Genomic DNA, 53,100 nt, shown 5'->3' with positions numbered 1-53,100 from the left:
CGGTACGTCGAGTACCGGCTCGCCGACGGACGCCTGGAACGCAGCAGCCGGCCCGCCCTGGACGGCGCAGGCACGGATGCCCCGCAACAGCTGCTGTCCGGCATCCGCGCGGCCTCCATCCGTTATCGCTATCGCGGCCGGTGGCTCAGCGGTTGGCCGGGCGGCGGCGGCGACCTGCCGGAGGCGATCGAGCTGGACCTGGACATCGAGGCGCTGGGACGGATCCGTCAGACCTTCCTGCTGCCGGGGGGAGAGGCATGAAGCGGCCGCTGCCCGGTCGCGTGCGCCAACGCGGCGTCGCCCTGCTGACCGTGCTGTTGCTGGTCGCGGTGATGACCGTGCTGATCGTCGGCATCCTCGACGACATCCGCTTCGGCCTGCGCCGCGCCGGCAACGCCCAGGCCGTGGCCCAGGCGCAGTGGTACGCACTGGGCACCGAGGCGATCGCCCGCCGACGGATCGACGCGCTGACCCGGCGCTCGCCCGGCATCACCACCCTCGACGGCGACTGGAACGGTCGCGCGTTCCCGTTCCCGATCGATGCCGGCGAGGGCGGCATGGCCAACGCGCGCGTGTTCGACGCCGCCACCTGTTTCAACCTCAACAGCGTGGTCGAGGGCGCGCCCGAACAATGGCAGCGCCGTGAACTGGGCGTGCGCCAGTATCTCGCCCTGCTGGAGGCGATCGACTTCGACGCCTATCGGGCGCAGGCGCTTGCCGACACCCTGGTCGACTGGATCGACACCGACGCGGAACGCTCGCCGATGGGCGCCGAGGACGGCAGCTACGCGACATTGCAGCCCGCGTACCGGACCGCCGGTGCGCTGCTGGCCGAGGTCAGCGAGCTGCGGGCGCTGAACGGCTACGACGCGGCGGTGTACGCGCGCCTGCGTCCGCATGTATGCGCGCTGCCGACCGCCGACCTGTCGCCGCTCAACGTCAACACGCTGCGGACGCGGGACGCACCGTTGCTGACGATGCTGACCCTGGGCGCGCTCGACCCGGCCCAGGCCAGACGCGTGATCGCGGCCCGGCCCGACGGCGGCTGGCGCGACCACGCCGCGTTCTGGAGCCAGCCGGCGCTGGCCGCCGCCGATGTGCCCAATCCGGTGCTCGAGCAGACCGGGCTGCGTACCCGCTACTTCGGCCTGCATGCCGAAGTCGAGTACGGCGATGCCCAGGTCGTGCTCAGCGACCTGTTCGAACACAGGCGCGATGGCGCAATCGCGCTGGTCGCCCGCCGCTGGACTGCCGAAGAATGAAACACCCGCCCTCCGTTCCCGCTTCCCTCCTGCTGTTGCCATCGGCGCAGGACGACACCCTGCAATGCCTGTGGATCGATGCCGACGGCTCGATCCGCACGCGCGGCCCGCTGGCCGCGGACGCCGCGCCGGCATCCGGTCGATCGTCCGGGGTCCGCTGCATCCTGGCGATACCCGGCCACCAGGTCGGCAGCCAGTGGCTGGAACTGAAGGCCCGCAACGAAGCCCAGGCACTGGCCGCGGCGAGGCTGCTGCTCGAAGAGCGTCTCGCCGGCGGTGGCGACGATCTGCACGTGGTGCTCGCTGCGCCGCCCGACGCGGGTACGCGCCGGCAAGTGCTGTACCTCGCCCCGGCGGTGCTGCGGCATCACCTCGACCGCGCCCGGACGCTCGGTTTCGAGCCGGACATGGCGATCCCCGACTACATGCTGCTGCCGGCACCGCAGGCGCCGGACCGGGACGAGGCCCGCACGGCGGCCGCGACCGTGTTCGAGCGCGACGGCCAATGGCTGGTACGCGCCCCGGAACTGGCATTCGGCTGCGAAGCCGGGCTGGCCGAAACGGTGCTTGCCGGTGCTCCACCGACGACGCCGGTCGCCGACACCGGCCAGGTCGAGGCGGTTCTGGCCCGGGGCGCGGTGGCAGCGTCGGTCGACCTGCTCCAGGGCCGCTTCGCGCGCGCCGAGGCGCAACCTTCGGACCTGCCCCGCTGGCGTCGGGTCGCACTGCTGGCGGGGCTGCTCGCGTTGTCCCCCCTGCTGCTCGTCGCGGTCGGGGCGGCCCGCTACGGCATCGCCGCATCGGCATTGCGGAGCGAGACCGCGGCCACCGTCCAGGACCTCGGCGCCACCGCCGGCGGCGACCCGATCACCTCGCTCCAGGACGCCTTGATCTCGACCGCGGCCGGCGACCGCTTCGCCCGCCTCAACGCCGCGCTGCATGGCGCGATCTCGACGATCCCGACGCTGCAACTGGAGCGTCTGGATTACCGTCGCGACAAGGCCCTGGAGGCCGTCGTCGCCCACCCGGCCCGCGGCGACCTCGATGAACTGCGCAGGCGCCTGTCGGATGCCGGCTTGCGGCTGGAGGTGGGCGACACCCGCGATGGCGGCGGCGGTCTGTCCACCACGATCCGGATCGACGAGCGACCGCCCCGCAGCGACACGCCGATGGAGGCCAGACCATGAACGGACAACCGCGGCGGATCGCGGAGTGGTGGCGCGCGCGCGACGACCGCGAACGGACGATGGTCGCGACAATGCTGGTGATGCTCGCCGCCTTCGCCTACTGGTACGCGCTGTTGACCCCGTTGCGGTACCTGCGCGACGCGGCGCGGGCCGGCTACGACCGCGCCGCCGCCGATGCCACGGCGGTGCGCGGACTGGCCTCGGAACTGCGTCTTGTCCGGGAGCGGGACGACCGCGGCCGTCCCGGCACCCGGGCTCTGCTCGACAGCGCCGCCGATGCCGGGATCGCGGTCAGCCGTCGCCGCCGCGACGAGCACGGCGCACTGGTGCTGGGCATCGACAGGGTCCAGTCGGAGCCGTTGTTCGCCTGGCTGGCCGGTCTGCGGCACGACCACGGGATCGGACCGGACACGCTGCACGTGGAAAGACGCGACGGCGCGTTGCGGGTCGAGGTCGGCTTCGACACCTTGGAAGCCGCCGCGTCGACAGGCGCAGACGCGGGGGACGGCGCATGAGACGGCGCCTGCGACTGCTGGCGGTGTTCGTGGCCGCCTGCATCGCGATGCTGGTGCTGCTGTTGCCGCTGCGCATCGCCCTGGACGCGTTCGCCGGCGACGGCCCCCTGCAGGCGCGGGAGGTGTCCGGCAGCCTGTGGTCCGGCCAGCTGCGCGGCGCCCGCTGGGGCGCGATCGCACTGGATACGCTGGACCTTCGGCTGCGGGTGCTGCCGCTGCTGTACGGACAACAGCACTGGGCGCTGGCCAGCCCGCACTTGCGTGCGACCGTGGTACGCGGCCGGGTGCGGGGACTGCGCGACGCTCATGGCGAACTCGGGCTGAGCGCGCACGCATGGCCCGGCGCCGACCTGCGCCTGAACCTGGACGGCGCCACCGCGCTGTTCCGCGACGGTCGCTGCGAGAACGCCGGCGGCCGGATCGGTCTCGACCTCCAACTGGACGCCGACGCCGGCGGCGGCGATCCGGGCCCGGCGCTCCGGCTCGACGGACGCGCGGTGTGCGCCGGGCCCGTCGCCCGCATCGAACTCGCACCCGCCGGCAGCCTCCCGCCCGGCATCGAGGCGGCCACGATCGCGATCGACATCGATGCGAACGGCGGATACGACGCCCGCGCCACGATACGCAGCGACCTGCCGGGCATCGCCCTCGGACTGCAGGCGCAGGGTTTCGAACCGGGCGCGGCCGGGCTGGAACGCAGCGACCGGGGACGCTTGCCGTACTGACCGGCACCCGCGCCCGGATCTGAAACAACACCGCCACAAAGCCGGCAACCGCCTCGACAGCAGTCGCACCCAGGCTCCGCGGTGACCGGATGGATTTCAGTGAAATTACAGAAAACTTGATTCAAGCTATTGAAATTAAAGAAATAACCGACAAGCACTCACGAACATGTCACATGACGCCCCGAGGACAGCAAGAAGACATGGCTGTCATACGAGCGTCATCATCACTACATACGCTGCGCCCACTCTTCCCATGCCCCAAGGGCCAGCCCAATGAAACTCATCCCCGCCCCTCTCGCTCTCGCCATCCTCGCCTGCGTCGCGCCGGCCGCCCACGCGGAAGTCGCCATCGACGTGATCGGCGGCTCCGAAGTGAGCTTCGAGGGGCTGCTGCAGACCGACGGTTACTGGTACGACAATGACGTCGCCAATCTCGATGCCGACGGCAGCGATGGCGACGACACCGACTTCGGCCTGCGCCGCGCCGAGCTGGTGCTCAAGGGCAAGGGCCCGGGCAACATCGACTGGGTGCTGGGCTACGACGCTTCCGGCGACGGCAAGTTCCTCGACGCCAACGTCAAGTACAAGATCGGCGGCGACAAGAAGCACTACGTGCAGGTCGGCCAGTTCAAGCAGCCCAACAGCATGGAAGAGCTGTCCTCGACCAAGAACAACGACTTCATCTCCAAGGCGATGATCACCAACACCTTCGCGGTGGGTCGTCGCCTGGGTGCCAGCTACAACATCGGCAGCGACGACTGGCAGGTCAGCGCCAGCTACTTCGGCCGCGAGCTGACCCGCAACCGCGCGCACGGCAGCGGCTTCGGCCTGCGCGGCGGCTGGGCACCGATCAACGAGAAGGGCAACGTCTTCTACATCGGCGCCTCCTACGCCAACTACGACGTCGACGGCGACACCATCCGCTGGCGCGCCCGTCCCGACGCCGACCTGTCCAACCGCCTGATCGACACCGGCAGCAGCGGCATCCTCAACGCCGACCGCACCTCGACGATCGGCCTGGAGTCGTTCTGGGTGCATGGCCCGTTCAAGCTGCAGGCCGAGTACATGATGAACTCGGTCGACCGCTACGACACCGGCTTCGCCAGCCAGCCCGGCAGCGACTTCGACAGCAGCGGCGGCTACATCAGCGGCGTGTGGAACGTCACCGGCGAGACCTGGACCAACAAGGGCGGCGTCCCCGGCACCTCCGGCGCCGAGAACCCGGCCAGCGGCATGTGGCAGCTGGGCCTGCGCTACGACACCCTGGATCTGGACGACGGCATCGTCCAGGGCGGCCAGATGGATACCTGGACCGTCGGCGTGAACTACTACTGGCGCTCGAACTTCAAGTTCATGGTCGACTACGTGAAGGTCGACAGCGAGCGTCGCGGCGTCGACGACAGCCCGAACATCATCGAAGCCCGCGCACAGTTCTTCTGGTAAGCCCCTCCTCTCTCTCCCATTGGGCTACTCCGAGGCGCGGTTCCCCGACCGCGCCTCTTTTTTCCCTGGCTGCCGCGTCGACCGCCGCCGCAGGGGTACCCGCAGCCTCCCGCACCTCCTGACCACCCTTACAGGAATCCCACCGTGATCCACGCCTCCCGCACCGCGCTGGCCGCGCTCGCGCTCGCCGCCGGCCTCAGCTTCAATGCCTCCGCCTCGGACGTGACCGGCGCCGGCGCTTCGTTCGTCTATCCCGTCATGAGCAAGTGGTCGGCCGACTATGCCGAAGCCACCGGCAAGCGCGTCAACTACCAGTCGATCGGCTCCGGCGGCGGCATCGCCCAGATCAAGGCCGGCACCGTCGACTTCGGCTCCTCCGACAAGCCGCTGCCGCCGCAGGAGCTGGCCGAGCATGGCCTGGCCCAGTTCCCGTCGGTGATCGGCGGCGTGGTGCCGATCATCAACATCCCCGGCGTCGCCTCCGGCGCGATGAAGCTCGACGGCGATCTGCTGGCCGACATCTTCCTCGGCAACGTGACCCACTGGAACGATCCGCGCATCGCCGCGCTCAACGGCGGCATCACGCTGCCGGACACCAAGATCACCGTGATCCACCGCTCCGACGGCTCCGGCACCACCTTCAACTTCGTCAACTATCTGTCCAAGGTCAGCCCGGCATGGAAGGACTCGGTCGGCGAAGGCACCTCGGTCAAGTGGCCGCTGGGCATCGGCGGCAAGGGCAACGAGGGCGTCGCCGCCTACGTCAAGCAGATCCGCGGCGCGATCGGCTACGTCGAGATGTCCTATGCGCTGCAGAACCGCCTGGCCTACTCGCGCCTGAAGAACGCCGCCGGCAACTACATCCTGCCCAGCGACGACAGCTTCCAGGCCGCCGCCGCCAGCGCCGACTGGACCCGGGCCGAGCACTTCTACCTGGTCATGACCAATGCCCCCGGCGAGCAGGCCTGGCCGATCACCGCCACCAACTTCATCCTGATGCGCAAGCAGCCGCAGGACGTCGACGGCGCACGCCAGGCCCGCGAGTTCTTCCGCTGGGTCTACGCCAACGGCGACGCCCAGGCCAAGGCACTGGACTACGTGGCCCTGCCGGACTCGCTGACCGAGCAGATCGAGGCCTACTGGACCCGCGAAATCGGCTACTGAGGCCGATCCAACCCCTGAACGGATGTAACAAAGCCCGGTTCGAATGTACCCGAACCGGGCTCTTTCCGGCCCCTGCGCGCCCTGTCGGAAACATGAATTTGTCCATGTTTTTCATGGACTTGGGTCATAGACCCGACAGGTGTAACAGGGGTGTAACAAAAACATCATTTCATAGTCCCGCCCGCCGGCCCCGCGCCGGCCTCTCTCTCATGGAGTCATACATGAAATCCTCGCCGGCCCGTATCGCCGTCCTCGCCCTCGCCACCACCCTGGCCCTGGCCGCCTGCAAGCCGTCGTCGGAAGCCCCGGCCACGGGCGAAGGCAGCAACGCCCCGGCCGCCGCGGAGGCGGCTTCGGACAAGGTCGCCGCCGAGATCACCGGCGCCGGCGCCACCTTCATCTTCCCGCTGATCTCCAAGTGGTCGGCCGACTACAACGCCCAGACCGGCGCCAAGGTGAACTACCAGTCGATCGGCTCCGGCGGCGGCATCGCCCAGATCAAGGCCGGCACCGTCGACTTCGGCTCCTCCGACGCCCCGCTGAGCCCCGAGGAGCTGGCCGAGGCCGGCCTGGGCCAGTTCCCGTCGGCGATCGGCGGCGTGGTCCCGGTGCTGAACGTCGAGGGCATCGAGGCCGGCAAGCTGCGCCTGACCGGCGAGCTGCTCGCCGACATCTACCTGGGCAAGGTCGAGAAGTGGAACGACGCGGCGATCGCCGCGGCCAACCCGGACGTCGCCCTGCCCGACCTGAAGATCAACCTGGTCCACCGCTCCGACGGCTCCGGCACCACCTTCAACTTCACCAACTACCTGAGCAAGGTCAGCAGCGCCTGGAAGGACCAGGTCGGTGAAGGCAAGTCGGTGAAGTGGATCACCGGCGTCGGCGGCAAGGGCAACGAGGGCGTCGCCTCCTACGTCCAGCAGATCAAGGGTTCGATCGGCTACGTCGAGCTGGCCTACGCGATCCAGAACAACATGGCCTACGCGACCCTGCAGAACGCCGCCGGCAACTGGGTGGCCCCGAGCGCCGAGAGCTTCCAGGCCGCCGCCGCGACCGCCGACTGGGCGAACACCAAGGACTTCCACCTGGTGATCACCAACGCGCCGGGCGCCGATGCCTGGCCGATCACCGCGACCAACTTCATCCTGATGTACAAGCAGCCCAAGGACGCCAAGCGCAGCGCCGATGCGATGGCCTTCTTCAAGTGGGCGTTCGAGAACGGCCAGGCCCAGGCTTCGGAGCTGCACTACGTGCCGCTGCCGCCGGAGCTGGTGCAGCAGGTCGAGTCCTACTGGGCTGCCGAGTTCAAGTAATGCAGCCGGGCGCCCGGGGCATTGTCCGGGCGCCCTCGTCGTTTCCTCGTCCCGCTGAGGCGGGGATCCAGCACCGGTGCCGGATCCCTGGTCTCTCTCCCAGGTCCCGGACATCGGCCCTGGATCCCTGCCAACGCGTGGATGAGCAGGCGGCAAGGCCGCCCACTTCCGGCTGCGGCCGGATGACGGCCCTTTTTCCAGACCCCGGACGCACTTCGCTCCGCATCGACGGCCCCGCATGAACGCGACCACCCTTCCCGCCAGCGCCCCCAAGTCCCGCGACGTCAAGGACGCCCGCAACGACCGCTGGTTCCGTTATGTCCTGGTGGCCACCGTCGCCCTGGTGCTGGTCGCACTGGCCGGCGCCGCCCTGTCGATGCTGTGGGGCGGCCGCCACGTGTTGGCCGCCAGCGGACTGGACTTCTTCACCACCACCGAATGGAACCCGGTGGAGGACAAGTACGGCGCACTGGTGCCCATCTACGGCACCATCGTCACCGCGATCGTCGCGATGCTGATCGCGGTTCCGGTCAGCTTCGGCATCGCCTTCTTCCTGACCGAGGTCGCGCCGCGCTGGGCGCGCGGACCGATCGGCACCGCGATCGAGCTGCTGGCCGGCATCCCCTCGATCATCTACGGCATGTGGGGCCTGTTCGTGCTGGTCCCGGTGATGACCGAGCACGTGACCCCGTGGCTCAACGACAACCTCGGCACCCTGCCGGTGATCGGCGCGGTGTTCCAGGGGCCACCGCTGGGCATCGGCATGCTGACCGCGGGCATCGTGCTGTCGATCATGGTGATCCCGTTCATCTCCTCGGTGATGCGCGAAGTGTTCCTGACCGTGCCGACCCGGCTGAAGGAGTCCGCCTACGCGCTGGGCTCGACCAAGTGGGAGGTGACCTGGGACATCGTGCTGCCGTACACCCGCTCGGCAGTGATCGGCGGCGTGTTCCTCGGCCTCGGCCGCGCGCTCGGCGAGACCATGGCGGTCGCCTTCGTGGTCGGCAACAGCGTGCGCTTCTCGCCGTCGCTGCTGGAGCCGGGCACCACCATTGCCGCGCTGATCGCCAACGACTTCGGCGAGGCCACCGAGACCTACCGCTCGGCCCTGCTGCTGCTCGGCTTCGTCCTGTTCGTGGTCACCTTCGTGGTGTTGGCGATCGCCCGCATCATGCTCCACAAGCTGTCCAAGAAGGAGGGCAACTGATGGCCACCGCCGTGAGGGATGCCGCCCAGCTGAAGGCCGCCGACGCGCTGTACCGCCGGCGCCGCGTGATCAACGCCCTGGCGCTCGTGTTGGCCTGCGCCGCCGCGGTGTTCGGACTGTTCTTCCTCGGCTGGATCCTGTGGACCCTGGCCGCCAAGGCGATCGGCGGCATCGATTGGGCGCTGTTCACCCAGGACACCCCGCCGCCGCTGCAGGAGGGCGGCCTGCGCAACGCCTTCTTCGGCAGCGCGGTGATGTGCCTGCTGGCGATCCTGATCGGCACCCCGCTGGGCATCGCCGCCGGCACCTGGCTGGCCGAGTACGGCAACGCGCGCAAGCTCGGCACCGTGGTCCGCTTCGTCAACGACATCCTGCTGTCGGCCCCGTCGATCGTGCTCGGCCTGTTCGTCTACACCCTGGTGGTGGCGCAGAGCGGCGGCAACTTCTCGGCCCTCGCCGGCGCCATCGCCCTGGCCTTCATCGTGCTGCCGGTGGTGGTCCGCACCACCGACGAAATGCTGCGGCTGGTACCGGCGCAGATGCGCGAGGCCGCGCTGTCGCTGGGCATCCCGCAGTGGAAGGTGATCGTGCAGGTGCTGTACCGCAGCGCCTCGGCCGGTATCGTCACCGGTATCCTGCTGGCGCTGGCGCGTATTTCCGGCGAGACCGCGCCGCTGCTGTTCACCGCCTTCGGCAACCAGTACTGGAGCACCGACGTGCTGCAACCGATGGCCAGCGTGCCGGTGGTGATGTACCAGTTCGCCGGCAGTCCCTACGAGTCCTGGCAGAGCATCGCCTGGGCCGGCGCGCTGGTCCTGGCCATGTTCGTACTATGTGTCAGCCTGATCGCCCGCGCCCTGCTGCTGCGCAACAGGATCTCCCATGACTGACCTCAGCCAAGCCCCCACCCAGAACGTCCCTCCCGTTGCCCGGACCCCGGTCATGAACGACGCCCGCATCACCATCGCCACGCCCCAGCGCGACTCCGCCACGGCCGAAGCCGCGCCGGTCAAGCTGTCGGTGCGTGGGCTCGACTTCCACTACGACCGCTTCCATGCGCTCAAGGGAATCAACCTGGACATTCCCGAGAAGCGGGTGACGGCGTTGATCGGCCCTTCCGGCTGCGGCAAGTCGACCCTGCTGCGGGTGTTCAACCGCATCTATGCGCTGTACCCCAAACTCAGCGCCAGCGGCCAGGTGCTGCTGGACGGCGAGAACATCCTCGACCCGCGCTATCCGATGAACCGGCTGCGCAGCAAGGTCGGCATGGTGTTCCAGAAGCCGGTGCCGTTCCCGATGACGATCTTCGAGAACGTCGCCTACGGCATCCGCCACCACGAGAAGCTGTCGAAGTCGGAAATGAACGACCGGGTCGAGCAGGCGCTGCGCCAGGGCGCGCTGTGGGACGAGGTCAAGGACAAGCTGGGCCAGAGCGCGCTCGGCCTGTCCGGCGGCCAGCAGCAGCGCCTGTGCATCGCGCGCGCGGTCGCCCTGCGTCCGGACGTGCTGCTGCTCGACGAGCCGACCTCGGCGCTGGACCCGATCTCGACCAGCCGCATCGAACAGCTGGTCGAGGAGCTGAAGCTCGATTACACCATCGCGATCGTCACCCACAACATGCAACAGGCGGCGCGCGTGTCCGACTTCACCGCCTTCATGTACCTGGGCGACCTGATCGAACACGGCTCCACCGACCAGATATTCTCGGCACCGACCAAGCAGCAGACCGAGGACTACATCACCGGCAGGTTCGGCTGAGGCACGCTGCCCACGCGGCCTGTCGAACGCCCGGCGACGGATGGCCGGGCCGGACGACCCGAAGTCGAAACGGTAATGCCACGGACGACCACCGCCTCCTGGCCAGAACGATCCGATTCTCCAGGACACCACTCAGATGAGCACCGACATGCACGATCACATCGTCAAGAGCTACGACGAAGAGCAGAAGCGTCTGCTCGACGAAACCCTGCGCATGGGCGAGATGGCCGCCTCCCAGCTCGAGGCCGCGCTCGACGTGGTCGAGCGTCGCGACGACAAGGCCGCCGAGCGGATCATCGCCAACGACGAGGCGATCGACGCGCTCGAGCAGGAGATCAGTCATGACGTGATGAAGCTCGCGCTGCGCGGCCCGCTGGCCCGCGACCTGCGCGAGATCCTCGCCGCGATCCGGATCGCCTCCGACATCGAGCGGGTCGGCGACTACGCCGCCAACGTCGCCAAGCGTTCCACCGCGCTGAACATGATGCCGGCGCTGCCGCACGTGGCCGGCCTGCACGCGCTCGGCACCCTGGCGGTCAAGCAGGTCCGCGACGTGCTCGCCGCCTACCGCGACAACGACATCGAGGCGGCCAAGCGGATCCGCGCGCGCGATGCCGAGATCGATGTCGCCTACACCGGCCTGTTCCGCGAACTGCTGACCTACATGATGGAGGACGCGCGCAGCATCACCGCCTGCACCCACCTCCTGTTCATGGCCAAGAACATCGAACGGATCGGCGACCACGCCACCAACATCGCCGAGAACATCTGGTTCCTGGTCAAGGGCGACGACGAGCTGCCGCCGCGCGAGAAGCGCGACGACTCCAACACCACCACTGCGCCCTGAGCGCTGGCGCGACCGGCTCGCGCCGGTGCGGGTTTCCGACGGGCGGCTTCGGCCGCCCGTTTTCGTTGCGCGGCCGGTCACGCTTCGTCGCGCCTGGATGAATCGTCGATAAACGTCACCGGGTCCGCGCCCGGCCCGTGGCATGGTCCTAACACCGGCCGTGTAACCCTCCGACACCTGACTGCGTAACAGCACAGTGTCCGGCGGCCCAGCGGCCGCGTGACTCGACCGGCGCGGATGACCCGCGCCATTCACTGGAGAGAGGAACCAAGACATGAGCAACAGCAAAAAACCGGTCGCACTCGCGGTGGGCGCCGTCCTGATCGGCGGCATGGCGATGTCCACGTCGGCGTTCGCGATGAACGATCTCGCCGGCGGCTACCTGCTCGGCGCCACCGTCGCCGAAGGCAACTGCGGTGCCGACAAGGCCGCCGAGGGCAAGTGCGGCGAAGGCAAGTGCGGTGTCGAGAAGATGGACACCGACCAGGACGGCATGGTCTCGCAGGCCGAGTTCGGCGCCGCCCACGACGGCGACACCAGCCGCTTCGCCAGCTACGACAGCAACAGCGACGGCCAGATCAGCGCCGACGAGCTGAAGGCCGGCCACGAAGGCTCCTGCGGCGCCGACAAGGGTGCCGAAGGCAGCTGCGGCGGCGACAAGGGCGCCGAGGGCAAGTGCGGCGAAGGCAAGTGCGGCGGCATGGCCTGATGCCAGCCCACCGCATGGCCCCGCACCTCCATGTGCTGACCCTGCAGTGAGAACCGTCGCATGACCGGCCACCCACCCCTTCGCTCCGACGCCGTCGGCCTCGGCCTGCGGCGGGCCCTGCTGGACCCGCTGCGGACCGCGTCCGCGGATGCCTTCGACTTCCTCGAATGCGCTCCTGAAAACTGGATCGGGGTGGGTGGCCTTCTTGGCGAGGCGCTGGAAACGCTCAGCGCCCGCCACCCGCTGACCTGCCATGGGCTGTCGCTGTCGCTGGGCGGCTGCGCGCCGCTGGACGAGACCTTCCTCGGCCGCGTCCGCCGCTTCCTCGACCGCCACCGGGTACCGCTGTACAGCGAGCACCTGAGCTACTGCAGCGACGACGGACAGCTCTACGACCTGCTGCCGATCCCGTTCACCGACGAAGCGGTGCATCACGTCGCCGCGCGCATCCGCCAGACCCAGGACATCCTCGGTCGCCGGATCGCGGTCGAGAACGTGTCCTACTACGCCGCCCCGCACCAGGGCATGGACGAGGCCGCCTTCATCAACGCGGTGCTGGCCGAGGCCGACTGCGACCTGCTGCTGGACGTCAACAACATCTACGTCAACGCGATCAACCACCGCTACGACGCCAGCGCCTTCCTCGCCGCGATGCCCGGCGAGCGGATCGCCTGCATCCATGTCGCCGGCCACTTCGACGAAGCCGACGACCTCAAGGTCGACACCCACGGCGCGGCGGTCAAGGACGCGGTCTGGTCGCTGCTGGGCGAGGCCTGCCGCCGTTTCGGCCCGCGCCCGACCCTGCTGGAACGCGACTTCAACTTCCCTCCGTTCGCCGAACTGCTCGGCGAGCTGGACACGGTGCGGGGCATTCTCGCGACCAACCGCGATGTCCGGCCCAGGCACGCCCATGCCTGACGCGCACACCTCCCCCGGTCCCGCGCCGCCGCGCCTGCGCGCGCAGCAGTTCGAGCTGACCCGCTACCTGCGCGACCCGGACGGCCAGCCGGCGCCGGACATCGAGCCGCGCCGGCTCGCGGTCTACCGCGAACTGCTGTTCAACAACATCGAGAGCCTGCTGGCCGGCAACTTCCCGGTGATCCGCAGGATCTTCGGCGACGAATGGCCGGCGTTGGTGCGTCGGTTCTATCGCGACCACCGCTGCCAGACCCCGCTGTTCCCGGAGGTCGCGCGCGAGTTCCTGCGCTTTGTCGAGGCGCAGCCCGGACTGGGGCCGGACTGGCTGGCCGAACTGGCCCACTACGAGTGGGTCGAGCTGGCGCTGCAGATCTCCGAGGCCCGCATCGAGGATGTCGACGCCGATCCGGGCGGCGACCTGCTCGAGGCCTGCCCGGTGCTGTCGCCGCTGGCCTGGCCACTGGCCTACCAGTGGCCGGTGCACCGGCTCGGTCCCGACCATCTGCCGCGACAGGCGCCCCAGACGCCGACCCTGCTGATGCTGCGGCGCGAACCCGACGGCCGGGTCCGCTTCTCCGAACTGAGCCCGCTGACCTACCGCTTGGTCGAGCGGGTGGGCGAGGCCGCCGACGCCTCGCCCCGCCCCAGCGGCCGCCTCCTGCTGCAGGCGCTCGCCGACGAGGCCGGTGTCGCGGCCGACCCGCCATTCATCGCCCAGGGCCTGGCCCTGCTGCAACAGATGCGCGCCAGCTCGGTGCTGCTGGGCACGATGCCGGCCGGCTGAGCGCCGCCGACGCGCGGATCACAGGATCCGACAGGCCCGCCCCCGCGTGGAGGCCCGGCTCAGGGCCGCAGCTCCGTGCCGCCATGGGCGACGATCAGGTCGGCGATTTCCAGATTGCCGTTGGCCCGGGCCCGGACCAGGGCGGAATAGCCTTCGAAGTCGCGCGCGTCGACCTCCACATCGTGGGCCAGCAGATACTTCGCGACCCCGACGTTGTTGACCATGCCGGCCAGATGCAGGGGCGTGAAACCGCCCAGCCTCGCATTGACCAGATCCGGTCGCGCCTCCAGCAGCTGGATCGCCTGCTCAGCCTTTCCGTTCCAGATCAGGGCTTCGAGATCGGGCTCGGCGGCCGCCGAAGCGCCGGCCAGGAACAAAGCCATCAGGACCGCCGCAAGAATCCTCACCAATCGCTCCGTATCGCATGCATCCGGGGCCGACACCCTGCCAGAGCGCGCGCGGGACGGCCAGCCTTCGCCGGACCGCCGGCCTTCGCGATCCAGAGTGTCGGCGCCACCCTCGCACCTCCCGCCCGCGGTCGGTTCCGGCATACGGGTCTGCTACGCTTTCGCCATGCATATCCCCCGCGAAATCGCCGCCGCGGTGCGCCCCACCGGCGCCAAGGCGGCCGCCCTCTCGCCCTTGTCCACGCGCTTCCGCGGCTACCTGCCGGTGATCGTCGATGTCGAGACCGGCGGCTTCGACTGGAACCGCCACGCCCTGCTGGAAATCGCGGTCGCACCGGTCGACGTCGACGACGACGGCCAGCTGTGCGTGGGCGAGGTGACCGGCAGCCACGTGGTTCCGGCCGCCGGCACCGAGATCGACCCCAAGTCGCTGGAAGTGACCGGGATCGACATCGACCATCCGTTCCGCGACGCCCTGCCCGAGCGACCGGCGCTGGAGCGGGTGTTCGCGCCGGTACGCGCCGCGGTCAAGAAGCACGGCTGCCAGCGCGCGATCCTGGTCGGCCACAACGCCCACTTCGACCTGAACTTCCTCAACGCCGCGGTCGCGCGCTGCAACCACAAGCGCAATCCGTTCCACCCTTTCAGCGTGTTCGATACCGTGACCCTGGCCGGCGTCGCCTATGGCCAGACCGTGCTGGCGCGGGCGGTGCAGGCGGCCGGGCTGGACTGGAACAGCGACGAGGCGCACTCGGCGGTCTACGACACCGAGCGCACCGCGCAGTTGTTCTGCAAGATCGTCAACGCCTGGCCGCAGGCGCCGCGCTGAGGGCCAAAGCCGCGGGCGACCACCGCTCAGGGCGTCGCCAGCTTCAGCCCGACCAGACCGGCGACGATCAACAGCACGCTGGCCGCGCGCAACAGGTTCAGCGGCTCGTCGAACAGCACGATGCCGAGAATGACGGTGCCGACCGCGCCAACGCCGACCCAGACCGCATAGGCGGTGCCGACCGGCAACGACTTCATCGCCACGCCGAGCAGGCCGACGCTGATCGCCATCGCGGCGACCGTGCCGACCGACGGCCACAGGCGGGTGAACCCTTCGGTGTACTTCAGACCGATCGCCCAGCCGATCTCGAACAGGCCGGCGACGATGAGGATGATCCAGGACATGACGGAGACTCCCATGAGAGGGGCCGTCCCCGGATGATCGTGGAGAGGCGGGGTCGTCCCCGCGTCCATCCGCGGCGGAAGCCGCGAACGGCAGCATTTTCCCACGCGGCCGCGGCCCTGGCTTGCCGCGGGATGAACGTTCAGCCCGCGGTCGGGAGCGTGCCAACCGCAAGCGCGGACAGGCGCCTCAGCCCTGGCGCTGGCGCACCGCCTCGAACAGGGCGACGCCGCTGGCCACCGACACGTTCAGGCTCTCCACCCCGCCCTCGGCATCGGCGCCGGGCATCGGGATGTTGACCAGCTGGTCGCAGTTCTCGCGGGTCAGCCGGCGCAGGCCGTCGCCCTCGCCGCCCATCACCAGGCCGACATTGCCGCGCAGGTCGAGCCGGTAGATCGAGCCGTCGGCCTCGCCGGCCAGGCCGTACAGCCACACGCCGAGCTTCTGCAGCTCGCGCATCGTCCGCGCCAGATTGGTCACCGTCACCACCGGAATCCGGTCGGCGGCGCCGGCCGAGGTCTTGCGCACGGTCGCGTTGACCTGCACCGCCTTGTCCTTGGGAATCACCACCGCGGTCGCGCCGGCGGCGGCGGCGCTGCGCAGGCAGGCACCGAGGTTGTGCGGATCCTGCACGCCGTCGAGCAGCAGCAGCAGCGCGCGCCCCTGCGCGGCCTCGACCAGGCCGGCCAGCTCGCTCTCGCTCCAGCTGCGCGCGGCAGCGTAGCGGGCGACCGCGCCCTGGTGGCGCAGACCGCCGGCGACGCCGTCCAGGGCCTGCTGGGCGACCCGGCGCACATCGATGCCCTTGCGGCGGGCATTGGCCTCGATCTCGGCCAGGCGCGGGTTCTTGGCGCCGGCTTCGATCAGCACCTCGCGTACGTGTTCGGCGTCGTGTTCGATCGCGGCCGACACCGCATTGATGCCGGCGACCCACTGGTTCTGCTTGCTCATTCTGGATCCGTGACTGGGACGGGAGCCATTATCGCGCCAGCGCGCGGGCCCGGGCTTGCGTTCAGTACTTCTGCTTCCGTCGCCGCGCCGGCTTGCCGCGCGGCGGTGGCGGCCTGACTCCGGACGCGTGGACGTCGCCGTTCTCGTCGCGGCGCCCCTCGACCAGCCTGAAGTCGATCTTGCGGTCCTCGACGCTGGCCTTCATCACCACGATATCGACCCGGTCGCCGAGACGGAACTCGCGGCTGGAGCGCTCGCCGGTCAGGGTCTTGCGGATCGGATCGAAGTGGTAATAGTCGTTCGGCAACTGGGTCACGTGGACCAGGCCGTTGACCTTCGACTCGTCCAGCTCGACGAACAGACCGAAGCTGGTGACCCCGCTGATCACGCCGCTGAACTCGCCGCCGACATGCTGCTCCATCCACGCGGCGCGGTAGCGCTCGTCGACCTCGCGCTGGGCTTCGTCGGCACGGCGCGAGCGCTCCGAACACTGCAGCGACAACGCCGCCATCTGGCTCGGCGAATAGACGAACTTCTCCGCCTTCGCGCCCGACAGCACGTGCTTGATCGCACGGTGCACCATCAGGTCCGGGTAGCGCCGGATCGGCGAGGTGAAGTGCGCATAGGCGTCCAGCGCCAGTCCGAAGTGGCCGCTGTTGTCCGGCGCGTACACCGCCAGACTCTGGCTGCGCAGCAGCACCGACTCGATCAGCGCCGCGTCCGGACGCTCGCGGACCTTCTTCAACAGGTGGGTGAAGTCGCGCGGCTGCACCTTCGCCCACGGCGGCAGGCGAAGCTTGAACTCCTTCAGGAACTCCTCCAGATCGGCGTACTTCTGCTCCGGCGGACGCTCGTGGACGCGGTACGGCGCCGGCACCTCGCGGGCAAGCAGGAAGCGCGCCGCCTCGACGTTGGCCGCGATCATGCATTCCTCGATCAGCTTGTGCGCGTCGTTGCGCTGGAGCATGCCGGCCTGGACCACCTCGCCGGTGTTGTCCAGCACGAAGCGGACCTCGCCGCTCTCGAACTCGATCGCGCCGCGACGCTCGCGCGCCTTCGCCAGGATCCGGTACAGCTGGTGCAGGCGCTGCACCTGCGGCAACAGCTCGCCGACCGCCGCCAGGGCGTCGGCACGGTCGTCCTCCGGAATGCCCTCGCCGACCGCGTTCCAGACCTGGGTATAGGTCAGGCGCGCATGCGAATGCATCACCGCCTCGTAGAAGCGCGACTCGACGACCTCGCCGTCGCGGTTCACCTGCATGTCGCAGACGAAGCACAGCCGGTCGACCTTGGGCTTGAGCGAACAGATGCCGTTGGACAGCGTCTCCGGCAGCATCGGCACCACGAAACCGGGGAAGTAGACCGAGGTCGCGCGCAGCTGCGCCTCCTCGTCCAGCGGCGTGCCCGGACGCACGTAGTGGGAAACGTCGGCGATCGCGACCAGCAACCGGAACCCGTCGCGGTTGGGTTCGCACCACACCGCGTCGTCGAAGTCCTTGGCATCCTCGCCGTCGATCGTCACCAGCGGCAGGTCGCGGATGTCCTCGCGCCTGGCGGCGACCTGCGGGTCGACCTCCAGCGGCACGTTCGCCGCCTCGTCGAGCGCCGCCTGCGGGAACTCGTGCGGAATCTCGTGCGCATGCAGCGCCGCCTGCACCGCCAGCGAGGCGGTCAGGCGCTCGCCGAGCACGGTCAGGATGCGCCCGATCGGCGGGCGTCGCGCGTCGGCCGGCTGGGTGATCTCGGCCACCACCAACTGGCCCGGCCGGGCGTCGCCGCGGGCGTCGGACGGGATCATCACGTTGCGCTGGATGCGCGGATCGTCCGGCACCACGTAGGTGATGCCGACTTCCTCGGTGAAGCGGCCGATCAGCCGGTTGAGCCGACGCTCGAGCACCTCGACGATGGCGCCTTCGCGGCGACCGCGCCGGTCCATGCCGGTCACGCTGGCCATCACCCGGTCGCCGTGCATCGCCTTGCGCATCTCGAACGGCGGCAGGAACAGGTCGTCGCCGCCCGCATCCGGGCGCAGGAAGCCGAAGCCGTCGGGATTGGCGATCACCACGCCCGGCACCAGGTCCATCTGCTCGGCCGGCGCATAGGCGCCCTTGCGGTTCTGCAGCAGCTGGCCGTCGCGGACCATTGCCCGCAGCCGCGCGGTGAGCGCGTCGAAGCGCTCCTCGTCGGTCAGCGACAGGCGCTCGGCCACTGCCTCGATGGTCATTGGGCCGTCGGCGGCGACCAACAGGCCGAGGATCATCTCGCGGCTGGCGATCGGGTTGGCGTAGCGCGCGGCCTCGCGCTCGGCATGCGGATCGCGGCCGCTGTGGACCTGGTCCGGGGCGACCGCGCGCCCGGGGCGCTGCGGGCGCGAGCCGCGCGGAGGCGGTTCCGGCATCCACGCCGGCGTCTTCTTGCCGCCGTGCCTGGAGGCCTTGCCCGACTTGGCGCCGGCGCTGTGTGTGTTGCGGCCCGCCGACGTCTTCGCCGACGGCGCCTTCTTGTTCTTCTTGGATTTGCCGCGGGATGCGGATTTCTTGCTCATAGGGGAATGATGACAGACCGGCGCCTGGCCGGTGAAAGTGGGCGGGCTCGCGGAGGAGCCCGGGGATGTCAGGACCTGCCCGGAGCAGGCACGGCGCCGGCCCGGTCAATCGCGCAGTTGCAGGCCGTGGTTCTCGTTGATGGAACCGTCGGCTTCGAGCACCACGCAGCGCGTCCTGCCCCGGTCGAACACGACCGGAACCGGATCGCGGAACAGCGGCCGGCGGACGAATTCCAGGACCCAGCCGAAGGTTTCCAGGGTTTCCAGCGTGGCCAGTTGCGCCGGCGTCAGTCCGGCGCGCAACCGGTGCGGGGACGGCATGAGGTCGGGCGCGCGTCTTTCCTTGTCGCTCACCGGACTCTCCCCGGGTTCGATGATGATTGGCACCGAGTCTGGCGCCATCCCTATCGAGTGGGTGTGAATCCGCTGAACGGGGAGCAACCGGCGGGAGTCCGGCCGTGTCGCGATGACAGACGGAGCGGTGTCAGGAACCGGGCTCAGAACGGCATCGCTGCGGGGCTGGAACACGCGTCGCCGCGAGGCAGGAGAGCCGGGCCGGCGAAAGGCCGGCCCCGGTTGGCGCTTCGCCCCAGCGGTCGCAATCCGCCGCTGAGGCCACGGGCCAATCGCGGCAATGGTAACCGAAGCCGCGACCGCGCGGCTGAACGCCGCGCCGCCGATGCCGGCTGCACGTAGCATGTCGGCAACCGCCATCGGGTACATGCGCCCGCACGGCCGCGATCACGACGACGGACACGCCTATGGCCCCCGGCAAGGGCGAGCATTTCGCCACCCGCGACATCTACATCGACTACGACTTCGAAGAGGTCACCTATCGCTGGGACCACCGGCTGCGCAGGATCTACGTGCGCTTCTACGGCGAGATCGAGAGTCCCGGGGCGGTCCCGCACGACAACCGACTGTTCAACGACGCACTGCGCTTCGGGCGCGAGATCACCCGCGAGGACTACGAGCGCGGCTTCCCCCGCGGCTGAGAACCCCGCAGTCGGGATCGGGCGGGCCCGCACTCGGGCAACAAAAAACCCCGCACTCGGCGGGGTCCTTGTCGCGACGGCGATGCCGCCGCTTTGTGTATGGTGCCCAGGAGAGGACTCGAACCTCCACGGTTTTACCCGCTAGTACCTGAAACTAGTGCGTCTACCAATTCCGCCACCTGGGCAAGTCGCGCCGCAGTGCTGCGCGAGCCGCATATGTTGCGGCGCAATGAATACCTTGTCAATGCCCCGTCGAAGATTTCTTTCATCCGCCCGTCATCCGCCCATTGCGGCAAGGCCGGGGCCGCCTTCGACGCTTGCCGCCCGGTCCGGTCGGGACTATGGTCCGCAGACATCGACCGAACCGCGGGCGGCGTCCTCCAGGGCGCCGCCCGCATTGCCATGGAGACCCCGGTATGACCCGTCCGATCCCCCCGCCCATCGTCATCTCCCACCTCGATGCCCAACGCATCGAAGCCCTGCTCGACAGCCCCCAGGCCGACGCCCTGGACACCCGCGCGCTGGAGGCCGAACTCGACCGTGCCGAGCGGGTGGCACCGGCGGCGATGCCGGCCGACGTGGTCAGCATGAACTCCACCGTCCGCATCCGCGACGAGAACAACGGCAACACCCGCGACATCACCCTGGTCTACCCGCGCGAAGCGAACGGCGACCCCGGCAGGGTCTCGGTCCTGGCCCCGATCGGCAGCGCCCTGCTGGGCCTGCGCGTCGGCGCCACCATCGACTGGCCGCTGCCGGGCGGCCGCAGCACCCGCCTGACCGTGGTCGCGCTGGACTACCAGCCCGAGGCCGCCGGCGACCTGCACCGCTGATCCCGCCCCACGCGGCCCGACACGCGCTGGCGCGGCGGGCCGCAGGCGGCCGGGCGACGGTCGCAATGACGGCAACAGGCTCTAGAATGCCCGGACCGCAGTCCGCACCCCGAGTCACGCATGACCGAAACCGTACGACCGGCGTTCCATGGCTTCGAGCAGATTCCGCTGAAGGAGTACGCCGAGCGCGCCTATCTCGACTATTCGATGTACGTGGTGCTCGACCGCGCCCTGCCGTTCCTCGGCGACGGCCTGAAGCCGGTGCAGCGCCGCATCGTCTACGCGATGAGCGAGCTGGGGCTGAACGCCGCGGCCAAACCGAAGAAGTCCGCGCGCACGGTCGGCGACGTGATCGGCAAATACCATCCGCATGGCGACAGCGCCTGCTACGAGGCGATGGTGCTGATGGCGCAGCCGTTCTCGTACCGCTATCCGCTGATCGAAGGCCAGGGTAACTTCGGCTCCAGCGACGATCCCAAGTCGTTCGCGGCGATGCGCTACACCGAGGCCAAGCTGACCCCGATCGCCGAGGTGCTGCTGGGCGAACTCGGCCAGGGCACGGTCGACTGGACGCCGAACTTCGACGGCACCCTGGAGGAACCGACCTGGCTGCCGGCGCGACTGCCGCACCTGCTGCTCAACGGCACCACCGGGATCGCGGTCGGCATGGCCACCGACGTGCCACCGCACAACCTCAACGAGGTCGTCAGCGCCGCGGTGCGCCTGCTCGAGGACCCCGACGCGACCACCCGCGACCTGTGCGAGCACGTGCGCGGCCCGGACTACCCGACCGAGGCTGAGATCATCACCCCGCGCGCCGACCTGCTGTCGATGTACGAGAGCGGCCTGGGCAGCGTCCGTGCCCGCGCCGTGTACATCAAGGAAGGCACCAACATCGTCGTCACCGCCCTGCCCTACCAGGCCTCGCCGGGCAAGGTGATCGAGCAGATCGCAACCCAGATGCGGGCCAAGAAGCTGCCGTGGCTGGAGGACCTGCGCGACGAGTCCGACCATGCGACCCCGACCCGGATCGTGCTGGTCCCGCGCAGCAACCGTGTCGACATCGAACAGCTGATGGGCCACCTGTTCGCGACCACCGACCTGGAAAAGAGCTACCGGGTCAACTTCAACGTGATCGGCCTGGACGGCCGCCCGCAGGTCAAGGGCCTGAAGGCGTTCCTGTCGGAGTGGCTGAGCTTCCGCGCCGACACCGTCACCCGCCGCCTGAAGCACCGCCTCGACAAGGTCGAGCGCCGCCTGCACCTGTTGGCCGGCCTGTTGATCGCCTTCCTCAATCTCGACGAGGTGATCCGCATCATCCGCAGCGAGGACGAGCCCAAGCCGGTACTGATCAAGCGCTTCGAGCTCAGCGAGGACCAGGCGGACTACATCCTGGAAACCAAGCTGCGCCAGTTGGCGCGGCTGGAGGAAATGAAGATCCGCGGCGAGGAGTCGGAGCTGCTCGCCGAGCGCGACCGCCTCACCGCCATCCTCGGCAGCAAGGCCAGGCTGCGCAAGCTGGTCAAGGACGAACTGCTCGCCGACGCCAAGAAGTTCGGCGACGCGCGCCGCTCGCCGCTGGTCGCGCGCGACGCCGCCCAGGCGATGTCCGAAACCGAGCTGGTGCCCAGCGAGCCGATGACCGTGGTGATCAGCGAGAAGGGCTGGGTCCGCGCCGCCAAGGGCCACGACATCGACCCGGCCGCACTGAGCTATCGCGAGGGCGACGCCCTGCTGGCGGCGGCGCGCAGCCGCAGCACCCAGCAAGTCGCCTTCCTCGATTCGACCGGCCGCTCGTACTCGACGATCGTGCATTCGCTGCCGTCGGCGCGCGGCAACGGCGAACCGCTCACCGGGCGCTTCTCGCCGGCCGCCGGCGCCGCGTTCCAGACCGTGGCCAGCGGCGACAACGACAGCCGCTTCGTGCTCGCCTCCAGCCACGGCTACGGCTTCGTCACCCGCTTCGAGAACCTGACCAGCCGCAACAAGGCCGGCAAGGCGATGCTGTCGCTGACCCAGGGCGCCAAGGTGATCCAGCCGGCGCCGGTCGCCGACCCCGGCCAGGACCGTCTGGTGGTCGTGACCACCGCCGGCCACCTGCTGGCGTTCCCGGTCGCCGAGCTGCCCGAGCTCGACAAGGGCAAGGGCAAGGGCAACAAGCTGATCGACATTCCCAAGGCCAAGCTCGGCACCGAGCGGGTCGTCGCGATCGCGGTGGTCCCGGTCGGCGGCACCCTCAGCGTGAAGTCCGGCGCGCGCACGATGACCCTGTCGTGGAAGGACCTGGACGGCTACATCGGCAGCCGCGCCAGCCGCGGCGGACTGCTGCCGCGCGGCTGGCAGAAGGTCGAAGGGCTGGCGGTCGAATAGCCACGACCGCCCCGGGCGCGCTTCGCCTGCCCGGACGACGGAGCGAGGAGAGCACATGCAGCCGGATTTCTGGCATCAGCGCTGGCGCGAGGGCCGCATCGGCTTCCACCAGGACAGGCCGACGCCGCTGCTGGTCGAGCACTGGCCGCGGCTCGAGCTCGGCGAGGGTCGCCGGGCCGCGGACAGCCGGGTGTTCGTGCCGCTGGCCGGCAAATCGCTGGACATGGTCTGGCTCGCCTCGCGCGGCCACCGCGTGCTGGGCGTCGAACTGTCGGAACTGGCGGTGACCGGGTTCTTCGATGAGCACCGACTGGAGCCGCAGGTCTCGGAATCGTCCTCCGGGCGTCACTACCGCGCCGGCGGCATCGAGTTGATCTGCGGCGACGTGTTCGCGCTCGACCCGGCCCTGCTCGCCGGCTGCGATGCGGTGTTCGACCGCGCCGCCCTGATCGCCTTGCCGCCGGACCTGCGCGAGCGCTATGTCGACGAGGTGTATGCGCGTCTGCCCGGCGGCTGCCGCGGCCTTGTGATCACCCTGGAGTATCCCCGGCACGAAAAGCCGGGGCCGCCCTTCAGCGTCGGCGCCGACGAAGTGCACGCGCGCTTCGACCGCGACTGGCGGGTCGAGACCCTGCAACGGCGCGACATCCTCGCCAAGCAGCCCAACTTCGCCGCCGAGGGCGTGACCGCGCTGGAGACGGCGGTCTACCGCCTCCAGCGCCGCTGACCCGGGCCACGCGGACGGCGCTCAGGCCGCCGCGTGCACCCCCGCGACCGCGCGCCCGGACGGATCGGCGGCATCGGCGAACGCGGCATCCCAGGCGATCGCCGCCGGCGACGAGCAGGCGATCGATTTTCCGCCGGGCACCGTCGCCGCGCAGGCCGGACCGGGGAAGAGCTGCTCGAAGATGTGCCGGTACAGGAAGGCTTCCTTGCTCTGCGGCGGGTTGACCGGGAAACGGCTGGCCGCGGCGGCGAACACGCGGTCGCTGATCGTCGCTTCGGCATGCACCTTCAGGCCATCGATCCATCCATAGCCGACGCCGTCGCTGAACTGCTCCTTCTGCCGCCACAGGATCGAGTCCGGCAGATAGCCGTCGAACGCCTCGCGCAGCACCGCCTTCTCGATCCGTCGACGGCCGTCGACGCCGCTGCCGACCATCTTGTGGCGGGCGTCCATCGACATCGCGGTGTCGAGGAAGTCGACGTCCAGGAACGGCACCCGCGCCTCGACGCCCCAGGCCATCATCGACTTGTTCGCGCGCAGGCAGTCGTAGTTGTGGAGGGCATCGAGCTTGCGCACGGTCTCGTCGTGGAACTCGCGCGCATCCGGCGCCTTGTGGAAGTACAGGTAGCCGCCGAACACCTCGTCGCTGCCTTCGCCGGAAAGCACCATCTTCACCCCCATCGCCTTGATCCTGCGCGCGAGCAGGAACATCGGCGTCGACGCGCGGATCGTGGTGACGTCGTAGGTCTCGATATGGCGGATCACCTCCGGCAGCGCATCCAGGCCTTCCTCGAAGCTGTAGGTGAAGCCGTGATGGACGGTACCCAGCGCCTCGGCCGCGACCGCCGCCGCGGCCAGGTCGGGCGAGCCCTCCAGTCCGATCGCGAACGAGTGCAGGCGCGGCCACCAGGCCTCGGAGGCGTCGTCCTCCTCGATCCGGCGACGGGCGAAACGCGCGGCGACCGCGGCGACCAGCGACGAATCCAGCCCGCCCGAGAGCAGCACGCCGTAGGGCACGTCGCACATCAGCTGGCGATGCACGGCGGCCTCGAAAGCCTCCCGCAGCGCCTGCGCCGTGACCTCGACGCCGGCGGTCGAGCCGTGGTCTCGCCAGGCCCGGGTGTAGTAGCGGACGAGCTCGCCGCGGTCGCTGTCGTAGTAGTGACCGGGCGGAAACTGGGCGACGTCGGCGCAGGTATCGGCGAGCGCCTTCATCTCCGAGGCGACGCACAGCCGGCCATCGCCATCGTGTCCCCAGTACAGCGGACAGACGCCGATCGGATCGCGTGCGATCAGGCAACGACCGCGCTCGCTATCCCACAACGCGAACGCGAATATCCCGTTGAGCCGGTCCAGCCAGGCGTCGACGTCGCCACCGCCATCAACGCCCTGCCTGTACAGCGCGTTGATCACCTCGCAATCGGAGCCGCTCTGGAACGCGTAGGACTGCCGCAGCGCCGCTTCCAGCTCGCGGTGGTTGTAGATCTCGCCGTTGACCGCCAGCACCAGCCGGCCGTCGCCGGAGCGGATCGGCTGGGCACCACCGGCCGGATCGACGATCGCCAGGCGCTCGTGGACCAGGATCGCGCCGTCGTCGACATACACGCCGCTCCAGTCGGGGCCGCGATGGCGCTGGCGCTGCGACTGGCCGATGGCCTGCCGGCGCAGGGCGGCGACATCGTCGCCGGGTTGCAGACCGAATATTCCGAGGATCGAACACATGCGATGGACTCCGTGGGCAATAAAGCGGGTGGGAACTCAGAGGGGGCGGATGGATTTCGGAAGCCGGAAAACAAAAAGGCCCGCACTTCGCAGTGCAGGCCGGGGAGAGTGATGAACTCTGGGTGCTAGGAACTAGTCACCGGCCTGTGGCGGGCGGGCGTTGTTATTCCGGTTATTGTTGGCAGCCACGCGCGGACCGCCCTGGCGGGCAGTCGGGAAACCGGTGGTGGCGCGGTGGCGATGCATGGGCCGATCCTGACCCAGTCCGCGCACGCATGCAAGCGACGCTTTCATGTGTAACGACCTGGACCGTCGCCCACGCCCGTGGCGCGAAAACGGGACGCAGGCACCGCCCCATGCCCCCGCCCGGCCCGCGGCGGCGGTAACCTGCAAGGATCGAACCACACGAAACCGGACTTCACGGGGGAAGGCATGAAGCGTTGGCTGCTGCGGGGAGCGTTGTTGTTGTTGCTGGGTGCGTTGCTGCTGTTCGTGGCGGCATGGATGCTGATGGCCGGCAGCCTGCCGGGACTGGACGGCGAGAAGACGCTCCGTGGCCTGTCCGCCCCGGTCACCATCGAGCGCGACGAACTCGGCGTGGCGACCATCTCCGCATCGAACCGGCTCGACGCGATGCGCGCGCTCGGCCACCTGCACGCGCAGGAGCGCTATTTCGAGATGGACCTGATGCGACGCACCTCCGCCGGCGAACTGGCGGCGCTGTTCGGAGCCGTTGCGATCGACGTCGACAAGCGCCACCGCGTCCATCGGATGCGGGCGCGGGTGCAACGGCAGATGGCGTCGATCGCCGGCGACCGGCGGAAGCTGCTGGAGGCCTATGTCGAAGGCGTCAACGCCGGCCTGGCCGACCTGAAGGTGCGCCCCTGGCCGTACCTGCTGCTGCGCCAGACACCCGAGCCCTGGCGCGCGGAAGACTCGGCGCTGGCCGCCTATGCGATGTACTTCGACCTGCAGGACGCGAGCAACGCCGACGAACTGGCCCTGTGGGAACTCAAGCCGCACCTGCCGGCGCCGCTGTTCGACCTGCTCACCCACGCCGGCAGCCGTTGGGATGCCCCGATCGTCGGCGCGCCGCTGGGCGATGCGAGCCTGCCGGGACCGGAGCAGGTCGATCTGCGGCAGCTGTCGGCTCCGGCCGGGGCAACCGCCGCGATAGCGCCCCTGAACGACGCTCCGGTCAAGGGCAGCAACAACTTCGCCGTTGCCGGCGCGCTGACCGACGACGGTCGCGCGATCGTCGCCGACGACATGCACCTGGGCCTGCGCGCCCCGAACATCTGGTTCCGCGCCCGGCTGCGCTACCCCGACCGCGACGCGGCCGGCGGCCAGGTCGACGCCACCGGTTTCACCCTGCCCGGACTGCCGGCGCTGGTGGTGGGGAGCAACGGCCGCATCGCCTGGGCCTTCACCAACAGCTACGGCGACTGGCTGGACTGGCGGCGGTTGCCGCCCTGCCCGGCCGATGCGGCCGCGTCGGCGGGATGCATGCCCGGCACCACGGTGGTCGAACGGATCGAAGTGGCGGGGGGCGACGCGGTCGACTTCGAGGTCGAGGAAACGCCCTGGGGCCCGGTGATGCACCGCGAGGACGACGGCGACCGGCTCGCGCTGCGCTGGGTCGCCCATCTACCCGGCTCGCTGAACCTGCAACTGGCCGGCTTCCTCGAGGCCGGCTCGGTCGACGCCGCGCTGCGGATCGCCGACCGCACCGCGATTCCGGCGCAGAACCTGCTGGTCGGCGACGCCGACGGACGCATCGCCTGGCGCCTGCTCGGCCCGCTGCCCGAGCGTGGCGATGGCTGCGTCGCCTCGCCCAGCGCCGCCGCCACCTCAATCCCCGGCGAGTACGCCGCATGCGCGCCCTGGCCCCTCGGCGCATCGACCGCGTTGAGCGTTTCCGGCGCGGACCACCCGCGACTGTGGACCGCCAATTCGCGCGTGGTCGACGACGGCATGCTGACCCTGATCGGCGACGGCGGCTACGCGCTGGGCGCGCGTGCCGGCCAGATCCGCGATGCCCTGCGGGAGCGCCAAAGCTTCGACGAGAAAGCCCTGCTCGAGGTGCAGCTCGACGACCGCGCCCTGTTCCTGCAGCGTTGGCACGACCTGCTGCAGCGCCAGGCCGCCGGGGCCGGCACACCGGCGCTGCGCGAGCTGGCCGCGGCGGGCCAGGACTGGTCCGGGCGCGCCAGCATCGACTCGGCCGGCTACCGGATCGCGCGCGGCTGGCGCAACAAGGTGCTGGAACGGATCGCCGACGGCCTGGTCGCACCGGCCCGCGACCGGCTCGATGACGGGTTCCGGATGCCGGCGCTGCGTCAGCTCGAGGGCGTGGCCTGGCCACTGGTGCAGCAACAACCGATGCACCTGCTGTCGACGCGCTACGAATCCTGGCCGGCGCTGTTCGAGGACGCCGCGGTCGAGCTGCGCGACGAGCTGGCCGCCGGCGGTCCGCTGGCGGAGCGCAGTTGGGGCGAATACAACACCGCGCGGATCTGTCACCCGCTCTCGCGCGCACTGCCTGAGGCGATCAGGCCGCTGCTGTGCATGCCGGCGGAGCCGCTGGCCGGCGACAGCAACATGCCCCGGGTACAGGGACCGGACTTCGGCGCCTCCGAACGGATGGTGGTCGCGCCCGGGCGCGAGGCCGACGGCATCGCGCACATGCCCGGCGGACAGAGCGGGCACCCGCTGTCGCCGTACTGGGGCGCCGGCCACGACGACTGGGTGCATGGGCGGCCGACTCCGTTCCTGCCCGGTCCGGCGCGGCACACCCTGACTCTGGCGCCTGCGAACGACTGATCAGATGGCGGCATGACCCGCGATGGCCCTCCCGGGGCGCCGCTCCCGCGGGCCCCCCAAAGCCGCTCCCACGGCAACGATCGTAGGAGCGGCGCAAGCCGCGAAAGCCTTCATCGCAAGACCCGATCGCGGCCTGCCCCGGCAACGCGGCCGCGCACCTAGCCCAGCAGACGCTCCAGCATCGCCAGATACAACTCCGGCAAGGCCTCCAGGTCGGCGACGCTGACATGTTCGTCTACCTTGTGGATGCTGGCGTTGACCGGCCCGACCTCGATGCAGTGGGCGCCCAGCGGCGCGATGAAGCGCGCATCCGAGGTACCGCCGCCGGTGCTTTCCTCCGGCGTCTGGCCCGCGAAGCGCGCCAGCACCTCGCGCGCGGCCGCGCGCAGTTCGCCCTCCGGGGTGTAGAACGGCTCGCCGCTGCGATGCCAGGCCAGTGCGTAGTCGAGGCCGTGCGCGTCGAGGATCGCGACGCAGGCCTCGATCAGCCTTTCGGCGTTCCAGTGCGGGTTGTAGCGCAGGTTGAACAGCACCTCCAGCTCGCCGGGGATCACGTTGTTGGCGCCGGTGCCGGCGTGGACGTTGCTGATCTGCAGACTGGTCGGCGGGAAGCTCTCGTAGCCGTCGTCCCAACGTCGGGAGACCAGAGCGTCGAGCGCCTTCAGCGCCTGATGAACCGGATTGCGCGCCTTGTCCGGATAGGCGACATGGCCCTGCACGCCGTGCACGGTGAGCGTCGCCGACAGACTGCCGCGACGTCCGACCCGCAACAGGTCGCCCAGGCGCGCCTTCGACGAGGGTTCGCCGGTGATGCACCAGTCGATCCGTTCGCCGCGCTCGCGGAAGATCGTCGCGACCCGGCGCACGCCGTCGATCGCGTCGCCCTCCTCGTCCGAGGTCAACAGCAACGCCAGGCGTCCGCGATGGTCGGGATGCGCGGCGACGAAGCGCTCGGCCGCGACCACGAAGGCGGCGACGCTGCCCTTCATGTCGGCGGCGCCCCGTCCGTACAGCACGCCATCGCGGATCGTCGGCTCGAACGGATCGCTGCTCCAGGCCTCGCGCGGCCCCGGCGGCACCACGTCGGTATGCCCGAGCAGGACCAGGGTCGGGCCGTCGTCGCCGCCGTGGGTCGCCCACAGGTTGTCGACCTCGCCCAGTCGCAGGTGCTCGCAGGCGAAGCCCGCCGCCCGCAGCCGCGAGGCGATCAGCGCCTGGCAGCCGCCGTCCTCGGGGGTCACCGAGGCGCGCGCGATCAGGTCGCGGGTGAGATCGAGGACGTCGGACACCGGCTCAGACCCCGAAGCGCTTCTTGAAGCCGTTGTCGGAAAAGCCCTGGCTGATCACGCCGTCGTCGGTCACCACCACCGGCCGCCGCACCAGTTGCGGGTACTCGCGCAGCAGCAGTTTCCATTCCGCGTCCGAGCCCGGCGCCTTGCGCTGCTCGGGCAGGTTGCGCCAGGTGGTCGAAGACTTGTTGATCATCGCGTCCCAGCCGCCGAGCGCCTCCTTCCACTCGACCAGGGTTGCCGGGGTGCGCGGCTCGTCGCGGTAGTCGACAAATGCGTGCTCGACGCCGAAGCGGTCCAGCCACTTGCGCGCCTTGCGGCAGGTATCGCAGTTCTTCAGTCCGTACAGGGTGGTCATATTGATCTCAGTGCGAGTTGCGCAGCTTGTCGATACGGAGAATCAGTTCCTCCGCAACGGCGTTCCGGGCAAAGGGGTTGAACTGGAACGAATGCTTCGGAATGAACGCCACGTCCTGTCCCAGGCTACCGGGGACGCGCAGACGCAGGGTGATGCGCCGCGGGCTGGCGAACTGGCTCGAATCGACGTTCATGACGTTGCCCAGGTCGATACGTTCCTCGACGTCGCCCTTGCGGACCAGCAGGCAGGTGCCCCCATCACGGACCTCGTCCGCGATATCCCACAGCAGCTTGCGGAAAAGGAAGTACCCGAACACTGCCATCAGCAACGGCTGGAGCACGACCACAGGCTGCTCCGTCCATACGCCCGACCACAGGACGATACCCAGGAACACCGCCAGGAAGCCGAACCAGGCCACCGGGAACACGCGCTTGGCGAGAAACGTCGTCGATGACGAGAGCGTCTCCACGTGCTCAGTCCGCCAGCCCGCGCAGCAGGTCGTTGATGCTGGTCTTGCTGCGCGTCTTCGCATCGACCTGCTTGACGATCACCGCGCAGTACAGCGAGTGGGTGCCGTCGGCGGCCGGCAGCTGGCCGGAGACCACCACGCTGTACGGCGGCACCGAACCGTAGCTGATCTCGCCTGTCGCTCGGTTGTAGATGCGGGTGCTCTGGCCGAGGAACACCCCCATGCCGATCACGCTGTGATGGCCGACCACGAAACCCTCGACGACTTCCGAGCGGGCACCGATGAAACAGTGGTCCTCGATGATGGTCGGGGTCGCCTGCAGCGGCTCCAGTACGCCGCCGATGCCGGCGCCGCCGGACAGGTGACAGTGCTTGCCGACCTGGGCGCAGGAGCCGACCGTCGCCCAGGTATCGACCATCGTGCCCTCGCCGACGTATGCGCCGATGTTGACGAAGCTCGGCATCAGCACCACGTCGCGGCCGATGTGGGCGCCGCGGCGGGCGATCGCACCGGGCACCACGCGCGCGCCCAACTGGCGGAACGCGGCCTCGTCGTAATCGGCGAAGCGGGCCGGGATCTTGTCCCAGAACGGCGCCGGATAGGCGTCGACGACTTCCATGTCCTGGGTGCGGAAGTAAAGCAACACCGCCTTCTTCAACCACTCGTTGACCCTCCAGCCGCCCTCTCCGTCGGGTTCGGCGACGCGGAACTGGCCGCTCTCCAGGCCGTCGATCACGCGCTCGACCGCGGGCCGGGTCGAGCCATCGATCTCGTCGACGGTCAACGCAGCGCGCCGTTCGAACGCGCTTTCGATCACGGACCGCAGTTCAGCGCCGGCGTCGCCGCCGGTTTCCTTCTTGGGACTCATCAACAATCTCCTTCAAGGCAGGCCAGCAGCGCCGCGCGCAATGCCTCCTGCCGGTTGTCGTCAAGCGCTCGGTCGCTGCCGTTGTCGTCCACGGCGGTGACCTGGAACAGGTCTTCGGCACGCTCGCCGAAGGTGGCGATGCGCGCATCGTGCACCCGCAACGCCTGATGGCGCAGCGCCCGGGCGATGTCGGCCAGCAGGCCCGGGCGGTCGGTGCAGACCAGGCTGACCTGGGTGCGACCGCCGCGGGTGGCGTCGAACACGATCTGCGGGGCGATGCGGAAATGCCGCAAGTGACGCGGCTGGGTACGGCGCGGCGGCTTGACCTCGTCGAGGTCGCCGGCCAACGCGGCCTCCAGCCGCTGCTCGATGTCTTCCGCCGCCGGGATGTGGCGGGGATCGGAGGGGATCACCTCGAAGCTGTCGAAGATCGTGCCTTCCGGACCGTCCAGCACGCGCGCCTGCTGGATCGCCAGGCCAAGCCGGTCGAGGGTCGCGACGATCGCCGCGAACAGGCCGTCGCGATCGGGCGAGTGCACGAAGACCTCCATCGCCCCGGCGTGCGCGGCGACCGGTCGCGCACGGACCCGGGTGTCGCCGGGCGCCATGCCGCGCAGCGCGGTCGCCTGCCAGGCAAGTTGGTCGGGGCGGCCGCGGCGGAAGGCGGACTCGGGCATCCGCGCGAACAGGACTTCGATCTCATCGTCGCCGGTGCCGAACGCCGCCAGCATCGCGCGCGCCGCCTCGCGGTTCTCGGCCGCACGCTCGGCGGCCGCCAGCGGATGCTCCAGGCCCCGCCGCAGCGCCAGCCGGGTCGCGGTGTAGAGATCGGCGAGCAGGCGGTCCTTCCACGCGTTCCACAGCTTCGGCGAGGTCCCGGCGATGTCGGCGCAGGTCAGCAGATAGAGGTGATCGAGCCGCTCGCGGTCGCCGATCACGGTGGCGAAACGGTGGATCACCTCCGGATCGGTGATGTCCTGCTTCTGCGCGGTGGTCGACATCAGCAGGTGCTTGCGCACCAGCCACTCGACCAGGCTCGCATCCGCCTCGCTCAGGCCCAGGGTGTCGCAGAACACCCGCGCATCGTCGCCGCCCAGCTCGGAGTGATCGCCGCCACGGCCCTTGCCGATGTCGTGGAACAGTCCGGCCAGCAGCAGCAGTTCGGGCTTGCGCAGCCGCGGCCAGATCTCGCGGGCCAGGGTGAAGCGCTCGTCGTGCTCGCCGGACGCGAAGATCGACAGGTTCTTCAGCACCGCCAGGGTGTGCTGGTCGACGGTGTAGACGTGGAACAGGTCGAACTGCATGCGACCGGACACCCGCGCGAACGCGGGAATCCAGCGTCCCAATACGCCCAGCCGGGCCATCCGGGTCAGGGTCTGCACCGGGACCGGGCCGCGCAGCAGTTGCAGGAAACGGGCATGCAGCGGCGCGCCGGCGGTGGAGAATCCGGGCAGCGACGGCAGCGCCTCGGCCAGCGCGCGCGCGGTCTGCGAGTGCAGGCCGCGGACATCGCCGCGCGAGGCCCAGACCGCGAACAGGTCGAAGATCTGCGCCGGCTCGCGCGGCCATTCGGCCTCGCGCGCGGCCAGGTAGCCGCGGCGCAGCTCGAACAGGCGGTCGATCGGCTCGGGTACCGGCTCGCCCTCGATCTGCTCCTCGAAGCGTTGCAGCAGACGTTCGCCGATGCGCTGCACCAGCGAGGCGCTGCGGTAGAAGCCCTGCATCAGCTGCTCGACCGCCAGGCTGCCGTCGGTATCGACATGGCCCAGGCGCGCGGCCAGCAGCTTCTGGTAGTCGAAGCGCAACCGCTCCTCGCGCTTGCCGGCGACCAGGTGCAGGCCGTAACGCAGCCGCGACAGGAAGATGCGCTCGCGCTCCAGCGAGGCGACTTCGTCGGCACCGAGCTGGCCGACCGCGATCAGCGACTCCAGGTCCGAGGTGCCGATGATCCGCAGCGCCATCCAGTGCAGGGTCTGGACGTCGCGCAGCCCGCCCGGCCCTTCCTTCAGATTGGGCTCGAGATTGTCGGAGGTATCGCCATGGCGGGAATGCCTTTCCCGCAGCTCCTGCCGCTTGGCTTCGAAGAACTCGCGTGCCGGCCACACCCGTGCCGGCGCGGCGGCCTCGCCCAGCGCCTGGCGGGCGCCGGCATCGGCATCGAGGGGGCGCGATTCGATCAGGCTGGTCAGGACGGTGAGGTCGGCCTCGGCCGCCTCACCGCACTGGGTCGCCGAGCGCACCGCATGGCCGACCGGCAGGCCGGCATCCCACAACAGGGTAAGGAAGCGCGAAAGCGCGTCCTCCTCGGTACGGCGGTCGCTGCCGTCGGTGGTGTCGGGGCGCTCCTGGGTCAGGACCAGCAGATCGACGTCGGAATGCGGGAACAACTCGCCGCGGCCATAGCCGCCGACCGCGAACAGGGCCAAGCCGGACGCCTCCGGCACGCAGCGCCGCCACGCCGCCAGCACCTGGCGGTCGACCGACTTCGCGCGGGCCGCCAACAGCCGGTCGACATCGGCCCCGGCATCGAAGCGCGCGGCCAGTGCCGCTTGCTCGGTGGCCAGGGTTTCGCGGGCCTGGGCCGCCCATTCGGCGTCTGAGGCGCTGGTCCCCGCTTCGCCGGCGCGGACAGGCCCCGCGGTCATAGGTCGTTGTCGTCGCCGGGCAACCGGGTCAGGATCTCGACGCCGTCGTCGGTAACCGCGACGGTGTGCTCCCACTGCGCCGACAGCTTGCGGTCCTTGGTGACCACGGTCCAGCCGTCGGGCAACAGGCGGGTGTGGCGGGCGCCTTCGTTGATCATCGGCTCGATGGTGAAGGTCATGCCGGGCTTCAGGATCACGCCGGTGCCGGGCCTGCCGTAGTGCAGCACCTGCGGCTCGTCGTGGTAGACCCGGCCGATGCCGTGGCCGCAGTACTCGCGGACCACCGAGAAGCGCTCGGACTCGGCGTACTCCTGGATCGCGTAACCGACATCGCCCAGGGTCGCGCCCGGGCGCACCGTGCGGATGCCGCGGAACATCGCCTCGCGGGTCACATCGACCAGCCGCTGGGCCATCACCGACGGTTTGCCGACGATGTACATGCGACTGGTGTCGCCGTGCCAGCCGTCCTTGATCACGGTGACATCGATATTGACGATGTCGCCGTCCTTGAGGACCTTGGCCTCGCTCGGGATGCCGTGGCAGATGACGTTGTTGACCGAGGTGCAGACGGTCTTGGGGAAGCCCTTGTAGCCGACGTTGGCGGGGATCGCCTTCTGCACGTTGACGATGTGGTCGTGGCAGATGCGATCCAGCTCCTCGGTGGTCACGCCCGGCTTCACGTGCGGGGCGACGACCTGCAGCACTTCGGCGGCCAGACGGCCGGCGACGCGCATGTGCTCGATTTCTTCAGGGGTCTTGAGGTTGATGGCCATGCGCGCATTATCGCCGAATCCGGGACGCACCGGGCTCCTGCCGCATGAACGCCCGCGCCAGCCTGCGCAATGCCCCGTCCCGGCCGGCCGGTGGCGCCGCCGGAAGCGCCGGCGAATGGCGCCCCGGCGGCGCTTGCGGCACCGGTCTTGACAGCGCCGGTGGGGAGTGGAAGTGTTGGCGGCGGATGCAACGTACGGGCCCGGGAAGGCGGCGGACGCGGCGCTTTCTCCAGGGCAACAGGGACGAACGACGCGTCGAGGAGACCGCCCATGACCCGGTTCAAGCATTTGTTCGGCAAGCATTTGTTCGGCAAGCGCCTTTCCGCCATCGTGCTGCTCGCCGCCTTCGGCCTCGTCGCCAACCCGGCATGGGCGCAGACCGCGACCACGACCTTCCAGGTCCAGATCACGATCCAGAGCAGCTGCACCATCGACGACCCGGCCCCGACCGACGTCGATTTCGGCAGCCAGCCCTCCAGCGCCACCAACGTCGACGCGATCGGCCAGCTCAACGTCAACTGCACGCCGGGCACCGACTACGTCATCGCGCTGGATGACGGCCAGAACAGCGGCGGCGGCGGCGTCGGCGCCCGCGCGATGGCCAACGGCGCCGACCTGGTCACCTATCAGCTCTACAGCGACGCCGGCCGCACCACGATCTGGGGCGAGACCCTCGGCACCGACACGGTCGCCGGCACCGGCACCGGCGCGGTACAGGCCTACCCGGTCTATGGCCGGGTGCCCAGCGCCAGCGCTCCGGCGGCGAGCTATCTCGATGTCGTGACCGCCACGATCAGTTTCTGAGCCGCGACCGTGACCTTGTTCGAGCGGCGTCATCGCCGCCGGCCCGCGCGCGCGCCGGCCGTGCCGGGAGCGGTGCTGACTGCGCTGCTGACGGCGCTGCTGTCGGGCCTGCCCTCGCCGGCCGATGCGACCCATCTGCAGGTGGCGCCGACCTCGGTCACGATCCCGGCCGAGCGCAATGCCGAGGGCCTGACCCTGAGCAACAGCGGCGACGCGCCGATGCACGCGCAGGTGCGGGTGTTCGGCTGGCACCAGGAAGACGGCGAGGACCGTCTGCAGGCCACCACGGCCATCGTGTTGAGTCCGCCGATGGCGGAGATCGCCCCCGGCAGCCGCCAGCTGGTGCGGATCGTGCGCCCCGGACCGCCCCCGGCCGGGACCGAGGCCAGCTATCGGATCGTCGTCGACGAGATCCCCGGTCAGGGTCGGGGCGATGCCGGTGCCGATCCGACCGGGCTGCGGTTCGTGATGCGCTACTCGATCCCGCTGTTCGTGTCGCCCACCGGCCCCGGACCGGCCTTGCCCACGCTGCAGACGCGCGTGACCGCCAGCGGGGGCGAGCGCTTCATCGAGATCGGCAATGACGGTCGCGGTCATGCGCAGGTGGCGGATCTGGCGTTCGTCGCCACCGACGGCACCCGTACTTCGATCGCCGCGGGGCTGTCCGGATACGTGCTGCCGGGCCAGCGTCGGCGCTGGAAGCTGCCGGCGTGGCTCGTGCCTCCGCTGAACGGCGTCTTCAAGGCAAGGATCAACGGTGAGCCCGCCGAACGCACCCTGGCGCCGGATGCGGTGGCGCTCTAGCGCGCTGCTGCTGGGGCTGGCGGCGGCCCCACCGATCGCGATGGCGGGCCCGGCGCCGGCCGGGACTCCGCATCCCGGGCACGACACGCTGTACCTGGAAGTGGTGCTCAACCGGACGGCCCGGCCGGGTCTGGTCCGGTTCCTGCGCGAGGGATCGCGCTTCCGGGTCGACGCCGCCGAACTGCGGCGGCTGGGACTGGTCCTTGAAGAGCATGCCGTTGAAGAGCATGCCCTTGAAGAGCGCGCCGCTGACGAGGGTGTCGCGGACGGGCACACGCAGGACGGACATCCGGCGGCGGGCACGATCGCACTGGATGCGATTGCCGACATCCACTACCGCTACGATGCGCCCGGCCAGCGCATGTTCATCGAACTGCCGCCGTCGCGGCTGGACCTGCCGACCACGGTGATCGGCACGACCGATCGCGCCACCCCGCCGCTGAGCGAAGTCCCGACCAGCCTGTTGTTCAACTACGACCTTCATGCCGACCACGACGACCGCGGCAACAGCCAGTTGGGCACGGTCGGCGAGCTGCGCCTGTCCGGCCTGGGCGCCGGCGTATTCAGCACTTCGGCGGTCAACCGCCTGCATCGCCGCGATCACGGACGCTGGCACACCACGACCACCCGCCTGGATACCCGTTGGGAACTGTCGTTTCCCGAGCACGCGCTCACCGTCCGCGCCGGCGACATCTTCAGCGGCTTTCTGGACTGGACCCGACCGGTGCGCATGGGCGGCGTGCAGGTCGGCCGCAACTTCGGTCTGCAGCCGTACCGGGTCACCACACCGCTGCCGGCCTTCCTCGGCGAGGTCGCGGTGCCGTCGGCGGTCGATCTGTACGTGAACGGCATGCGCCAGTACAGCGGCCAGCTGCCCGTCGGACCGTTCGAGCTGAGCACCGCACCCGGCATCAACGGCGCGGGCAACGCCTCGGTGGTGATCACCGACGCCTTCGGTCGCACCCGTACCCTCGAGCTTCCGTTCTATTCCACCCCGCAGTTGCTGGCGCGCGGACTGTCGGACTGGTCGCTGAGCGTCGGCACGGTACGCGAACGCTACGGGCTGACGTCATTCGCCTACGCCAGCGAACCGGTCGCCAGCGCCAGTCTGCGCTACGGCATCGCCGATCCGTTCACCGTCGAACTGCACGCGGAGACCGGCGACGGCCTGGTCAATGCCGGGTTGGGCGGGGTCTGGCTGCTCGGCCGCGCCGGCGTGCTCAACGCTTCCCATACCCGCAGTCGGCAGGAGCGGGCACGCGGATCGCAGAGCGGCATCGGCTATCGCTGGAACAATGGCCGCTTCAACTTCTCCGCCGACGGCCGCCGCACCGACGGCGACTATCGCGACATCGCCTCGCTGTACGGCCCGCCGCCGCCAACCGTCAGCACCCGGATGCTGGCCGGGATCACCAGCGCCGCGCTGGGCAACGTCGGCATCACCCACGTGCGGCTGCGCCATCCGGACCCGGATATCGCCCCGGCACGCTACGCGGGCCTGTTCTGGACCCGGAACTTCGCCCATCGCTGGTCGGCGAGTCTGTCCTACAACGAGAACCTGGACGATGCCGACGACCGCAGCGTGTATCTGCAGGTGAGCGCCGTCCTGGACGGCAACCGCCAGCTGGGCAGCGCCTGGCAGCGCGAGGGACGGCGCGACAACGCCCGGGTCGAATTCATCCAGCCGGTTCCCGGCGATGGCGGCTTCGGCTGGCGCGTACGGGCGCACGACGGCGACGATGGCGCCGGCGGCGCGGTCGAGGCCGGCTGGCTGCTGCCCAGGACGCGTGTGGGTATCGGCCTCGCCCGCATCGGCGATACCCGGCGCGGCTATGCCCAGGCCAGCGGCGGCGTGGTGTTGATGGACGGCCATGCGTTCGCCGCGCGTCGCATCGACGACGCCTTCGCGGTGGTCTCGACCGACGGTGTCGCCGACGTGCCGGTGCTGCTGGAGAACCGCGCGATCGGCCGCACCGACGCCGACGGCATGCTGCTGGTGACCCCGCTCAACGCCTGGCAGCGCAACCGCCTCTCGATCGACCCGATGTCGCTACCGGTCGACATGCGCATCGACACGGTCGAGCGGATCGCGACCCCCGGCGACCGCGCCGGCACGCGGGTGCGCTTCGCGATCGCGCCGGTGCGCGCGGCGGTCATCGTGCTGCACGACGGAGCCGGACAGCCGTTGCCGCTGCGCAGCCGGGTGCGCCTGGCCGGCAGCGATGCGGACACCATCGTCGGCCACGACGGCGAGACCTATCTGGACACGCTCGACGCGCACAACCGGTTGAGCGTGCGCACGCCGTCGGGCGGGATCTGCCATGTCGATTTCGACTACCCGCAAGGCGCCGATCCGATTCCGCGCATCGGCCCGCTGCGATGCCTGCAGGAGGCCGAGCCATGACCCGCCCCCCCACACTGTTCGCCGCCGCGACCGGACCGCGCCGCACCGTCGCGGCGATCGTGTGCCTGGCGCTGCTGGCGTGGCTGCCATCGGCCCCGGCCGCGACCACCTGCACCGCCAGCAGCACCGCGCTGAGCTTCGGCAGCACCAGCGGCGCCGGCAACGTCGACAGCACCGCCACCGTCACCGTCGAATGCAGTACCTCGGGACTGTCGCTGCTGGCCACCGCCCGGGTGCGGATGTGCCTGAACATCGGCGCCGGCGTCAACGGCGGCGGCAGCACCGCGCCGCGCCGCATGACCAATGCCTTCGGCGACCCGATGCAGTTCCAGATCTACAGCGACCCGGCCCGCACCCAGATCTGGGGCGATTCGCTGATCGCGGCGACCCCGACCCCGGTCCCGATCGACCTCGAGTACAGCGTCCCGGTGCTGGGCGGCAGCGGCAGCGCCAGCGCCACCATGCAGGCGCGGATCCCGGTGCAGGCGAGCCTGGCCGCGGGCGCGTTCAGCAACCCGTTCAGCGGCATCCACACGCGCCTGGAATACCGCTACGCCGAGCAATTGCTGGGCACCCCGCCCTACCCGGCCTCGTGCACCAGCGGCGGCAACGGTGGCGGCACCGCGAGCTTCCCCTTCACCGCCACCGCCACGGTGCCGGACAACTGCACGATCGGCAGCGCGACCACCCTCGACTTCGGTACTGTCGGCGGAGCGGTCGCCACCGATGTCGAGCAGACATCGACCATCACCATGACCTGCACCCAGCGCACCGCCTGGGACGTCGCCCTCGACGACGGCCAGAATGCCAGCGGCGGGGTTCGCCGCATGCGCCTGGGCGCCAGCGCCGACTACCTCGACTACGAGCTGTACCGCGACGCCGCCCGGACCCAGCGCTGGGGCGCCACCCCGGGCACCGACACCGAGGTCGGCACCGGAACCGGCAGCGCCCAGGCCCTGACCGTGCATGGCCGGGTCCCGGCGCCCCAGTCGGTACCGGCCGGCGCCTACGGCGACGTGATCACGGTGACGGTGAGCTACTGAGCGGCGGTCGCGCCCGCCGTCACCCCCGCGCCATCTCCCAACCTTGCTCCCGGAGGCCGTAGCGGCTATGCTTCTCCGGCTGTGCCTGCCGGTCCGACCGGCAAGCCGCCGCCGATGCCGGGCGTAGCACCCGATCCTGATTGACCCGATCGCTGTCGCGATCGACCGGTCCGGGTCAGGAAGGGTGCCGGCAAATACACACCCGCTGCCACGCGCCGTGCCGGGGTGCCGCGATCGCCGTCTGGAGCCACCTGGCTCCGATGCCGGCGAAGCGGTTCGGACACGGACGCAGCGGGGAGGCCCAACCCCGGAATCCCGCCCCGGCCCCGTGCCGGGGCAGCCGCGCCAAACCCATTTGCGGCCGGATTCCACTGCCTGGAGTTACTGCAATGCCCCAGATCACCATGCGCCAGATGCTCGAAGCCGGCGTCCACTTCGGCCACCAGACCCGTTACTGGAACCCGAAGATGGGCCCGTACATCTTCGGCGCCCGCGGCAAGATCCACATCATCAACCTCGAGAAGACCGTTCCGCTGTTCAACGACGCGATGAACTTCATCTCGGGTATCGCGCAGAAGCGCGGCATGATCCTGTTCCTCGGCACCAAGCGTTCGGCGCGCGAGACGATCAAGGAAGAGGCCGAGCGCTGCGGCATGCCGTACATGAACCAGCGTTGGCTGGGCGGCACCCTGACCAACTTCCGCACCGTCAAGCAGTCGGTCGCGCGCCTGAAGGAACTCGAGGCCGCCGAGACCGACGGCACCTTCGACAAGCTGGTCAAGCACGAGGTGCTGGGCCTGCGTCGCGAGCGCGACAAGCTCGAGGCCTCGCTGGGCGGCATCAAGGACATGAACCGCCTGCCCGACGCGCTGTTCGTGATCGACATCGGCCACGAGGACATCGCGATCAAGGAAGCCAAGAAGCTCGGCATCCCGGTGATCGCGGTCGTCGACACCAACTACAACCCGGAGCTGGTCGACTACGCGATCCCGGGCAACGACGACGCCATCCGCGCCGTGCAGCTGTACGCCCGCGCCGCCGCCGACGCGGTGCTGGAGGGCAAGGCCGCCGCGCCGACCGCCGCCTCGGTCCGCGAGGAAGACTTTGCCGACGCCGCCGAAGGCGACGCCGACGCGGCCAAGAAGCCGGCCCGCAAGGCTCCGGCCAAGAAGGCCGCCGCCAAGGCCGACGGCGCCTCCGAGGCTCCGGCCGCCGAGTAAGGCGGGCGTCATGCGGCCACGCGATACTGCGTGGCTGCGCCCTTCCCGCACCCGGCGGGAAACATCGTTGGTCCGCGCCCTACGGCACCGTCCGGGCGCGGGCCGCACGTCGCCCAGCGACCCATCCCATTTGAGGTACCCCCATGGCTGAAATCACCGCTTCCCTCGTCAAGGAACTGCGCGAGCGCACCGGCGCCGGCATGATGGAGTGCAAGAAGGCGCTGTCCGAGACCGGCGGCGACATCGACGCCGCGGCCGAGAACCTGCGCAAGTCGGGCCTGGCCAAGGCCGACAAGAAGGCCGGCCGCGTCGCCGCGGAAGGCCGCATCGCCAGCGCCCAGGACGGCGGCAAGGCCGTTCTGGTCGAGATCAACTCCGAGACCGACTTCGTCGCCAAGGACGAGAACTTCGTCGCCTTCACCAATGCCGCCGCGCAGGCCGCCCTGGCCACCGCCGACATCGAAGCGCTGAAGGCCGCGAGCATCGACGGCGCGACCGTCGAGGAGACCCGCGCCGCGCTGATCGCCAAGGTCGGCGAGAACGTGCAGCTGCGCCGCATGGTCCGCATCGACACCGACAACACCGTCGCCGCCTACGTCCACGGTGGCCGTATCGGCGTGCTGGTCGAGCTCAAGGGCGGCGATGCCGACCTGGCCCGCGGCCTGGCGATGCACGTCGCCGCGATGAACCCGCCGCATATCAAGGCATCCGACGTGCCGGCCGACTTCATCGAGAAGGAAAAGGAAATCGAGCTGGCCAAGATGAGCGACAAGGACAAGGCCAAGCCGGCCGACATCCTGGAGAAGATCATCGGCGGCAAGATCAACAAGATCGTCAACGAAGTGACCCTGTACGGCCAGCCGTACGTGCTCGACACCAACCAGTCGGTCGAGGCCGTGCTGAAGGGTGCCGGTGCCGAGGTCGTGCGCTTCGAGCGCCTGGCCGTTGGCGAGGGCATCGAGAAGGTGGTCGAGGACTACGCCGCCGAAGTGATGAAGCAGGCCGGCCTGGCCTGATCGCCCCGCCCTGCGCAGGCGACGCCTGCAAAGACGAAGGCCGCGGATCGCTCCGCGGCCTTCTTTTTTGGCGGATTTCGAATCGAGGAGCTCGCCTCCCTTCTCCCTCCTCCTGCCCGCGCGCCGGACTGACCAACGGCGGCGGACGGTTCTTTCCGCCCATCCGGTACAACAGGCGCCGGAACAGGGACCGGCAAAAAGTGGTGCTCCCGCGCGATGAGAACAGGGAACATCGCGCCGGGAGCAAGGCCGGTCCTTGGCTGGCACCGCCTCCTTCGGTGCCAGCGACGGGCATCCATGTCTGCCCGTCCTTCTTCCAGCGTCCGATCAGCCGGGGCTACCCCCGTCCCGATCAGAACTGCAACGAGTAGCGGGCATTCAGCCCCTGCGCGTCCGCGTCGTCGCCGAACTGGCCGCGATAGCCGAACTCCAGCAGGCTGCGCGCACTCAGGCGGGCGGCGATGCCGAGCTCGGCGACGGTCGCGTCGTCGGCCAGCGGCGCGCCCTGCACGGTGAACGCGTCGGCACCGCTCCAGGCCAGCGTCGCGGCCGGCAGCAGATCGCCACTGGCGTCGCGGTAGCCCAGACCGCCACGCAGACTCAGCCAGCTGTCGGCCTGGTGGGCGGCCTTCAGGTTGACGTTGAAGCGCAGTCCGGCGGTGGCCAGGCCGACGTCGCCGTCGCGGCCGCTTCCGCCGAGCGCGGTGGCGCCACCCTGCTCGCGGAAACCGTCGATGTCGAAGCCGACATGCGCGTACTGCAGATAGGGCTCGAACTCCCACGCCCCCGCCTGCATCCGGTACCCCGCCTCGATGAAGCCCTGGGTGACGGTCGCGTCGTATTCGACCCGGGTCTGCTCCTGCAGGCCCTGGAACGCGGCGCTGCGGCGGATGTCGACCTCGCTGCTGTCGTGGCTGATGCCGCCGCGCACACCGAAGCTGCCCCACGCCTGGCCGGCATAGATACCGACCCGATAGCCGGTGATGTCGCCTTCGCTGGCACGCGTGCGCGCATCCAGATCGGTTCGCGCGGTGCCGCCAAGCACGCCCAGGCGCCAACCGTTGTCGAAGCGGTAGTCGTAGCCCACCAGGGTGGTGTTGCCGCTGTACTCGGTGCGCGCGGCATTGCCGTCGCCGTCCAGGGTGCCGCTGCCACGCAGCACTTCCACCCACGCCGAGGAGCCGGCGTCGCCCTGATGGGCGAACGCGCCCTGCCCGGCCGAGGCACGCGCCAGCGCGCTCTCGCGCACGTGTTGCTGGCTGTCGACCAGCACCGACTGGGCGCTGGCGTGCAGCTCGCCGCTGAGCATGTCGAGCGCAGCGCCGGCCTGCGCCGGGAACAGCTGGGTCAGGCGCTGGGCAAGCACGTGATCCATCGCGAGCGCGTCGGCGGCGGTCGCGACCGCCCGCTGGTTGCGGGTGTTCGCGGCGTCGGCCAGGGCCATGCCACGGCTGACGTCCAGCCCGACCGCGTTACCGGAGTAGCTGAAGGTGAAGTCCAGGAACGGCGATACGGCGCTGCTGTCGATCCCGGCGAAGCCGCCATCGATGCCACCGGCCGCGTTGAGGATGTTGTAGCTCTGGCCGAGCAGGTACTCGCCCGGTCCACGCAGGATGCGGACGGTACCGCCCTGCAGGTCGGCGCGTCCGCTGATGTCGAGCAGATCGGCACCGTCGGGCGCCTGGATCTCGGCCTCGAACACCGAGCCGGCCACCTGGGTGTAGTCGCCGTCGATGCGCAGGGTGCCGATCGAGTTGCCCGGCGCGATCACCCCCTCGACCCGGGTGTCGCCGAGGCTGCCGACGCCGTGCAGGCGCCCCTCGGCACCGACCACGGTCATGCCACCGGTGACCGTGCCCTGGATGCTGGCGAGGCCGTCGTTGACGTTGAGGTCGGTGTCGCGCAGCGTGCCGTTGAGGACGAAGAAACCGCCGTTGACCTCGGCCGCCGCCGACAGCGCGTTGTCGCCGTCGAGCTCGAGCACACCGTCCTCGACACTGAGGCCGCCGAAACTGTTGTCGCCGCTCAGGCGCAGCCAGCCGATGCCCGACTTGGTCAGTCGGCCGGGGCCGCTGATGTCGTTGCGCCAGTCGTCCCAGGCCGGACCGTCCCACACCTTCTCGCCACCGGCGAAGGCGTTCATCGCCACATTGGTATCGACCCGCAGCATGCCCGGACCGTCGATCGCCTTGGCCAGGTCGATCAGACCCCAGCCGTAGATCTCGTCGACGCCGGCCTCGCCCAGATCGGTGGCCGTGGTCAGCAGCACGTCGCGGATCTGCGGATTGTCCAGATACGGGAAGCGCTCCATCAGCAGCGCCAGCGCGCCGGTGACGTGCGGCGCCGCCATCGAGGTGCCGGTCAGGTTGCCGTAGCCGAACTGCGGGTTCTCGCCGACGACCTCGAAGCCAATCAGGTTGCCATCGTCATCGTACTTGTACTCGACCTCGGCATCACCGCCGATCACCGTCGAGGTGATCTCGGTGCCGGGCGCGGAAACGCACCAGTCCTTGCTCAGCCCGCATATGCTGGAGCTGCCATCGATGCCACCGCCCTCGTTGATGTTGGCGACGCTCAGCCAGTACTGCTCCGCCTCGGGCACCCATCGCGGCAGGGTCGCGTAGATGCCCGCGATATCGCCATCGTTGTTGCCGGCGGCCCACACCTGCAGCATGCCGTCGCGAATCGAAGGCGCCACATAGGTATTGAAATACTCGGCGGCGCCATCGCTGTTGTAGAGCGCGTCCATGTCCTCCGGCGTGGAGGGTTCCGACGCGAGTCCCCAGCTGTGATTGATCGCGCGGACGCCCTGCGCCGACATCTGCTCGTACATCGCAGCGACCGCTTCGCTGCTGGGCCCGATGCTGATCTCGGTACCGCCGAAGTTGACGCCGAATATCCCGGACAACAGGGCGGTCACATCGGAGTAGCTGTTGGCGAACAGGCGCGCTGTGGTCAGGTCGGCGCCGTAAGCCACGCCGTGGGTCCCGTTGCCATCGCGATTGGCCAGCATGGTGCCGGCGACATGGGTGCCGTGGGTTTCGTACGAGATGCCGGAAAGGCCTTCGAGGATCTCGTTGGCGTCCGGAACGAGCCAGCCGAACTGGATCAGCAGATCGACCAGTGCGCGGTCTTCATCGGTGTACTGCAGGATCGATACCTGGGCGCGATCGCCCTCGGTATAGAAGCATGCATCAGGGCCGTCGAGCACCGCGCCGCTTGTGCAGCCCGGATCGGCCATCAGGATCGAGCGCAGGTCCTTGCCCGTGAAGTCGGCATGACGACTGTCGGCGCCGCTGTCGAAGATTCCCAGACGGATCCCGCGCCCGGTCAGGCCGCGCGCGTAGGCGTGGTGCGCGCCGATCGCCTCGAGGCCCCAATCGGCCTTGAACTCGTCGCTGCGCCAGCTGTCGGCATCGCCGACCTTGCCCTGCTCCTGATACCGAGTGTCCTGCGCATCCTGCGCCGCTGCGGTGCCGGCGCCAGCGAACAACAGCGCGACCACGATCGCGCTGGAGAGCGCCGACCGCACATGCCCCTTGTTCCCGCCGCTGCGGCTGTTCCCCAGCCGACCACCACGAAGCGCCGACGAAAAGCTTCCAGACTGCTGCATCTTGTCCCCTATTCCCTGATCGGATTGTTCCTGTCCCGCCCGGCGCCGCTGGCTGTCGGGCGTGCACGGATGTTGGAAGCGTGCCCATGGGCACGCGTCGAAGCCCCCAGAGCTTCGACACGAGCAATAACGAATGCACCGCGCAACCCCCTACCCCGATCGCGGTGGCGAATGAAACCCGAGCAGTGCTATTGCGTTGACGAGGGCCGGACTTTGCCGGAACGGCTCGTTCAGAACCGATAGCGCGCGCTGAGCAGCAGGTAGCGTCCGCGAGGATCGTCGTAGGCGATGTCGTAACCGTCGCGCTCGATGTCGTAGTTGACCGGATCGCGATCGGCCAGATCACGCACGTTCAAGCCCAGCCGCCAGCCCGGAATGCCGTTGTAGGCGATGTCCAGATCGAGCACCCCGCGCCCCGGTGTGCGGCAGCGACCACGGTTGTAGCCCGGACATCCGGTGACGGGCGAGCCGACCTGGTAAGGGCCGCGGGCGCGCAGGGCCAGGGTATGGGTCCAGTTGCCGCGCGCCCACTGCACGGAGCCCAGCAGGTTGGTGGTGGGCGCACCGTAGCCGGCATGGTCGTAAAAGGGTCTACCGTCGCCGACCCTGCGGTCGACCCGCGACAAATGATGCACGGCAGCGGTCAACGAGAGCCGGCCGGCGTCGCCCGCCTCCACACGCCAGCGCATCTCCGCTTCCCAGCCGCGGATGTCAGACCGGCCGATGTTCTGGTAGTAACTGTCGATCCCGACCAGGCGGCCGTCCTTGTCGCGCTGCGCCGACTCCGGGAACGCCTCCGGACTGTCGAGCAGGTTGCCTTGCGCGATTTCGTTGTCGCGATGGATGCGGAAATGATCGAAGCTCAGGCTGAAGTCGGGCGACGGTGCCCACACCATCCCCAACGTGTGACTGCGTGAGGTCTCCGGCACCAGGTCCGGATTCTCGAACGCGCCCAGATCCACCCGGCAGTAGGACGGTGCCAACTGCCCGACCACCTGTCGTATCAACGGGTCGATGATCACCTCTTCCAGGCATGGCCGTAGTGCATCGCTCGCCGGGACCAGCTTGCTTTCCGGAATGACGTTGGGGCGCCGCAGCTCGAACAACGACGGCACCCGGTAGCCGGTCGCCGCTGTCGCGCGGAAGGTGAGATTCTCGTGCGGCGACCACTTCAGACCGAGCTTGGGCGAGACCCGGCTGCCATAGTCCTGTGGATCGTCGTAGCGCAGGGCCAACTCGGCCTGCAGGTTGTCCCGCAGCGGCAGGCCCAGCTCGGTGTACAGGGCCGCACTGTTGCGGTGATCGTCGCGCGCGGTCTTGGGTGTGCCCAGGGCCAGATCGTCCTTCAACAGGCGCGCATCGGGCTCGTTCACCAAACCGTTGCGCAGGAACTCGCCACCGACCGCCAGCCGCGCCACGCCTCCCGGCAGTTTGAACAGCGGCCCCTCCAACCCCGCCGACAGCTGCTGCAGGGTGGCCTCGCCACGCAATGTGAAAGTCGGGGAAATGGCGGCGAGCAGTTCCGCGGCGTTGGGCGTGCCATCAAGCCGGTATCGGTCCAGGTTGTCGGGACGAAGGAATTCCTCGAGGCTGACCTGACCGTCGATGCGGCTGACGACACGGTTGGCATGATGCGACAACGACACATCCCAGGCCCAGTCGCCGCGCCAGCCCTTGAGCGCGGCGCCGACATCGAGCGTCCGGTTGTCGGTACGGCTGGTGATCGGCCCCAACTCGAAGAACGTGTAGTTGAGCCGGGTCTCGGGAGGGCCGAGAAACAAGCTAAACACAGAGAAGCCCCGATAGCGGTCCGGATGCCCGGGGGGCAGCCCGACGCTGCCGAAGAACGGCGGCCGTCTCAGCTCCTGCTGCGCCTCGCCGTAACGCAGGTCCAGCTCCAGCGTCGCCCCTTCCCACATCGGTTCGGACAGGTGGCCGTACAGCCACAGGCGCCGACTGGCCGGTTGCAGGTCGGTGTAGCGCGCCTGGTCGAACCGGCAATCGGCGTCGATGACCTCGGCAGGCGCGTTGCCGCACTCGGCCCTGGCCGGCTGGAGGACATTGTCGAGGCCAAGGAAGCGGTAGTAGTGGCCTAGCCAGACTCGCCTGTCCGACAGGCCGTCGCGACTGTGGTCTCGGGTGTGCCAGTCGCGCGCGTCGCCGGCCAGCGCCTCGCGATCGAACCAGTCCGCCGCCAGCATGCCGCTGCCGCCGCGCGGCGTATCGAAGCCGTGGCTCAACGACAGGCGGCGCTCGCCGGCGTCGCCGCGCTCGGAAAGGCCGTAGCGGATCAGTGCCTCGCCCCCCTTCTGTCGCTTGCGCAGGATGATGTTGACCACGCCGGCGATCGCGTCGGCGCCATAGATCGCCGAAGCGCCGCCGCGCAGGATTTCAACGCGATCGACCAGGCTCAGCGGAATCGCGTCCAGATCGGTCAGACCGCCCAGTTCGGCGCTGGTCAGCGCATGGTTGGCCACCCGCTGGCCATCGACCAGGAACAGGGTCGCGCGCGGCCCCAACGCGCTGAGGCTGGTGGTCGCGGCGACGTTGAACGGTTGCTGGAAGTTGGCTCCGCCGTCGGCGGCGACCGCGACCGGATGATGGCCGATCATGCCCGGCTGGAACCGCAGCAGCTCGAACAGGGTCTGGTAGCCGCTGGCCTCGATGTCCTCGCGGGTGATCAGGGTCATCGGCGACGGGGTGATCGCGTCTATGTCGATGCGCGGAATCCGCGATCCGGTGACCTCGACCCGATCCATGTCGACCGCGCGCTGGCGTGGCATCAGCGCGGGCGCGGGCGCGGCGGCCTGCTCCGGCTTCGGCGCCACGACCGTCTTCAGCACGAAGGTATCGGCATTGACCCGTTCGGCCCTCAGCTCGCTGCCCTCCAGCAGGTAGCGCAGCGCATGTTCGAGCGTCATCCGGCCATTCAACGCGCGGGCGCGGCGCGACTCGACCTGCCCCGGTGCGTAGAGGATCTGGATGCCGCTGCGCAGCGCCAGCGCCTTCAATGCACCGTCGAGCGTGCCGCCAGGCAGATCGAGCTGCAGTTGCTCCGTCGAGGCCCCCGACTCCGCCGCGGACGGTTCGACCGCCCACGCGCCGTCCGTGTGCAGCGACAATACGCCGCACACTGCTATCACCAGGCAGACCCTGGTTATCCGAGGGGGCACCGGAACCAGCATCCCCACACATTACGGAACCCCCGGCAGCGCAGGCAATCAGGGGATTCCTCCATTCGCACCGGTTTGGAGGCCGCGCCCCTCCGGGAGGGCTCCCGCGCCGCCGCCCGGGCGGCCTTCATCCAGGCCGCCGGCCGGCTTCCAGCCGCGCCCTCACTCCGCGGGACCGTACAGGAACACCCCGTCGTCGCGGGATTCGGCGCGCAGGCCCCAGCCCTGCCCAAGCGCCTCGACCAGGGCCACCTGCTCGTCGACCCGGAACACGCCACTGACGGCAATGCCCGCCAGTTCGGGTTCGGCCAGGCGCAGCGGCACCTCCGAATAGCGGTTCATCTCCACCAGCAGGTCGTCGAGACGACGCTTGCGGAACACCAGTTCGCCGCGCGGCCAACCATTGGCGACCTCGAGATCCAGCGCACGGGTCGGGGTGAAACGGCCCTGCGGATCGACGTGAAGCTGTTCGCCGGGAGCGAGCCTGCGACCGGGGCCGTCGTCGCCACGACTGACCACCACAATGCCCTCGATAAGCCCGACATCGACGTCGTCGCCGCGGCGGCTGACCTGGAAGGTGGTGCCGATGTCGCGCACGGTGCCGGAGGCGGCCCGCACCAGAAATGGCCGGTCCGGGTCTTGCCCGACCTCGAAGTGGGCGCGACCGGAGATCAACTCCACCACCCGCAGATCGGCATCGAAGCGGGTCTCCACCCGGGTATCGGTATCCAGCAGCATGCGGGTGCCGTCCTCGAGCATGATCTCGCGCTGCTCGCCCACGGCGGTCGCGTAGCCGGCCACCTGCGGCGGCGGCGGACGCAGCCAGGTCGCCGCTCCGATCGCCAGCACCAGCACCGCCGCCACCGCGGCCGACCAGGGCCGCCAGCGCGATCGCCGCGCCCTGGACGCGGTGCGCGAGGCCGGCGGACTCATCTCGCCGATGGCGGCCCGCAACAGTTCGTCATCGGCCAGTCCGGCCGCCAGCAGGTGCAGGCGCTCGGCCTCCAGATAGGCCTCGACATGCCGTGGTGACGCCGCCAGCCAGTCCTCGAAGGCGGCGCGCTCGGCCATCGAGCACTCCGGCGACTCCAGCCGGGCCAGCCAGTCGGCGGCGAGGTCGTCGAGACGGGTGATATGCCCCACGTTCACGGCATTTCCTCCCCCGACGCATCGCCCTCGATCTGGGCCAGGCCTTCGCGCAGCCCCTTGAGCGCGCGGCTGACATGCTTTTCGACGGCCTTGACGGAGATGCCGAAGCGCTCCGCGATCTGGGGGTAACTCATGCCTTCGATGCGGTTGAGCAGATAGACCTCGCGGCAGCGATCCGGCAGTTCCAGGATCAGCCGTCGCACGTGAATCAGTTGTTGCTGGGTGTCGACGCGCTGCTCGTGGCTGGGTTCGGGCGACGGCAGCCAGTCGTGATCGGCGCTCAGGCTGATCGGTTGCGGTCCGGTGCCGGTGCTGGTGCCGGCGCGACGGCCCCGGTCGAGCAGCGCATTGGCGGCGATCCGGTACACCAGCCGGCGCAGTTGTTCCGCGGGCAGGCCGCGGTAACGCAGCAGCCTGACCATCGCCTCCTGGGCCACGTCCTTGGCATCCTCCTCCGGCAGGCGCCGGCACAGATAGCCGACCAGGACCGAGCGCTGCTCGCGTACGAACGCCTCGAAATCGTCGCCCTGCCCGCACTCCGGCGGCGTGTCAGGGTCATCCCGCTCCCAGGCCGGAGCAACCACTAGGCGCGCCCTCGGGAGTCGGCGGTGGTTGTCGCGACAGCGACGATCGGAACGACGGTGGACCCGAGAGGGGGCATCGGCAGAGACGTCTCCGGCAGCAACAATCTGGTGATTGGCGCGCCGGAGAGCGATGTCATCCGGCCGCCACAATGGCCAATTGTTGTACCACGAGCCGCAAAGAAGGCGCAGAACGGGCCCACGCCTTCCTGAACGTCCCTGTAGTGGCGGTGAGAGCGCAATCATGTCTACCTGAACGGATCTCGTGGCGCGCCCCCTACCTCGGATAGAATTTCCGGGTTTATCCACTGTTGAGGTCGCCATGTCCCCGCTCGCCTATCGCCGCGTCCTGTTGAAACTCTCCGGCGAGGCCCTGATGGGCGATGAGGACTATGGCATCGATCCAAAGATGATCGGACGCCTGGCCCAGGAGGTGATCGAGGCCCAGCAGGCCGGTGCCGAGGTCGCGCTGGTGATCGGCGGCGGCAACATCTTCCGGGGCGCCGGCCTCGCCGCCGCCGGCATGGACCGGGTCACCGGCGACCAGATGGGCATGCTTGCCACCGTGATCAATGCACTGGCGATGCAGGACGCGCTGGAGAAGCGCGGCGGCAAGGCGCGGGTGATGAGCGCGCTGAAGATCAACGACGTCTGCGAGGACTACATCCGCCGGCGCGCGATCCGTCACCTGGAGAAGGGCCGGCTGGTGATCTTCGCCGCCGGCACCGGCAACCCGTTCTTCACCACCGACTCCGGCGCCGCGCTGCGCGCGATCGAGATCGGCGCCGACCTGCTGCTGAAGGCGACCAAGGTCGACGGCGTCTACGACAAGGACCCCAAGAAGCACGCCGACGCGACCCGCTACGAGACCCTGACCTACGACCAGGTGATCACGCGCGACCTGCAGGTGATGGATACCGCCGCATTCGCCCTGTGCCGCGACAGCGGGCTGCCGCTGCGGATCTTCGACATGGGCCAGCCCGGGGTCCTGTTGCGCCTCCTCAAGGGCGAGAACATCGGCACCCTGGTCTCCGGCCGCGGCTGAGAGGTGCCCCGCCCACGCCGTTGGCAGCCCTGAGCTGCAATCCCCCGCAGGCGACAGAGGACGCCCTCCAGGAGCGGCGCAAGCCGCCATCCCAGGGCCTTCCCAAGCGAGCCCCATCGCGGCTCACGCCGCTCCTACGAGATGCGATGTAGCACGGCTCCAGCCCCCTGAGTCAGGGGGCGATTCGCGCATAGCGCGAATGGGGGTGTGGCATCGCAACGGCGGGGCCCAAGGTTTGCGCAGCAAACTTTGGGAGATATCCGCGCGCCGCCGGATATCGTCCCCCCTGAGTCAGGGGGCGATTCGCGCCTAGCGCGAATGGGGGTGTGGCAGCGCAACGGCGGGACCCAGGGTTTGCACAGCAAACATTGGGAGATATCCGCGCGCCGCCGGATATCGTCCCCCCCTGAGTGAGGGGGCGATCCGCGCATAGCGCGAATGGGGGGTATGGCAGCGCAACGGTGGGGCCCAGGGTTTGCGCAGCAAACTTTGGGGATTGCCGCGCGCAGCCCGGGGATCGCGGCCTGCGCCGCTGCCACGCCCCCCCCTTGTAACCGCCCCCCCTTGTAACAATGTCCTGTCCGTCGGAATAGTGTCCTGCCCGCCCGGCATGCCACCATCGCCGCATGTCCGGACACCACCATCACCACCACGACGGTACCCGCGCGTTCGCCGTGGTGACCCTGGTCAATCTCGCCTACACCGCGCTGGAGGCCGGTTACGGCTTCGCGATCAACTCGCTGGCGCTGCTGTCCGACGCCCTCCACAACCTCGGCGACGTGCTGGGCCTGGGCCTGGCCTGGGGCGCGGCGGTGCTCGCGCGCCGGCCGCCGACCGACCGCCACACCTATGGCTGGCGCCGCGCGACCCTGCTCTCGCCGCTGGCCAATGCGCTGCTGCTGGTCGCATTCTCCGGCGCGCTGGCCTGGGAAGCGGTGCGGCGCTTCAGCCAGCCGCCGGAAATCCCGGCGATGACGGTGGTGGTGGTCGCGGCGATCGGCATCGCGGTCAACCTCGGCGCCGCCTGGATGGTCCGCGACGGTCACGACCACGACCTCAACCGGCGCGGCGCGTTCCTGCACCTGGTCGCCGACGCCGCGGTATCGCTGGCGGCGGTGGTCGCCGGCCTGGGCATGAGCTGGCTGGGCTGGGCCTGGCTGGACCCGGCCACGGCCCTGCTGATCGGCGCGGTGGTCGCGTTCAGCGCGTTCGGGCTGCTGCGCGAGAGCTTCAACGCGGCGATGGACGCGGTCCCGGCCAGCATCGACCAGGCCCGGGTCAAGGCCTTCCTGGAGCAGCAGCCGGGCGTCACCGCGGTGCACCATCTGCACATCTGGTCGCTGGGTGCGGGCGAGATCGCGATGACCGCGCACATGGTGCGGCCCGAGCCCGGCGACCACGACCGCTTCATCGACCGCCTCAACCGCGCCCTCGACGAGGAGTTCGGCATCAACCATCCGACCCTGCAGG

45 protein-coding genes and 1 tRNA gene are annotated in these 53,100 nt (G+C 69.5%); 29 read left to right on the top strand and 17 right to left on the bottom strand.

Annotated elements, in window-relative coordinates:
* From FKV24_RS07000 to FKV24_RS06930, 15 genes are all read left to right on the top strand, one after another.
* Nucleotides 1–261: type II secretion system protein GspJ (locus FKV24_RS07000; protein ID WP_211371810.1), on the top strand; the 261-nt coding region annotated here is incomplete at its 5' end.
* Nucleotides 258–1,262, top strand: coding sequence for a type II secretion system minor pseudopilin GspK (gspK, locus tag FKV24_RS06995; RefSeq protein WP_111266003.1), 1,005 nt, complete (start codon nt 258–260; stop codon nt 1,260–1,262). The genes FKV24_RS07000 and gspK, both read left to right, overlap by 4 nt.
* Nucleotides 1,259–2,449 (top strand): type II secretion system protein GspL, encoded by a 1,191-nt coding sequence (gene gspL / locus FKV24_RS06990; RefSeq protein WP_141481866.1) that lies wholly within the window; start codon nt 1,259–1,261, stop codon nt 2,447–2,449. The genes gspK and gspL overlap by 4 nt, the downstream gene beginning before the upstream one ends.
* The gene (gene gspM, locus FKV24_RS06985) at nt 2,446–2,964 is read left to right on the top strand and encodes a type II secretion system protein GspM (protein WP_111266001.1); all 519 of its coding nucleotides are present in this window, start codon (nt 2,446–2,448) and stop codon (nt 2,962–2,964) included. The genes gspL and gspM overlap by 4 nt, the downstream gene beginning before the upstream one ends.
* Entirely contained in the window at nt 2,961–3,689 is a 729-nt protein-coding gene (gspN, locus tag FKV24_RS06980) for a type II secretion system protein N (protein ID WP_141481865.1), read from the top strand. Before gspM ends, gspN begins: the two co-directional genes overlap by 4 nt.
* A 273-nt stretch (nt 3,690–3,962) precedes the next feature.
* Nucleotides 3,963–5,132 (top strand): OprO/OprP family phosphate-selective porin, encoded by a 1,170-nt coding sequence (locus FKV24_RS06975; RefSeq protein WP_111265999.1) that lies wholly within the window; start codon nt 3,963–3,965, stop codon nt 5,130–5,132.
* Nucleotides 5,133–5,276: 144 nt separating this feature from the next.
* Complete coding sequence (gene pstS / locus FKV24_RS06970; protein ID WP_141481864.1) at nt 5,277–6,296, top strand: phosphate ABC transporter substrate-binding protein PstS; 1,020 nt, start codon at nt 5,277–5,279, stop codon at nt 6,294–6,296.
* Between the two features lie 221 nt (nt 6,297–6,517).
* Nucleotides 6,518–7,609 (top strand): phosphate ABC transporter substrate-binding protein PstS, encoded by a 1,092-nt coding sequence (gene pstS, locus FKV24_RS06965; RefSeq protein ID WP_141481863.1) that lies wholly within the window; start codon nt 6,518–6,520, stop codon nt 7,607–7,609.
* A gap of 238 nt (nt 7,610–7,847) precedes the next feature.
* Nucleotides 7,848–8,816, top strand: a complete 969-nt coding sequence (gene pstC / locus FKV24_RS06960; protein WP_111265996.1) for a phosphate ABC transporter permease subunit PstC — start codon at nt 7,848–7,850, stop codon at nt 8,814–8,816.
* Entirely contained in the window at nt 8,816–9,706 is an 891-nt protein-coding gene (gene pstA, locus FKV24_RS06955) for a phosphate ABC transporter permease PstA (protein ID WP_111265995.1), read from the top strand. Before pstC ends, pstA begins: the two co-directional genes overlap by 1 nt.
* Before the next feature lie 52 nt (nt 9,707–9,758).
* Nucleotides 9,759–10,574, top strand: a complete 816-nt coding sequence (pstB, locus tag FKV24_RS06950) for a phosphate ABC transporter ATP-binding protein PstB (protein WP_111265994.1) — start codon at nt 9,759–9,761, stop codon at nt 10,572–10,574.
* Between the two features lie 136 nt (nt 10,575–10,710).
* A complete protein-coding gene (gene phoU, locus FKV24_RS06945; protein ID WP_111265993.1) occupies nt 10,711–11,421 on the top strand; it encodes a phosphate signaling complex protein PhoU in 711 nt (236 codons plus the stop codon).
* A gap of 274 nt (nt 11,422–11,695) precedes the next feature.
* A complete protein-coding gene (locus tag FKV24_RS06940) occupies nt 11,696–12,130 on the top strand; it encodes an HvfA family oxazolone/thioamide-modified RiPP metallophore (RefSeq protein WP_111265992.1) in 435 nt (144 codons plus the stop codon).
* Nucleotides 12,131–12,190: 60 nt separating this feature from the next.
* Nucleotides 12,191–13,048 carry an HvfB family MNIO-type RiPP peptide maturase gene (locus FKV24_RS06935; RefSeq protein WP_141481862.1) on the top strand — a complete coding sequence of 286 codons (858 nt, stop codon included), beginning with the start codon at nt 12,191–12,193 and terminating at the stop codon, nt 13,046–13,048.
* Nucleotides 13,041–13,832: an HvfC family RiPP maturation protein gene (locus tag FKV24_RS06930; protein ID WP_141481861.1), complete on the top strand. Its 792-nt coding sequence runs from the start codon at nt 13,041–13,043 to the stop codon at nt 13,830–13,832. Before FKV24_RS06935 ends, FKV24_RS06930 begins: the two co-directional genes overlap by 8 nt.
* A 59-nt stretch (nt 13,833–13,891) precedes the next feature.
* On the opposite strand, the gene FKV24_RS06925 is transcribed toward FKV24_RS06930, so the two are convergent.
* A complete protein-coding gene (locus FKV24_RS06925) occupies nt 13,892–14,383 on the bottom strand; it encodes an ankyrin repeat domain-containing protein (RefSeq protein WP_141481860.1) in 492 nt (163 codons plus the stop codon).
* A gap of 22 nt (nt 14,384–14,405) precedes the next feature.
* Here FKV24_RS06925 and rnt point away from each other — a divergent pair, with 22 nt between their 5' ends.
* The gene (gene rnt / locus FKV24_RS06920; protein WP_111265988.1) at nt 14,406–15,068 is read left to right on the top strand and encodes a ribonuclease T; all 663 of its coding nucleotides are present in this window, start codon (nt 14,406–14,408) and stop codon (nt 15,066–15,068) included.
* A 26-nt stretch (nt 15,069–15,094) separates the two neighbouring features.
* Here rnt and sugE read toward each other — a convergent pair whose 3' ends face one another.
* The 4 genes from sugE to FKV24_RS19810 all read right to left on the bottom strand — a co-directional run bounded on the left by sugE (nt 15,095) and on the right by FKV24_RS19810 (nt 19,620).
* Complete coding sequence (gene sugE, locus FKV24_RS06915) at nt 15,095–15,412, bottom strand: quaternary ammonium compound efflux SMR transporter SugE (protein WP_111265987.1); 318 nt, start codon at nt 15,410–15,412, stop codon at nt 15,095–15,097.
* Between the two features lie 187 nt (nt 15,413–15,599).
* Entirely contained in the window at nt 15,600–16,361 is a 762-nt protein-coding gene (gene rlmB, locus FKV24_RS06910) for a 23S rRNA (guanosine(2251)-2'-O)-methyltransferase RlmB (RefSeq protein ID WP_141481859.1), read from the bottom strand.
* A gap of 61 nt (nt 16,362–16,422) precedes the next feature.
* Entirely contained in the window at nt 16,423–18,906 is a 2,484-nt protein-coding gene (gene rnr, locus FKV24_RS06905) for a ribonuclease R (RefSeq protein WP_141481858.1), read from the bottom strand.
* A gap of 105 nt (nt 18,907–19,011) precedes the next feature.
* A complete protein-coding gene (locus tag FKV24_RS19810; RefSeq protein WP_249040949.1) occupies nt 19,012–19,620 on the bottom strand; it encodes a hypothetical protein in 609 nt (202 codons plus the stop codon).
* 47 nt (nt 19,621–19,667) lie between these two features.
* Between FKV24_RS19810 and FKV24_RS06895 the strand changes: the two genes are divergently transcribed.
* Nucleotides 19,668–19,901: a hypothetical protein gene (locus tag FKV24_RS06895; RefSeq protein ID WP_141481857.1), complete on the top strand. Its 234-nt coding sequence runs from the start codon at nt 19,668–19,670 to the stop codon at nt 19,899–19,901.
* Nucleotides 19,902–20,001: 100 nt separating this feature from the next.
* Here FKV24_RS06895 and FKV24_RS06890 read toward each other — a convergent pair.
* Nucleotides 20,002–20,086 (bottom strand) — tRNA-Leu (locus tag FKV24_RS06890).
* A 231-nt stretch (nt 20,087–20,317) separates the two neighbouring features.
* Between FKV24_RS06890 and rnk the strand changes: the two genes are divergently transcribed.
* From rnk to FKV24_RS06875, 3 genes are all read left to right on the top strand, one after another.
* Entirely contained in the window at nt 20,318–20,734 is a 417-nt protein-coding gene (gene rnk, locus FKV24_RS06885) for a nucleoside diphosphate kinase regulator (protein WP_141481856.1), read from the top strand.
* Nucleotides 20,735–20,854: 120 nt separating this feature from the next.
* Nucleotides 20,855–23,104: a DNA topoisomerase IV subunit A gene (parC, locus tag FKV24_RS06880; protein ID WP_141481855.1), complete on the top strand. Its 2,250-nt coding sequence runs from the start codon at nt 20,855–20,857 to the stop codon at nt 23,102–23,104.
* A 55-nt stretch (nt 23,105–23,159) separates the two neighbouring features.
* Nucleotides 23,160–23,831: a thiopurine S-methyltransferase gene (locus FKV24_RS06875; RefSeq protein ID WP_141481854.1), complete on the top strand. Its 672-nt coding sequence runs from the start codon at nt 23,160–23,162 to the stop codon at nt 23,829–23,831.
* A 21-nt stretch (nt 23,832–23,852) separates the two neighbouring features.
* Here FKV24_RS06875 and asnB read toward each other — a convergent pair whose 3' ends face one another.
* Nucleotides 23,853–25,553 (bottom strand): asparagine synthase B, encoded by a 1,701-nt coding sequence (asnB, locus tag FKV24_RS06870; protein WP_141481853.1) that lies wholly within the window; start codon nt 25,551–25,553, stop codon nt 23,853–23,855.
* 432 nt (nt 25,554–25,985) lie between these two features.
* On the opposite strand from asnB, the gene FKV24_RS06865 reads away from it, so the two are divergent.
* Entirely contained in the window at nt 25,986–28,376 is a 2,391-nt protein-coding gene (locus FKV24_RS06865) for a penicillin acylase family protein (RefSeq protein ID WP_141481852.1), read from the top strand.
* Between the two features lie 158 nt (nt 28,377–28,534).
* Here FKV24_RS06865 and dapE read toward each other — a convergent pair whose 3' ends face one another.
* The 6 genes from dapE to map are packed head-to-tail and all read right to left on the bottom strand — an operon-like array spanning nt 28,535 to nt 34,778.
* Complete coding sequence (gene dapE, locus FKV24_RS06860; protein WP_141481851.1) at nt 28,535–29,665, bottom strand: succinyl-diaminopimelate desuccinylase; 1,131 nt, start codon at nt 29,663–29,665, stop codon at nt 28,535–28,537.
* Nucleotides 29,666–29,669: 4 nt separating this feature from the next.
* Entirely contained in the window at nt 29,670–30,023 is a 354-nt protein-coding gene (locus FKV24_RS06855; protein ID WP_141481850.1) for a Spx/MgsR family RNA polymerase-binding regulatory protein, read from the bottom strand.
* 7 nt (nt 30,024–30,030) lie between these two features.
* Nucleotides 30,031–30,492 (bottom strand): hypothetical protein, encoded by a 462-nt coding sequence (locus FKV24_RS06850; protein ID WP_141481849.1) that lies wholly within the window; start codon nt 30,490–30,492, stop codon nt 30,031–30,033.
* Between the two features lie 4 nt (nt 30,493–30,496).
* The gene (dapD, locus tag FKV24_RS06845; protein ID WP_111265975.1) at nt 30,497–31,360 is read right to left on the bottom strand and encodes a 2,3,4,5-tetrahydropyridine-2,6-dicarboxylate N-succinyltransferase; all 864 of its coding nucleotides are present in this window, start codon (nt 31,358–31,360) and stop codon (nt 30,497–30,499) included.
* A complete protein-coding gene (gene glnD / locus FKV24_RS06840) occupies nt 31,360–34,005 on the bottom strand; it encodes a [protein-PII] uridylyltransferase (protein WP_141481848.1) in 2,646 nt (881 codons plus the stop codon). Before glnD ends, dapD begins: the two co-directional genes overlap by 1 nt.
* Nucleotides 34,002–34,778, bottom strand: coding sequence for a type I methionyl aminopeptidase (gene map / locus FKV24_RS06835; RefSeq protein ID WP_111265973.1), 777 nt, complete (start codon nt 34,776–34,778; stop codon nt 34,002–34,004). Before map ends, glnD begins: the two co-directional genes overlap by 4 nt.
* 270 nt (nt 34,779–35,048) lie before the next feature.
* Here map and FKV24_RS06830 point away from each other — a divergent pair, with 270 nt between their 5' ends.
* The 6 genes from FKV24_RS06830 to tsf all read left to right on the top strand — a co-directional run bounded on the left by FKV24_RS06830 (nt 35,049) and on the right by tsf (nt 42,069).
* A complete protein-coding gene (locus FKV24_RS06830; protein WP_141481847.1) occupies nt 35,049–35,582 on the top strand; it encodes a Csu type fimbrial protein in 534 nt (177 codons plus the stop codon).
* A 9-nt stretch (nt 35,583–35,591) separates the two neighbouring features.
* Nucleotides 35,592–36,386: a fimbrial biogenesis chaperone gene (locus tag FKV24_RS06825; RefSeq protein WP_249040948.1), complete on the top strand. Its 795-nt coding sequence runs from the start codon at nt 35,592–35,594 to the stop codon at nt 36,384–36,386.
* A complete protein-coding gene (locus FKV24_RS06820; RefSeq protein WP_141481846.1) occupies nt 36,370–38,790 on the top strand; it encodes a fimbria/pilus outer membrane usher protein in 2,421 nt (806 codons plus the stop codon). Before FKV24_RS06825 ends, FKV24_RS06820 begins: the two co-directional genes overlap by 17 nt.
* Complete coding sequence (locus FKV24_RS06815; RefSeq protein ID WP_141481845.1) at nt 38,787–39,833, top strand: Csu type fimbrial protein; 1,047 nt, start codon at nt 38,787–38,789, stop codon at nt 39,831–39,833. Before FKV24_RS06820 ends, FKV24_RS06815 begins: the two co-directional genes overlap by 4 nt.
* Before the next feature lie 389 nt (nt 39,834–40,222).
* A complete protein-coding gene (gene rpsB, locus FKV24_RS06810) occupies nt 40,223–41,053 on the top strand; it encodes a 30S ribosomal protein S2 (RefSeq protein ID WP_111265969.1) in 831 nt (276 codons plus the stop codon).
* Between the two features lie 143 nt (nt 41,054–41,196).
* Nucleotides 41,197–42,069, top strand: a complete 873-nt coding sequence (tsf, locus tag FKV24_RS06805; RefSeq protein WP_111265968.1) for a translation elongation factor Ts — start codon at nt 41,197–41,199, stop codon at nt 42,067–42,069.
* Between the two features lie 352 nt (nt 42,070–42,421).
* On the opposite strand, the gene FKV24_RS06800 is transcribed toward tsf, so the two are convergent.
* The 4 genes from FKV24_RS06800 to FKV24_RS19805 all read right to left on the bottom strand — a co-directional run bounded on the left by FKV24_RS06800 (nt 42,422) and on the right by FKV24_RS19805 (nt 50,588).
* Nucleotides 42,422–45,601, bottom strand: a complete 3,180-nt coding sequence (locus FKV24_RS06800; RefSeq protein WP_249040947.1) for an autotransporter domain-containing protein — start codon at nt 45,599–45,601, stop codon at nt 42,422–42,424.
* Between the two features lie 311 nt (nt 45,602–45,912).
* Nucleotides 45,913–48,804: a TonB-dependent receptor domain-containing protein gene (locus tag FKV24_RS06795; RefSeq protein WP_170288236.1), complete on the bottom strand. Its 2,892-nt coding sequence runs from the start codon at nt 48,802–48,804 to the stop codon at nt 45,913–45,915.
* Nucleotides 48,805–49,017: 213 nt separating this feature from the next.
* Entirely contained in the window at nt 49,018–50,004 is a 987-nt protein-coding gene (locus FKV24_RS06790) for a FecR family protein (protein WP_141481842.1), read from the bottom strand.
* Entirely contained in the window at nt 50,001–50,588 is a 588-nt protein-coding gene (locus tag FKV24_RS19805; RefSeq protein WP_343200237.1) for an RNA polymerase sigma factor, read from the bottom strand. The genes FKV24_RS06790 and FKV24_RS19805 overlap by 4 nt, the downstream gene beginning before the upstream one ends.
* Before the next feature lie 319 nt (nt 50,589–50,907).
* Here FKV24_RS19805 and pyrH point away from each other — a divergent pair, with 319 nt between their 5' ends.
* Nucleotides 50,908–51,630 (top strand): UMP kinase, encoded by a 723-nt coding sequence (gene pyrH / locus FKV24_RS06780; protein WP_111265963.1) that lies wholly within the window; start codon nt 50,908–50,910, stop codon nt 51,628–51,630.
* Between the two features lie 626 nt (nt 51,631–52,256).
* Nucleotides 52,257–53,100, top strand: an 844-nt coding sequence (locus tag FKV24_RS06775) for a cation diffusion facilitator family transporter (protein WP_141481840.1), incomplete at its 3' end; no start/stop codon positions are given.

The sequence above is a fragment of the Marilutibacter maris genome, from assembly GCF_006546735.2.
In the GTDB taxonomy this organism is placed as follows: Bacteria; Pseudomonadota; Gammaproteobacteria; order Xanthomonadales; family Xanthomonadaceae; genus Marilutibacter; species Marilutibacter maris.
Note: the sequence above shows the minus strand (reverse complement) of the source record. Positions and strands in the feature narration are given on the sequence as shown.

Bases quoted from the DNA above. Each gene is read 5' to 3' on its own strand.
- gspK (WP_111266003.1), top strand. From the start codon at position 258: ATGAAGCGGCCGCTGCCCGGTCGCGTGCGCCAACGCGGCGTCGCCCTG.
- gspL (WP_141481866.1), top strand. From the start codon at position 1,259: ATGAAACACCCGCCCTCCGTTCCCGCTTCCCTCCTGCTGTTGCCATCG.
- gspM (WP_111266001.1), top strand. From the start codon at position 2,446: ATGAACGGACAACCGCGGCGGATCGCGGAGTGGTGGCGCGCGCGCGAC.
- gspN (WP_141481865.1), top strand. From the start codon at position 2,961: ATGAGACGGCGCCTGCGACTGCTGGCGGTGTTCGTGGCCGCCTGCATC.
- FKV24_RS06975 (WP_111265999.1), top strand. From the start codon at position 3,963: ATGAAACTCATCCCCGCCCCTCTCGCTCTCGCCATCCTCGCCTGCGTC.
- pstS (WP_141481863.1), top strand. From the start codon at position 6,518: ATGAAATCCTCGCCGGCCCGTATCGCCGTCCTCGCCCTCGCCACCACC.
- pstC (WP_111265996.1), top strand. From the start codon at position 7,848: ATGAACGCGACCACCCTTCCCGCCAGCGCCCCCAAGTCCCGCGACGTC.
- pstA (WP_111265995.1), top strand. From the start codon at position 8,816: ATGGCCACCGCCGTGAGGGATGCCGCCCAGCTGAAGGCCGCCGACGCG.
- pstB (WP_111265994.1), top strand. From the start codon at position 9,759: ATGAACGACGCCCGCATCACCATCGCCACGCCCCAGCGCGACTCCGCC.
- phoU (WP_111265993.1), top strand. From the start codon at position 10,711: ATGAGCACCGACATGCACGATCACATCGTCAAGAGCTACGACGAAGAG.
- FKV24_RS06940 (WP_111265992.1), top strand. From the start codon at position 11,696: ATGAGCAACAGCAAAAAACCGGTCGCACTCGCGGTGGGCGCCGTCCTG.
- FKV24_RS06935 (WP_141481862.1), top strand. From the start codon at position 12,191: ATGACCGGCCACCCACCCCTTCGCTCCGACGCCGTCGGCCTCGGCCTG.
- FKV24_RS06930 (WP_141481861.1), top strand. From the start codon at position 13,041: ATGCCTGACGCGCACACCTCCCCCGGTCCCGCGCCGCCGCGCCTGCGC.
- FKV24_RS06925 (WP_141481860.1), bottom strand. From the start codon at position 14,383: ATGCCGGAACCGACCGCGGGCGGGAGGTGCGAGGGTGGCGCCGACACT.
- rnt (WP_111265988.1), top strand. From the start codon at position 14,406: ATGCATATCCCCCGCGAAATCGCCGCCGCGGTGCGCCCCACCGGCGCC.
- sugE (WP_111265987.1), bottom strand. From the start codon at position 15,412: ATGTCCTGGATCATCCTCATCGTCGCCGGCCTGTTCGAGATCGGCTGG.
- rlmB (WP_141481859.1), bottom strand. From the start codon at position 16,361: ATGAGCAAGCAGAACCAGTGGGTCGCCGGCATCAATGCGGTGTCGGCC.
- rnr (WP_141481858.1), bottom strand. From the start codon at position 18,906: ATGAGCAAGAAATCCGCATCCCGCGGCAAATCCAAGAAGAACAAGAAG.
- FKV24_RS19810 (WP_249040949.1), bottom strand. From the start codon at position 19,620: ATGGCGGTTGCCGACATGCTACGTGCAGCCGGCATCGGCGGCGCGGCG.
- FKV24_RS06895 (WP_141481857.1), top strand. From the start codon at position 19,668: ATGGCCCCCGGCAAGGGCGAGCATTTCGCCACCCGCGACATCTACATC.
- rnk (WP_141481856.1), top strand. From the start codon at position 20,318: ATGACCCGTCCGATCCCCCCGCCCATCGTCATCTCCCACCTCGATGCC.
- parC (WP_141481855.1), top strand. From the start codon at position 20,855: ATGACCGAAACCGTACGACCGGCGTTCCATGGCTTCGAGCAGATTCCG.
- FKV24_RS06875 (WP_141481854.1), top strand. From the start codon at position 23,160: ATGCAGCCGGATTTCTGGCATCAGCGCTGGCGCGAGGGCCGCATCGGC.
- asnB (WP_141481853.1), bottom strand. From the start codon at position 25,553: ATGTGTTCGATCCTCGGAATATTCGGTCTGCAACCCGGCGACGATGTC.
- FKV24_RS06865 (WP_141481852.1), top strand. From the start codon at position 25,986: ATGAAGCGTTGGCTGCTGCGGGGAGCGTTGTTGTTGTTGCTGGGTGCG.
- FKV24_RS06855 (WP_141481850.1), bottom strand. From the start codon at position 30,023: ATGACCACCCTGTACGGACTGAAGAACTGCGATACCTGCCGCAAGGCG.
- dapD (WP_111265975.1), bottom strand. From the start codon at position 31,360: ATGAGTCCCAAGAAGGAAACCGGCGGCGACGCCGGCGCTGAACTGCGG.
- glnD (WP_141481848.1), bottom strand. From the start codon at position 34,005: ATGACCGCGGGGCCTGTCCGCGCCGGCGAAGCGGGGACCAGCGCCTCA.
- map (WP_111265973.1), bottom strand. From the start codon at position 34,778: ATGGCCATCAACCTCAAGACCCCTGAAGAAATCGAGCACATGCGCGTC.
- FKV24_RS06830 (WP_141481847.1), top strand. From the start codon at position 35,049: ATGACCCGGTTCAAGCATTTGTTCGGCAAGCATTTGTTCGGCAAGCGC.
- FKV24_RS06820 (WP_141481846.1), top strand. From the start codon at position 36,370: ATGCGGTGGCGCTCTAGCGCGCTGCTGCTGGGGCTGGCGGCGGCCCCA.
- FKV24_RS06815 (WP_141481845.1), top strand. From the start codon at position 38,787: ATGACCCGCCCCCCCACACTGTTCGCCGCCGCGACCGGACCGCGCCGC.
- rpsB (WP_111265969.1), top strand. From the start codon at position 40,223: ATGCCCCAGATCACCATGCGCCAGATGCTCGAAGCCGGCGTCCACTTC.
- tsf (WP_111265968.1), top strand. From the start codon at position 41,197: ATGGCTGAAATCACCGCTTCCCTCGTCAAGGAACTGCGCGAGCGCACC.
- pyrH (WP_111265963.1), top strand. From the start codon at position 50,908: ATGTCCCCGCTCGCCTATCGCCGCGTCCTGTTGAAACTCTCCGGCGAG.